The following is a 49,881-nucleotide window of genomic DNA, read 5'->3' as shown; positions in this document are numbered from 1 at the left end:
CTGGCGGGGTTGGGCGGCTCCCCCGGCGCGGCCGCGGCGATGCGCGCGGCGCCGAGCCGCGGCACGGAGGCCAGCAGCGCGCGCGAATAGGGGTGCCGCGGCGCGCCCAGCACCTGCGACGCCGGCCCTTCCTCCAGGATGCGGCCGAGATACATCACCGCGACGCGGTCGCAGACCTGGCGCACCACCGCCAGGTTGTGGCTGATGAAGAGATAGGCCAGGCCCCGCCGCGCCCGCAGCGCCGCCAGGAATTCCAGCGTCTGCGCCTGCACCGAGACATCGAGGGCGGAGGTCGGCTCGTCCAGCACCAGCAGCTCCGGCTCGGTCGCGAGCGCCCGGGCGATGCAGACGCGCTGCTTCTGTCCGCCGGAGAGCTCATGCGGGTAGCGGTGCAGGAATTCGCCGGGCAGCCCGACCTCGGCCAGCAGCGCCGCCACCCGGTCCCGCAGCTCGGCACCCTTGGCCATGCGCTGGATGATCAGCGGTTCCGCGACCGAAGCCGCGACCGTCAGCCTGGGGTCGAGCGCCGCGGAGGGGTTCTGGTGGATCAACTGCATGCGCCGGCGCAGCGGCCGCAGCCGCCCCTCCGGCATATGCGTGATATCGGCGCCGCCGAAGCGGATGCGTCCGGCGCTGACTGGCGTCAGCCGCAGCAGCAGCCGCGCCAGGGTGGACTTTCCGCAGCCGCTTTCGCCAACCAGCCCCAGCGCGCCGCCGGCGGCGAGCGTCAGGTCGACGCCCGCCACCGCCGTGACGCTGATCGCCTGGCGCCAGCCGCCGCGCTTCACGCGCCAAGTCTTGGTCAGGCCCTCGGCTTCGAGCAACACGCTCATGGCGCGGCGTGGTGGCAGGCGACGCGATGCGCCGGCGCCAGCTCCCGCAGCAGCGGCTTTGTCGCGGCGCATTCGGCCGTGGCGCGCGGGCAGCGCGGATGGAAGCGGCAACCCCCGGGCGGGCGCAGCAGGTTCGGGATGCTGCCGGGAATGCCGCTCGGCCGATGCTCGGGACGGTCCAGATCCGGCACCGCCGCCAGCAAGCCCTGTGCGTAAGGGTGCAGCGGGCGCGCCAGCAGCTCGGCGGTCGGCGCTTCCTCCACGACGGTCCCCGCATACATCACCGCGACGCGGGCGCAGCTTTGCGCGATGACGCCGAGGTCATGGCTGATCAGGATCAGGGTCAGCCCGCGGTCGGCGACCAGGCGGGAGATCAGCGCCAGCACCTGCGCCTGCACGGTGACGTCGAGTGCGGTGGTCGGCTCATCCGCGACCAGCAGCCTGGGCTCGCCGGCCAGCGCCATGGCGATCAGCACGCGCTGGCGCATGCCGCCCGAAAGCTGGTGCGGATGGCTGTCCAGCAGCCGCTCCGGCTCCGCGAGCCCGACCGCGGCCAGCAGCTCCGCCGCCAGCGCGCGCGCCGCGCGGCGCGGCCGCACGACGCCGCCGGCGGCGCTGTCCTGGCCCCGGATGACGTCGACCAACTGGGTGCCGATGGCGAGCAGCGGGTTCAGGTAGCTCGCGGGGTCCTGGAAGATCATGGCGATGCGCCGCCCGCGCAGCCGGCGCATCCCCGCTTCCGGCAGGCGCAGCAGGTCCTGCCCCTCGAAGAGGATCCTCCCGGAGACCACGCGTGCCGGCGGCACCGGGTTGAGCTGCAGCAGGCTCCGCGCCAGCACCGACTTGCCGCAGCCGGTCTCGCCGACGATGCCGAGCGTGTCGCCGGCCTCGACCGCCAGGTCGATGCCATCGAGCACCGCGGCCGTGCCGTCGAAGCCGTCGAAGGCGAGGCGGTAGTCGCTGATCTCCAGAAGACTCATCCGCGGTTGCTCCGCGGGTCCAGGATGTCGCGCAGCCCGTCGCCCAGCAGGTTGAAGCCGAGCACGCTCGCATAGATGAAGGCGCCCGGGCAGATCGCGTACCACCACCAATCCGGCAGGTAGCCGCGCGCGATCGAGATCATGGCACCCCATTCCGGCGTCGGCGGCTTGGCGCCCAAGCCGAGGAAGCCGAGGGATGCGACGGCCAGGATCGCCTGGCCGATATCCATGCTCATCTTGACGATCAGCGGCGAGATGCTGTTCGGCAGCACATGTCGCCAGAGGATGCGCAGGCGCCCGGCGCCGGCGACGCGCGCCGCTTCGATGAAGGGTTCCTCCCGGATCGACAGCGCCTTCGATTCCGCGAGCCGCACATAGCCCGGCCACCAGACCAGCACGAGCGCCAGCATGGCATTCGCGATCCCCGGCCCGAGTGCCGCCACCAACGCGATCGCCAGCACCAGGCCGGGGACGGAGAGGAACAGGTCCGTCACCCGCATGATGGCTTCGCGCAGCCGTCCGCCCGCGGTGCCCGCGAGAATGCCGAGCGGCACGCCGATCGCCGCGGCGGCGAGCGTGATGCCGAGGCCCACCAGCAGCGACAGCCGCGCACCGATGATGACGCGGGTCAGGATGTCGTTCCCGACCTCATCGGTGCCGAACCAATGCGCCGCACTCGGCGGCTGCAGCTTGCCCGCGAGGTTGGTGGCGCCGGCGACGTCATCCGGATAGGGCACGATCCAGGGCCCGAGCAGCGCCAGCGCCACGATCAGGGTCACCAGCGTGAGCCCGAGCATGGAGGCGAAGCTGCGGCGGAACAGAAAGCCAGCGAGGCGGAGGCTGCGCGACGCCATTCTCATGCATCCCGCAGCCGAGGGTCGAGCGTGCCGTAGAGCAGGTCGACCACCAGGTTCGCGATCATGAAGTTGAGGCCGACGATCAGGGTCACGCCCATCACCGGCTTGAAATCGCCGGATATGGCTGACGAGACGGCGTAGAGCCCGATGCCCGGCCAGTCGAAGACGGTCTCGACCAGCACCGTGCTGCTCATCATCCAGCCCCAGCGCAGACCGATGATCGCGAGCGTCGGCAGCATGGCGTTCTTCAGCGCATGCACCGCGATCAGGCGCCGCCGCAGCACGCCGTTGGCACGCGCGGCGGTGATGTAGTCGGCGCGCAGCGCCTCCACCATCTCGCTGCGGTTCACCCGCAGGATGGAAGCGAGGCAGGGCAGCGAGAGGACGATCGCCGGCAGGATGATGTAGGACAGCGCTTCCGTGAACAGCGCGCCATTGCCGCGCAGCAGGCTGTCCACCAGCAGCAGGCCGGTGATCGGCGCCGCCGGCTCGGTGAAGACCGAGAGGCGCCCGCTGGTCGGCAGCCAGCCGAGCGCGGTCGCAAATCCCAGTTGCAGCAGCAGCCCGAACCAGAAGGGCGGCAGCGCGATGCCGGAGACGGCGAGGATCCGCGTCGCATGGTCGATCCAGCGATCCTTGAACACCGCCGAGAGCATGCCGAGCGGCACGCCTGCCAGCACGCCGAGCGCCATGGCCAGCAGGCAGAGCTCCAAGGTCGCTGGGAAGTACCGCGCGAGGTCCTGCCCGACCGGCCGCCCATTCGCGACGGATCGCCCGAAATCGCCGCGCGTGAGGTCAGTGACGTAGCGCAGGAACTGCTCGTGCAGCGGCCGGTCGAGCCCGTATTCCCGCCGCGCCTGCTCGATCTGGGATCGCCCGGCATCCGGCCCCGCCGCCAGCGCCGCGGGATCGGACGGCGCGACATTGGCGATGATGAAGGTCAGGCAGATCAGCCCGAACAGCATCAGCGCCGCGAGGCCAGCACGGCGCAGCAGGTACGTGATCATGGCGCGGCGCTCTGGCGGTGCTTTTCCGCCCCTGTCGCGCCGGCTTCCTCGCCGATGCAACCAGCATCGGCTGCGTCAGCCGACACGCCAGGGACGAAAAATCCCTCGCCAGCCCTCCGCGCCATTCTCAAGCGGCCCTCACCCCTGGATCCAGAGCGGGTAGAGATCGACTTCGCCGGTGAAGCGGATCGGGCTGAACTCGAAATCCTTCACGTAGTCGCGCCGCGCCCAGGTGCGGTTGGCGATCATGCCGAAGAGCTCCGGCTGGTCGGCGACGATGCGGCGCTGCACCTCGGCATAGATGGCCATGCGCCTGGTCTGGTCCACCATGCCGCGCGCCTCCGCGATCATCGCCCAGACCTCCGGGTTCTCGTAGTGGGACATGCCGTAATAGAGGCCCCAGGAATCGCGGTGGTACTGGTAGGCGACGGTATCGGGGTCGGTGCCGACCGGCGTGACATAGACCGATGTCATGTTGGGCGCCGTGTCGGGCTTCGATCCGCGCGCCACCATGGTGGTCCAGGGCTGGCCCACGATGTTCACCCGGATGTTCAGCGCGCGCAGGCTGTCGAGCAGCGCGAGGCCGATGCGCCGCGCATCCTCCAGCCCCTGCACATGCACGTATTCCAGCTCGATATCGCCGTTCGGCACCCGGCTCCGCGCCAGGAAGACGCGCGCCTTCTCCAGGTCCTTTCGCGGCATGTCGGGCACGCTGACATGGCCGGCCATGCCGGTCGGGAAGGGGCTGTCCATCAGCCGCGCCCCGCCATTGTGGATGGTGATCAGCGACTCGTAGTCGAAGGCATGGGCGATCGCCTTGCGCAGGTTGATGTCGGCGGTCGGGCCCTGCTGGCAGTTGAACTTGATGCCGAAGGTGGTGAAGCCGGCATGGTTCTCGATGGCGACGCCCGGCAGCCGCGCCATCTGCTCGAGGTCGTCCGGGCTGAAATTGGTGCCGAAATCGATCTCGCGCCGCTGCAGCGCGGCGCGCCGCGGCGCCGCTTCCCGCAGCAGCCTGTAGATGACGCCGGAGAGGCGGTTGGCCTCCCCCATCGGCCAGCCCTTCCAGTAGTCGGGCACCGTGTCGAGGTGGATCAGCGTATTGCCGTCGAAGCGCCGCAGCTTGAAGGGGCCGGACCCCGCCGCATTCTCGGTCAGCCAGCGGCGGCCATTGTCGCCATCGACCGTGTTCGCCGCGACCTGCTTCGGGTTCACGATGTACCACCAGGGCACATAGCTGATGAACGGCGCGAAGGGCCGGTCGAGCGTGAAGCGCACGGTGCGCGGATCCACCGCCACGATGTTCTCGGGCTTCAGGAAATCCTTGAGCATCCAGGCGATGCCGGCATTCAGCTTGAGGCCGCGCTCGAAGGAGAAGCGCACCGCCTCCGCGTCCAGCGGGTCGCCATTGTGGAACTTGGCGTTGCCGACGAGGTGGAAGGTATAGGTCAGCCCATCGGCCGATTCCTCATAGCGCTCCGCGAGCCAGGGGATGATGCGCGGGGGAGCGCCGACATATTTCAGCAGCCCGTCATAGACGGATTGCTGGATCATGCGCGTCGACCAGTCGTAGCGCACATGCGGGTCGAGCACCGGCACCCCCTGGTTGCCGGCGAAGACCAGCACCTTGCGGTTGCCGTCACGCTCGAAGCTCCAGCCCGAAGCGGGAAGGGCGGCGAGGGCGCCGGCGCCGAGCAACACGGCACGGCGAGAAGTATGCGACATGGTCAGCTCCCGGTCGTGGTGGCAGGCTCGGCGAGGCCGGCGCGGCGGCGCGCGGTGGCGGCGGGATCGATCCGGCCGTCGGGGCCGAGCACGCAGCCATAGTCGCGCACCGCGGCATCGGCGGTGATGTAGCCATCCTCCATATCGGCGGCGATCGCTTCCAGCGCCCGCGCATGCGGCGGGCCGAAGCCGGATCCGCCGGCGATCTGCGCCTCGATCTCGATCGCGGGCTCGGTCATCGCCACGACCTCGCCGGTGGTGACGTCATGCACCTCCGCGCCGGGGCGCCGCACCAGCCCATGCGCATTGCCGCCGGCGCGGCCGCCGAACAGCCCGTCCACCGTCAGCCCATAGCCTTCGGGGAAGAGGCCCACGGTGATGACGTCGCTGCCGGGCGCGAGCCGCCTGGCCCGCATCCGCTGCCCGAGCCCGCCGCGCTTCGTGCCGGGGCCGCCGGTATCGGCGACCAGCGTCTTCTCCAGGATCACCACCGGCATGCGGCTCTCCAGCAGCTCGACCGGGGTGTTCGCGGCCGAGGTCGGGAACAGCAAGCCGGACTTGCCGTCCTGCCGCTGCGAAGCGCCCTGGCCGCCGCCCATGAAGAAATGGTCGGCGGCGACGCGGCCCTGGATGTTGCGGCCATAGAAGGTGAAGGATTTCGGCATGCCGGTGAAGGCCTGCACCTTGTCTGGGATCGCCGTCGCGAGCGCCCGGTAGAGGTTGGGCCCGATCCACCAGGAGATGCGGGTGCGGTGCGCGACCGCGGCCGGCGGGTCGCAGTTCAGCGCGGTATGCGGCGGCGCGGTGATCTCGAGCGGCGCGTAGCAGCCGGCATTGCCGCGCACATTCGGCGTCAGCATGCATTTCAGGGGGTAGCTGGAATGCCCCATGGTCACGTTCATGGTGCAGTTCACGCCGCCGCGCGGCTCCTCATCCGGCACATCGACATGCTCGACATGGATGCCGTCGCCCTCTTTGTGCACGCGGACGGTGAAGCGCCGAACCTCGCGGTGTGGCCGGCTTTCGAGGGAGCTCTCATAGACGCCGTCCGGCACCGCGGCGATCGCGGCCCGCGTCGCCGCCTCGCTGCGCCCCTGCACCACAGCGGCGAGTGCGGCCAGGTCCGCCAGGCCGTATTCCGTCATGAAGGCATCCAGCCGCTGCGCGCCGAGCGCATTGGCGGTGACCATGGATTCGACGTCGCCCAGCACCTGGTCGGGGTTGCGGACATTGGCGTGCAGCATGCGCAGCAGCGACTTGTCGGGGACCCCCGCCGCATAGAGCTTCATCGGCGGGATCAGCATGCCTTCGTCGAAGAGCTCGGTCGCCGCGTTCGGGTCCTTGACGCCGCCGATGTCGCTGACATGGCCGACAGTGCCCAGCAGCGCGACCAGCCGCCCGTCACGGAACACCGGCGTCACCAGCGCGATGTCGAACAGGTGCCCGGCGCAGAGCCAGGGGTCGTTGGTCACCAGCACGTCGCCGGGCTTCAGCGTCTCCGGCGGGAAGAATTCCAGCAACGCCTTCACGCAGCGGGTGAGCGTCAGATTGAACAGCGGCATGGCGCGCGGGCTATGCGCCAGCGGATTGCCCTGCGGGTCCAGGATCTCATTCGCGAAGTCCTGGCTTTCGGAGATGATCAGCGAATAGGCGGTGCGGCAGACGGTCTGCCACATCTCCTCGACGATCGAGATCAGCCGCGACCACATGATCTCGAGCCCGATCGGATCGGCCTCGATCCTCGCCTTCGCTTCCTCCAGCGACATCCCCGGCGCGACGAGGGTGTCGGCGGCGCGCGCAGCGCCGACGGTGATGCGGAGGTTGCGCGCGGCATCGACCGCCAGGCTGTCGGTCGGGCCGATGATGGTCGTCGCTTCCCGCTCCTCGACGATGGCGGGGCCGGTGACTTCCGCACCGGGCGCCAGCGCATAGCGATCATAGACGGGCGTCTCGTGGAAGCGGCCTTCGAACCAGGCCGGGCGGCTGCCCTTGCGCGCGGGGCCGCTGGCGTCGCCCGCGACCGCGCCGGAGATCGCGATCTCCGGCTCCGGCCCGATGACGCGGACGCGGAGCGCCAGCAGCTCGATCTCGGCGCTGTCGACGACGCGCGTGTACAGCGTGCGGTAGGTCTCGGCGAAGGCGTCGATCAGCGCCGGCAGCCCGGCCGTACCAAGCGCGCCTTCCGGCAGCGGCACCGGGATTTGATGGAGCTGGCCGATCAGCCGCATCTCGGCGCTGCGCTCGACGCGCATCGCGCTCTCCGGCACGCCGGCCGCCGCCAGCCGGCCGCGTGCCTCCGCCTCCAGCCCCGCGAGCGTCGCATTGGCGGCCGCCCAGTCGGTGGCGGAGCCGAGCGGCATCAGCGCGCTGCGTGACTGTTCGAAGGCGAGCGGTGCGGCCAGGAAGCCGAGCGCGGAGGCGGCGCCGGAAGCCGGCGGGATCAGCACGTCGCGGATGCCGAGGACGCGCGCGACATCCGCGGCATGGGCGGGGCCGGCGCCGCCGAAGGCGACCATGGCGTAGCCGCGGGGGTCGCGGCCTTTCTCGACCAGGTGGACGCGGGCCGCACTCGCCATCGCCTCGCAGACCACGGCGTGGATGCCGGCCGCGGTCTCCATCGCCGGCAGGCCGAGCTTCGCGCCGAGCTTCTCGAGCGCCGCTTCCGCGGCGTCTCGATCCAGCGCCATGGTGCCGCCCAGGAAGAAGCCGGGGTCGTAATAGCCGAGCAGCAGGTTGGCGTCGGTGACCGTCACGTCGGTGCCGCCGCGCCCATAGCAGGCGGGGCCGGGGTCGGCGCCGGCCGAGTGCGGCCCCACTTTCAGCAAGCCGGTCTCGTCGATGCCGGCGATGCTGCCGCCGCCGGCGCCGATCTCGATCATGTCGACGACCGGCGCCTTGATCGGCAGGCCGGAGCCGCGCTTGAAGCGATGCACCCGCGCCGCTTCCATCATCGGCGCGACCGCGGCGCGGCCGCGTTCGATCAGGCAGCTCTTCGCGGTGGTGCCGCCCATGTCGAAGGCCAGCGCTTCCGGCAGCCCGGCTTCGCGCGCGAAGAGCACGGTCGCCAGCGCGCCGCCGGCGGGGCCGGATTCCAGCAGCCGGATCGGAAAGGCGCGCGCCACTTCCGGCGCGCAGAGCCCGCCATCGGACTGCATCAGCCTGAGGCTGCCGGTGAAGCCGAGCGTCGCCAGCTCCCGCAGCAGGCGGCCGATATAGCGGTCCATCAGCGGCTGCACGAAGGCGTTGGCACAGGTGGTGGTGCAGCGCTCGTATTCGCGGATCTCCGGCGCGACCTCGGAGGAGAGGCTGACGGAGAGTCCCGGGAAGGCTTCGCGCAGGATGCGCCCGGCCTCCTGCTCATGCACGGGGTTGGCGTAGCTGTGCAGGAAGCAGACGGCGATTGCGGTGCAGCCCTCGGCGACCAGCCGCGCGCCTTCCGCGCGCACCGCGGCGGCATCGAGCGGGGTCAGCACGCGCCCGTCATAGGCGAGGCGCTCGGCGATCTCGATGCGGCGGCGCCGCGGCACCAGCGGGTCGGGGAAGCGGAGGAACAGGTCATAGATGTCGTAGCGCTGCTCGATCCCGAATTCGAGCGTGTCGCGGAAGCCCTTGGTGGTCAGCAGTCCCAGCTGCGCGCCGCGCCGTTCGATCAGCGCATTGGTGACCAGCGTCGTGCCATGCAGCAGCGCGCCGACATCGGCGATGGCGATGCCTGCATCGGCGCAGATGGCGCGGATGCCCTCGAGCGCGCCGTCGGCCGGGTCCTGCGGCGTGGTGAGGCATTTGTGCAAACGGATGGCGCCGGTCGCGGCATCGAGCAGCACGAAATCGGTGAAGGTGCCGCCGATGTCGAAGCCGAGGCGATAGCGGCTGGAAGGGATGGCATCGGCCACGGCAAGTCTCCTACGAACGGGCCCGAGCTTAGCAACTCCCATGCCGGTGGATACCGGCCTTGGCGGGAGGGCGGGCGCTGGCGCCGCGCCGGGCCAGGCCTTATCAGCGGCGGCGGATGGACCGGCGGGGCCTGTCCGGCGACAGGAGCGGGCATGGCCGACGGGAACGAGGATTACGTCTACGACGAGGCGACCGGCGAATGGCGCCCGGCGTCGGAGATGGCGGCCGTTGCCGCCGATGCCGGGCGGGCGGAGGTCCGCGATGCCGCCGGGAATGTCCTCGCCGATGGCGACCAGGTCATCCTGATCAAGGATCTGAAGGTGAAGGGCGCCAACCAGACCCTGAAGCAGGGCACGGTCATCAAGTCGATCCGCCTCACCGACAATGCGGAGGAGATCGACTGCCGCCACGAGGCGATCAAGGGCCTCGTCCTCCGCACGGAATTCGTCCGGAAGCGCTGAGTTCGGGGGCCGGAACGGGCCGGCCCCCCTCACCCTGAAACAATTCGCAACCGGTTGCGTCCTCCGGCGCCCATTGCCCGCCGCCGGAATTGCGAATAATTATCATCCACACAATACGATCGCGTCGGGCTAGCCCGTGCTCGTGGAGGATCCGCCGCCACCCAGCGCCATCGGCCACATCCGGGATATCCATGAGCGAGCTCGCTTCCGCAGAGATCAGTCGGCCCCGCGGCAACCGGTCCTTCTGGCTGAAGCACCTGCATCGCTGGCACTGGATCAGCGCGGCGCTGTCGCTGGTCGGCATGCTGCTTTTCGCCGCGACCGGCATCACCCTGAACCACGCCGCCGATATCGGCGGCACGCCGCAGACCACGGAGCGCAGCGCCACCCTGCCGGCACCGCTTCTGGCGGAGATCGCGGGGGCGGGGACCGCGCGGCGCCCGATCCCATCAGCGATCCGGGACTGGGCGCGGCGCGAATTCTCGGTCTCGATCGGCGACGACACGGCGGAATGGTCGCGCGACGAGATCTACCTGGTGCTGCCGCGCCCCGGCGCCGATGCCGCGCTTACCATCGACCGCGAAAGCGGGGAGGCGCGCTACGAGCTGACCACCCGCGGCTGGATCGCCTACCTGAACGACCTGCACAAGGGCCGCCACACCGGCCTCGCCTGGAGCTGGTTCATCGATGTCTTCGCGGCCGCCTGCCTGGTTTTCTGCACGACCGGCCTGATCCTGCTGCACCTGCATGCGGGGTCGCGGCCGAGCACCTGGCCGGTGGTCGGCTTCGGCCTGGTGGTGCCCGTCATCCTCGCCATCCTGTTCATCCATTGAGAGAAGCGACATGCGCCCCTCCCTGCCTGCCCTGGCGCTGACCGGCCTCGCCGCCACCACCGCGGCAGAAGCCGCCGAGCTCAGCCTCTCGGTCGAGATCCCGCAGCTCCAGGTCACCGAATACCACCGGCCCTATGTGGCGGTCTGGGTGGAGCGGCCGGACCGCAGCGCGGCGGTGAACCTCGCCGTCTGGTACGAGACGCGGAACGCCCGCGGCACCACCTGGCTCAAGGACATGCGCGAATGGTGGCGCCGCACCGGGCGCGAATTGACCATGCCGGCGGATGGGATCAGCAGCGCGACCCGCGCCCCGGGCCGGCACGTGATCACCGTCGATGCTGGCCAGGGCGAACTCTCTCGCCTGCCGCCCGGCCAGTACAACCTGGTCGTGGAAGCGGCGCGGGAGGTCGGCGGCCGCGAGCTGGTGCGGGTGCCCTTCCAATGGCCGCCCGCCGCGCAGACCGGCAGCGCCCAGGGCACCAGCGAGCTCGGCGCCGTCACCCTCGACATCAAGCCCTGAAGCAACAGGAGACTGCCATGAAGCTCCGTTCCATGACGCGACTGGCCCTCGCCGCGATGCTGGTGCTGCCGCTCTCGGCCGAGGCGCATCGGATGTGGCTGCTGCCATCCGCCACCGTGCTCTCGGGCAACGACCCCTGGGTGACGATCGATGCCTCGATCTCCAACGAGCTGTTCACGCCGGAGATCGCCATGCCGATCGAGGCGCTCTCGGTGATCGCGCCGGACGGCACCGCCGGGGAAGCCGCCAATCCGCATCGCGGCCGCGTCCGCAGCACCTTCGACATGCAGCTTCGCCAGCCCGGCACCTACCGCTTCGTGGTCGCGGCCGAGGACGTCATCGCCTCCTGGATGCAGGACGGCCAGCGCCGGCGCTGGCGCGGCACGCGCGAGGCGATGGCGGCGGCGGTGCCGGCCAATGCGCAGCAGCTCCGCGTCAATCTGAGCCAGCGCCGGGTCGAGACCTTCGCGACACGCGGCGCGCCGACCCAGGGCGCGTTGCAGCCGACCAACAAGGGGCTGGAGCTGGTGCCCGTCACCCACCCGACCGATCTCGCGGCGGGCGAGCCGGCGCGCTTCCGCCTGCTGCTCGACGGCCAGCCGGCCCGCGACATCGAGGTCAGCGTGGTGCCCGGCGACAGCCGCTACCGCGATGCGGAGAACGAGGCGAAGTTCCGCGCCGATGCCGAAGGCGTCGTGACCGTCACCTGGCGTGGCCCCGGCCGCTACTGGCTGGGCGCCTCGGTGCGCGACCAGAATTCCGGCCTGCCCAATGTCGGCCGCGTCGCGACCTATGCGGCGACGCTCGAGGTCCTGCCCTGAGGGTCGACTGAGGGATGCATCGCGTCGTCATTCCGCCGCTCGCGGCGCCGCCCGCGCTGCCGCGTGGCGACGCTGTGCACTGCCTGGAAGGCCGGACCATGGGCACCACCTGGTCGGTGCGGCTGGTGGCACCCGCCGGGATGGTGCTGGACGGGGTCGAAGCCGGCATCCAGTCCGTGCTCGACGCCGTGGTCGCGGCGATGAGCGGCTGGGAGGAGGGCTCCGACCTCAGCCGCTTCAACCGCGCGCCGGCGGGAAGCTGGCACGTGCTGCCGGACGGTTTTTGCGCGGTGCTGCGGGCGGGGCTCGACATCGCGGCACAGACGGACGGCGCCTATGACCCGACGATCGGCCCGCTGGTCGATCTCTGGGGCTTCGGCCCGCCGGCGGTGCCGCTGGGCTTGCCGCATGGCGACGCCATCGCCGCCGCGCGGGCGCGCGTCGGGTGGCGACGGCTCCGCCTCGATGGCCGGCACGCCCGGCAGCCGGGCGGCCTGGCGCTCGATCTCTGCGGCATCGCCAAAGGGTATGGCGCGGACCAGGTGGCGGAGGCGCTCTCCGGCATGGGCATCGCCTCCTTCCTGGTGGAGGTCGGCGGCGAGCTGCGCGGGCAGGGCGTGAAGCCCGATCTCTCCCCCTGGTGGGTGGAGATCGACCGGCCGCCCGGCCTCGATGCCACTCCCTTCCGCGTCGCGCTGCATGGCTTGTCGGTCGCGACCTCCGGCGACTATCGCCGCAGCTTCCGCCATGGCGCTTTTCGCTACGCGCATACGATCGATCCGCGCAGCGGCTGGCCGACCGGCGCCGGCCTCGCCTCCGTCACCGTGCTGGAGCGCGACTGCATGCGGGCCGATGCGCTCGCGACCGCGCTCACCGTGCTGGGGCCGGAGGCAGGCCCGGCGCATGCGGCGCGCCACGGCATTGCCGCACTCTTCATCCGGCGCGACGCGGCGGAGGCCCTGCACGAGATGATGTCGCCCGCCTTCGCCGCGATGCTGGACGGCTGATGCCCGATACCGACCGGATGCTGGCGGCGCTCACCGTCCTTCTCGCCTGGCTCGCTTTCAGCGCCGTCATCGCCTGGCGCGCATGGAGGCGCGCGCAGGCACAGCGGCGGGCGGCGGAAGGCACGGGCGGGCCCGCCGAATACCTCGTCGTCCATGCCAGCCAGACCGGCTTCGCCGAGCAGCTCGCCGCGCGCACCGCGGAAGCGCTGCGGAGCGGCGGGCTCGCGGTCCGCGCGGCCCGGATCGATGCGCTGACCGGAAGCCATCTCGGTAATGGCAACCGGGTGCTGTTCCTGGCCAGCACGGCCGGGGAGGGCGATGCGCCTGACGATGCCGCGGTCTTCATCCGCAAGGTGATGGCCAACGCCGCCGATCTTTCGTCGCTGCGCTACGGGCTGCTGGCGCTCGGCGACAGCAGCTACGCCAATTACTGCGCCTTCGGCCGCCGCCTCGATGCCTGGCTGCGCGAGCGCGGCGCAACGCCGCTGTTTCCGGTGGTCGAGGTCGATGACGGCGATGCCGCGGCGCTCCGGCAATGGGAGGCGCATCTGGGCCACCTCGCCGGCAGGGCGCTGGCGCCAGCCTGGCGCCCACCGCGACACGAGGCTTGGCGGCTGGCGGAGCGGCGCCTGCTCAATCCCGGCAGCCCCGGCGCCCCTGCCTTCCACATCGCGCTGACGCCGCCGGCGGCGCTGCCGGACTGGCAGGCCGGCGACATCGCGGAGGTGATGCCCCGCAATGCGCCCCACGCGGTGCGCGCCATGCTGGCGGTGCTCGACCTCGACCCCGCGCTGCCCGTCCATGCCGAGGACGGGACCACGCTCGCGGAGGTGCTGGCGGCGCGGCGCCTGCCGGAGGATGTCGCTGATGTCGCGGGCCTCCCGGCCCAGGCGCTGGTCGAAGCGCTGCCGAAGCTGCCGCACCGCGACTATTCGATCGCCTCCCTTCCCGCCGATGGCACGCTGCAACTGCTGGTGCGGGAGATGCGGCATCCGGATGGCAGGCTCGGCCTCGGCTCCGGCTGGCTGACCGCGCATGCGGCGGCAGGCGGGACGGTCGATCTCCGGATCCGCCGCAATGCCGGCTTCCACCCGCCGCCGGACGGCCGGCCGATGATCCTGATCGGCAATGGCACCGGCCTCGCCGGGCTGCGCGCGCATCTCAAGGCGCGGGAAGCGGCTGGCCATCGCCGCAACTGGCTGATCTTCGGCGAACGGACCCGGGCGGCCGATTACTTCCACCGCGATGAGGTCGAGGCCTGGGTGGCCTCCGGCCTGCTGGACCGTCTCGACCTCGCCTTCTCCCGCGACCAGGCGGGGCGGGTCTATGTCCAGCACCTGCTGGCGTCGGCAGGCGACACGGTGCGCGGCTGGGTGGGGGATGGGGCGGCCGTCTATGTCTGCGGCAGCCAGGCGGGGATGGCGACGGCGGTGCATGCCGCGCTCGCCGCAATCCTGGACGAGGACGGCCTGGCAGCGCTGTTGGAGGCCGGGCGCTATCGGCGGGACGTCTACTGATCTCCGGCGAAGAAAATCCTGCCCTTCGGGACCGGACTCATAGGCGCGTAGCGCTGGTCAGCGGGTGAACGCGAAACAGCGATTCCATCAATCATGATTTCAGATTGAAATCATCATATTCATCCATTGGACGCTGAGATGTCATGGGCCGATGCTGGCGGCACGGCTTCCCGCCGAGGACCCAGCATGACGGCCCCGACCCGCATCATTCCCGAAGCCCCCGCCGCGACCGCGGCGACGCCGCCCCGCAGTATCAGTGCCGAGCTGCTGGCGCTGGTCCCCGGGCTTCTCCTCTGTGTCGGCGTCACCCTGGCCGCCATCGCCCTGGCCCGGATCGAGGCGGCGCTCTTCGGCCATGCCTGGCTGGAGGCGCTGGTGCTGGCGATCCTGCTCGGCACCGCGCTGCGCAGCGCCTGGACGCCCTCCGCCCGCTGGCGGCCGGGCATCGCCTTCGGGGCTAAGACCCTGCTGGAGATCGCGGTAGTGCTGCTCGGCGCCTCGCTCAGCGCCGCGACGGTGCTGGCGGTCGGGCCGGCGCTGCTGGCGGGCATCGCCCTCCTCGTCGCTTGCGCGCTGGTCGCGGGCTACGGCATCGGGCGGCTGCTCGGCCTGCCGTCGCGCATGGCGATCCTGATCGCCAGCGGCAATGCGATCTGCGGCAATTCGGCGATCGCGGCGGTCGCGCCGGTGATCGGCGCGGAAGCGAAGGACGTCGCCACCTCGATCGCCTTCACCGCGGTGCTCGGCGTCGTCGTGGTGTTGGGGCTGCCCTTCCTGGCGCCGGCGCTCGGCTTCTCCGACACGCAATACGGCGTGCTGGCAGGGATGACCGTCTATGCCGTGCCGCAGGTGCTGGCCGCGACGGCGCCGATCGGCGCCACGGCCTTGCAGGTGGGCACATTGGTGAAGCTGGTGCGGGTGCTGATGCTGGGCCCGGTGGTACTGGTGCTGTCGCTGCTGGCGCCCCGGCTGCGCGGACCGGCGGAGGCGGGTGCCGCGCCGCGCCGCCCGCCGCTGCACCGGCTGGTGCCCTGGTTCATCCTGGGCTTCCTGGCCATGATGGCGCTCCGCTCCTTCGGTCTGCTGCCGCAGGGGCTGCTGGCCCCGATCGCGATGGTCGCGGGGTTGCTGACCGTGATCTCGATGGCCGCCCTCGGGCTTGGCGTCGACGTCCGGGTGGTGGCCCGCGCTGGCGGCCGGGTGACGGCGACGGTCAGCCTCTCGCTGCTGGTGCTCGGCGCGATCGGCATCGGGCTGATCCGGTTGCTCGGCATCACTTGATGCATGCGGCCTCGATCGCGAAGCGATCAAGGCCCCTCAGGCGCCGGCGCCGCACATCCGTGCGGCTTGGCTTTCGCGCTGTCAGGGCAGCATTGGCGACGACTGATGGTCGCGCGCGGGCCGCATGCGCGGCCTCGGTCTGCATCGGCTTCGCCTCGCAGCCCGGCCTTTCCGGGGGCGGCCTGCGGCCGCTTGAACAGGCCGCTTGTCCAGGCTGGATCAGGCGGGCGGCGTGGCGATCAGCGCCAGCAGCGCCTCCGCCGCCCGGCTCGGCTCGCGGTCGCGGTGGCGGAGCGCCTGGTACAGGCGGTCCGGCACCGGCAGCGCCACCTGCCGCAGCAGCCCTGCCTCCAGCGCCGGCGCCGCGACCGAGGCGGAGATCACCGTGGCCCCCATGCCGGCCTCCACCGCCGCCCGCACCGCCTCGTTGGACGGCAGCTCGAGCGCGACCTTGAGCCGGCTGGCCGGGAAGCCCACCGCGATGAGCGCCGCCTCGAAGGCGGATCGGGTGCCGGAGCCTTGCTCCCGCAGCACCCAGCGTCCCTGCTCGGCCGCTTCCCGGAGCGTCAGGCCGGCGCACCCGGCCCAGGGGTGGTCGGGGGCGACCACCAGCACCAGCCGGTCGGTCGCGACCGGGGTGGTAGCCAGCAGCGCGTCCTCCACCACGCCCTCGACAAAGCCGAGTTCGGCCAGCCCCTCATGCACCGCGGCCGCGACCTGCGCGGTATTGCCGATGCCGAGCCGGACCTCGATGCCGGGATAGGCGCGCCGGAAGGCGACCAGGTGGCGCGGCAGCCAATAGCTGGCGATGGTCTGGCTCGCCTGAACCGAGAGCACGCCGCGCACCAGGCCGCTGAGCTCGGCGAGCATCAGCTCCGCGGCGTCCGCCCGCGCCAGCACCGCGCGCGCCTCCACCAGGAAGCGGCGCCCGGCCTCGGTCAGCTCGATCCCCCGCCCGACCCGATGAAACAGCCGGATGCCGTGCCCGGCCTCGAGCGCCGCGATCGCGGCGCTCGCCGCGGATTGCGCGATGTTCAGCGCCTCCGCCGCGCGCGTCACATGCTCCCGCTCGGCAACCGCGACGAAGACGCGAAGCTGGTCCAGGGTCATCCTCATGCCGAGGGAGGCTATCCGCCGGCTGGCATTGAGGCGAGCCTGCGTCCCGGAGATGGGCGACTTGCCGAATGACGGCATGGTCCGGCTGCCGCATGCGGCGTAGGTCCATCGCACCGGAGACCAGCCAGCGCCCGCCGAGGCCCCCGCATGCATCACCCCCGTTCCCGTCTGCGCCGCATCGCCAGGCCCATGGCCGGGCTGCGATCCTGGGCACGGTCCGGGGAGCTCGGGCTGGTTGGCCTCGCGCTCATGGTCGGCGTCGCGAGCGGGGTGCTCGCGGCCGCGATGAGCGGCGCGGCGCGCTGGCTGCACACGCTGTTCGGCCCCGGCGTCGTGCACGGGCTGCTGAGCGCGGTGCGCGATGCCGATCCGCTGCGGCTGCTGTTGCTGCCGGCGGCGGGCGGGCTGCTGCTCGGCCTCCTCAACCTCGCCGTGGCACGCCGCCGCCCGCGCGTGCCGGTCGATCCGATCGAGGCGAATGCGCTGCATGGCGGCCGCATGTCGCTCTGGGACGGCGCGGTGGTGGCGGTGCAGAACATCCTCTCCAACGGCTTCGGCGCCTCGGTGGGGTTGGAGGCGGGCTATACCCAGGCGGGCGGCGGCGTCGCCTCGCGCCTCGGCATGCTGTTCGGGCTGCGTCGCGGCGACCTTCGCATCCTGGTCGGCTGCGGTGCCGCCGGCGCCATCGCCGCCGCCTTCGACGCGCCGCTGACCGGCGCCTTCTATGCCTTCGAGCTGGTGATCGGCACCTATGCGATCGCAGCGCTCGCACCGGTGGTGACGAGTGCCGTCGCGGCGACGCTGGTGGCGCGGCTGCTGCACGGACAGACCTATTTCGTGCAGCCGGGCGGCGTCCCGGCGCCGGGCTGGGACGGCTATGCCCTGGCGCTGCTGCTCGGCCTGCTCTGCGGCGCCGTCGCCATCGCGCTGATGCGCGGTGTCGGCGCGATCGAGGCAGTGATGAAGCGGGCGGTGCCCTGGGCCGCGCTGCGGCCGGCGGTGGGCGGGCTCGGCGTCGGCATCCTGGCGCTGCTCTCGCCCGGGGTGCTGTCGGCCGGGCACGGGGCGCTGCATATCGCCTTCAACACCGAAGGGCCGATGCGGGCAGTGCTGCTGCTGCTGGTGCTGAAGGCGCTCGCTTCCGCGCTGTCGCTCGGTGCCGGCTTCCGCGGCGGGTTGTTCTTCGCCTCCCTGCTGCTGGGCGCGCTGCTCGGCAAGCTGTTTGCCGTGCTGCCGCCGCTGCTCGGCCTGCCGCTGGTCGATCCGCTGCTGCTGGCGGTGGTCGGCATGAGCGCCTTCGGCACCGCGGTGATCGGCGCGCCGCTGGCCATGACCTTCCTGGCGCTCGAGAGCACCGGGAATTTCGCGATCTCCGGCGCCGTGCTGACCGGGGTCACGGTCGCGGGTCTGCTGGTGCGTCGCGCCTTCGGCTATTCCTTCGCGACCTGGCGCTTCCATCTGCGTGGGGAGACCATCCGCTCCGCCCATGACATCGGCTGGCTGCGCGATCTGACGGTCGGGCGGCTGATGCGCCGCGACGTGCGCACCATCCGCGCCGACACGCGGCTCTCCTCCTTCCGCCGCGACTTCGCGCTCGGCTCCACCGAGCGCGTCGTGGCGCTCGACGAGGCCGGGCGCTACGCCGGCATCGTGCTGGTCGCCGATGCCCATGCGGTGGCAGAGGAGGGGACGGTGGCATCGCTGCTGCGCCTGAAGGATCAGGCGCTGCTGCCCAACATGAACGCCAAGCAGGCGATGGCGATCTTCGACGCGGCGGAGGTGGAATCGCTCGCCGTCCTGGACGGGCTCGACAGCCGCAAGGTCATCGGCCTGGTGACGGCGAGCCACCTGCTCCGCCGTTACGGCGAGGAGCTCGGCAAGCGGCGGCAGGAAGAGGTGGGCCTGGTGTGATGGCTGGTGATCAGCGGGTCAGGAACGCCGTGAGCTTCGGCACCACCTGGTCCCGCGCCTCGTCCATCAGCCAATGGCCGGAGCCTTGGATGATGACGGCTTCGACGTCGTCGGCCACCAACCTGCCCTGGGCGATGAGGAACTCGCCCGACGCCTTCTCGCCGCTCAGCACCAGCATCGGCATGGTGAGCCTGGTCGCGGCGAAGCCCGCGAAGTCGCTGGCATCCCGCTCGAAGGCGCGGAACACCTCGAAGCCCGCGGCCATGCCGCCCGGCTGCGCATAGGCAGCGGCATAGAGCTGGCGATCCGCCTCGGACACCGAATGCGTGGGATCGGCGGCGAAGTCGTTCCAGAAATGCTCGAAGTAGATGCGCTCGCGGCCCTCGACGAGCGCGAGCGGCGTCGTGCCGTAGAAGTGGAAATGCCAGAGGTCGCGCAGCAGCCAGACATGGGTCCAGTCGCCGACGCCGGGCAGGAAGGCGTCCATCAGCGCGATGCGGCTGACCTCGGCCGGGTATTGCGCGGCATAGGCATAGGCGACCATCAGCCCGATATCGTGGCCGGCAACGGCCAGCTTGCCGAGGCCGAGCGAGGCGATGAGGGCATGGACATCCTGGGCCAGGCTCTTCTTGTCATAACCGCCCGCCGGCTTGTCGGAGGCGCCGAAGCCGCGCAGGTCGGGCGCGATCACCAGGCGGGTGCGGGCGAGCTCGGCGATCAGCGGCCGCCACATATGACTGGTCTGGGCATAGCCGTGCAGCAGCAGCACGGGCTCGCCCGCGCCGGCGGTCAGGTAGTGCAGCCTGACGCCATTGACCGTCGCGAAGCGGCTTTCGATCGCGATCGGGTCGGGGTCGGTTGTCATGGAAGCCTGTCTTTCCTGGGTGGCCGCCGGGGCGGCGGCGTTGCGGGCAGATGAGGGGCGATGGCTGCACCGGCGGCAGAGGCTGGCTGCCGGAACTGGCTTCCGGGATTTCCGGACAATGCGCTACCTTCGGCGCATGACGAGTGCAGCGTCTCCGCCGGCTTCGCCCCCGGCCAAAAGCGCCGCCAAGAGCGGCATGGTGAGCCGGATCCGCGACCAGATCGAGGGGTTGATCACCGACGGGACCCTGCCGAGTGGCAGCCATGTGGTGGAAAGCGCGCTGGCGCTCCGCCTCGGTACCAGCCGCGGGCTGATCCGGGAGGCCTGCCGTGCCCTGGTCGAGGCCGGGCTGCTGGTCGCCTATCCCAACCGCGGCTGCTTCGTCCGCGAGATCTCGCTCCGCGACGCCGTCGAGCTCTATGACGTGCGCGCCGCACTCGGGCGCCTCGCCGGCACGACGCTGGCGGAACACATCACCGAGCCGCAGCTCGCGGAGCTGGCGCAGCTCGTCGCGGCGATGGAGGAGGCCGGCGCGAAGCGCGATCTGCAGCGCTTCCACGACATCAACGCCGCCTTCCATGACCGCATCATCGCCTTCAGCGGCAATCGCCGCCTGCAGGCCCTGCATGCGGCGCTGCTGAAGGAGCTCAGCATCTCCCGCCGGCGCCAGATCTTCGGCGGCGGCGGCATCGCCACAGCCAATGCCGAGCACCGGGAGATCTACGCGGCCTTCGCCGCCCGCGACCCGGCGCGGGCCGGGGAGCTGCTGGAGCGGCATATCCGGGGCGCCAAGCTGCGCTTCCTGGAGGCGATGGGTAGGGAAGAGTCTTAGTTCGCCCTCAGACGCCGGGCGCCGCGCATCCGCGCGGCTTGGCTTGCGCGCTGTCAGGGCGCGCCGGCGGCGGCTGATGGTCGCGCGCGGGGCCGCATTCGCGGCCCCGGAGCATCGCTGCGCTCGCTCCGCAGGGGCCAGGGGCGGCCTGCGGCCGCGGGTATTGGGCCGACCTGTATCGGGTCAGGTTCCGGCGGCGGCGGCGACAAGCGGCTGGCTGAGCTGCGGCGCGACCTGTTCCATGAAGAGCGTGAGGCTGCTCTCGACCTGCGCGTAGCTCATCGGCCCCATCCGGAAGGCGAGGATGACGCCGCCGGCGCCGGTCGCCGCCACCGCCTGCATCTGCTCGGCGACCGTCGCCGGGCTACCGCAGATCAGCGCGTGGCGCGGATCGATGCGGGCCGGTGGCGGCGCGCCCGCATGCCCCATGATCAACCCCTGCTCGGCCAGCACGCGGTTGCGCATCGCCGCGCGGTGCTCCTGCATCGCGGTGAAGGCGGGCAGGCCGATGCGCTCGGCCTCGGCATCGGTCTCGGCCACGAAGACATTGCGCCAGACCCAGCTTTCCCCGAGTGCCGCCGCGATCGCGGCGTCACCGATGCCGGCCTCCTGCGCCGCCTGGCGCCAGAGCGCGATGCGGTGGCGCGTGGTGTCGTTGCTCTGGACGTTCATCAGGAAGGGCTCGCCCTGCCGGCCGAGCGCGGTGATCGATGCCTCGCTCGCGGTCGCGCGGATCGTGAAGGGGTGCGGGCGCGTATAGGGGCGGGGCCGAAGCACCGGCACTTTCAGATCCCAGAAGCGGCCGCGATGGCTGAAGCCGTTCTCACTGGTCCAGGCCTGCATCAGGATCCCGGCGGCTTCCTCGAAGCGCGCCTGCGATTCCTCATGGTCGATGCCATAGCCCTGGTATTCGTAGATGTTGTAATTCGTGCCGCGGCCGAGGCCGACGATCAGCCGCCCCTTGCTGACATGGTCGATGAGCGAAAGCTGCTCCGCCAGGCGGATCGGGTGGTGCAGCGACATCTGTGCGACGGCGAAGCCGATGCGGATGCGCTGGGTCGCGGCGGCGATGACGGCCGCGAAGGCGACCGGATCGACATAGGCGCAATTGCCGTCGAAATGGTGCTCGCTGAGCCAGAGCGCTTCCATGCCCAGCGCCTCGCAGAGCTGCACCTCCGCCAGCACCTCATCCAGTACCTGGCCGTCGCGGGCCTGGTCGCGGCTTTCGGGAAACAGGAAGTTGCTGAAGCGCATGGCGATCTCCCGGCAGGGCCGCGGCGCCGTGGCGGGCACAGCGTCGCCATGACGCTAGGATCTTGCGAAAGATTGTCAACAATATTGGGTGGCATTGTCGGCTGCAGCGCGGCCGTCAGGCACTCACGGCAATGCGAAAGATCGTAATGTTCCGTTCGGGATACAATGGCGAAAAGCCTCGTCCGGGAGATCCGCCATGCCGAGTTTCGACGAGCCCAAATTCGCGCAATTCGTCGCCAGCCTTGGCCTGAAGCACTTCAACTACAAGGAGCTGCTGGTCGGGCGCTACCGGCCGCTGAACACGCCGCCGCCGGAGAAGCTCTGGCACAACATCGCGCCGACCATCGCGGTGCTGGATGTGCTGCGCGACGAGTTCGGGGCCAGCATCAAGCTGATCAGCGCCTATCGGTCGGAGGACTACAACGACCCGGTGAAATCCGGGAATGCCGGGCGTGCGCCCGGCAGCACGCACCAGGCCTTCTCGGCGCTGGACTTCCAGGTGAGCGGGGTGAAGCCGGACACCGTGAAGGCCAAGCTGCGCGAATGGGAATGCAGCAAGTGGTTCTTCTCGCCGATCTACTTCAACCGGGTGACGGAGACGCTCTCCACCGGCAAGAAGATCACCATGGGCGTGCTGCCGCAGCAGATCAAAGCCGGCGTCATCGCTGGCTGCTTCTTCCAGTACCGCGGCTATGTGAAGGCCTATGGCGTGAAGTTCACGCATTTCGACACGCGGGGGATCACGACCTCCACGCCGGCGAAGAAGGGCGGCTTCGACTATGAGGAGGAAGCGGAGTGACAGCGCGTTGCAAGCGCTGACGGCGCCGTCAACTCGGTGACCGGCGCATGGCCGCTGCGTGAGATGGCGCACAGGGATGATGCGCCGCTCTACCGCCTGCGGCGCGATCGCCCAGATGCCGGACGCGCCCATCGCGCGGCCGGGCGTAACCCGCCGGCTGCCCCTGGCGTATCCGGAAGAGCAGCCGCTCGGGAGCGCCCATGCCTGACCCCTACCAGCCGCCCGGGACGCCGAGGCGTCCGTTGCGGCAGACGCTCGGCCTGCTGGCACGGTTCGGCGTCATCAGCGTCGTCCTCGCCGGCACCGCCGGCGGCTTCGCCTATGCCGGGGGCTGGCTGAGCCCGGATCGCCTGACGCCGGCGCGCATCGTCGATGCGCTGAGCCAGCGCGGCGGCGATCCCACCGGTTATCGCCGCAACCATGCCAAGGGCATCTGCTTCACCGGCGCCTTCGAAGCGAATGGCCAGGGCGCCCATCTCTCCACGGCGCGCGTCTTCGTCGCCGGCCCCTATCCGGTGATCGGCCGCTTCGCGACCGCGACCGGCGATCCGCGTTCGCCCGATGCGGTCAACCGGGTGCGCAGCCTTGCGATCCGCATCGCGACGCCGGACGGGCAGGAATGGCGAAGCGGCATGAACAGCTCCCCGGTCTTCGCGGTCGCGACCCCGCAAGCCTTCTACGAGCAGGCCGTGGCGACGCGCATCGATCCCGCGACCGGCAGGCCGGACCCCGCGGCCCTGCAACGCTTCGCCGCCGCGCATCCCGAAACGGCGGCTTTCGCGCAATGGGCGCGGAGCGCGCCCTGGACCGCGAGCTTCGCCGACCAGACCTACAACAGCCTGAATGCCTTCCGCTTCGTGGACTTGCAGGGCGTGCGGCATGCCGTGCGCTGGTCGCTGCTGCCGACGGTGCCGGCGACGCCATCGACGCCCGAGGAACTCGCGCGGCTCGGGCCCGATTTCCTGGCGCAGGATCTCGAACGGCGCCTGGCCGAGGGGCCGCTGAGCTGGCGCCTGGTGGTGACGCTGGCGGCAGCCGGCGACCCCGTGGATGACCCGACCCGCGCCTGGCCTGCCGATCGCCAGCAGATCGAGGTCGGCACCCTCGTCGTGCAGCAGGCGGAGAGCGAGGATGGCGGCCCCTGCCGCGACCTCAACTTCGATCCGCTGGTGCTGCCGACCGGTATCGAGCCCTCGGCGGATCCGATCCTGCTCGCGCGCTCCGCGGCCTATGCCAATTCCTTCGATCGCCGCGCAGCCGAAGTGGGCGCCACGCCGATGCCGCATGCGGGAGACCAGCCATGAGCCGATCCACCGAAGGCTTCGGTGCGCTCGCGCGCGTCCTGCATTGGCTGATGGCGGCGATGGTGCTCGCCATGCTGTTCATCGGCGTCGGCATGGTGACGACGGTCTCCGGCCGCTACGAGTGGCTGGTCGGCATCCACAAGCCACTCGGCATCGCGATCCTGCTGCTGGTGCTGCTGCGCCTCGGCAACCGGCTGCGGCAGCCGGCGCCGGCGCTGCCGGCGGACATGCCGGGCTGGCAGAAGCTGGCGGCGAAGGGATCGCATATCCTGCTCTATGTGCTGATGGCCGTGATGCCGCTGCTCGGCTGGGCGATGCTGTCGGCCGGCGGCTATCCGATCGTGCTCTACGGGCCGATCCACCTGCCGCCGATCGCGCCGCATGACGCGCCGCTCTACGCCCTGCTGCACGGGGCGCATGTCGTGCTGGCCTATCTGCTCTTCGCGACCTTCCTCGCGCATCTCGGCGCCGCACTGGTCCACGCGCTGATCCGCCGCGACGGCGTCTTCGCCAGCATGGCGCCCTGGCCGCAGCGCCAGGTGGTGCCCGCACCGATCACGCCTGTCGGGACCTCACGCCAAGCGCGCGCCCGGTGACCAGGCCCCAGACCGCGGGGATCGCGAGCAGCAGGCCCGCGCCCCCGAGGAGCCAGGGCGCGATGCCGAGCCCCTCGGCCAGCGCCTCGGCCAGCCGGATGGTCCAGGGATCGGCGGGATCGTAGCGGAGCTGTACGACGCGTCCGGCCTGGATCTCCGGCAGGGACAGGGCATCGACGGTCGGTCCCACGATGACGCGCCCATCCGCGGTCCGGAAGCTGACATTCGGGTAGTAGCTCGTCGAAGCCCCACGGCCGGTAGTCCGCACCTGGCGATAGGCGCCGGTCATGCGCCCTTCGGCGGGGACCGCCACCGCGGCGATGCGGCGATGCTCCAGGATCATGCCCAGCGCGCTGCCGGCCGCGACCAGCGCGATCACCAGCAGGATCACGTGCAGGATCATGTGGTAGCGCCGCTTTGGCAGGCGCCGTGGCACGGTCGGCGGCGTGGATGCGCTCATCATCGGCCCTCGGAACCTGGTACGCCCAGTATCACCGCGCGGACGGAGCATGGACATGAAAACGGCCATGTCCCCGATGGGCGACATGGCCGTTTTCTTGTCCGCGCCAGCGGCGGAGAGGCCGAGGCCCTCCCCGCCGCCGCCTGTATCGATCCTGTGGCGTCAGCCCTGGCCGCCGCCGCGGGGCGCGTCGGCGGGGGCCTGCACCGCGACGAAGGCCTGTTCGCCGTTCCGCAGCAGCCGCAGCGCCACGGCGCCGCCATTGGTCTGCAGAGCCTGTCGGATGGCGGTGGCGGCCTGTTCAGGGCTGCGCACCTCCTGGCCGCCGACCGCGGTGATGATGTCGGCCGGGCGCAGCCCTGCCTCCGCCGCCGGGCTGTTCGGGCGCACATCGGCGACGACCGCACCCTGGGTGCCGCGCGGCAGCGGGACGTCCGCTTGCAGCGCTTCCTGGACCGTGCCCAGCACGAAGCCGAGGCGGCCACGATCCTGGCCCTTGCCGCCGCCTTCCTCGGCCTGGGCGGTCTGCCGCTCCTGCAGGGCGGCCAGCCGCACCTGCAGCCGCGTCTCCTGCCCGTCGCGGCGCGTGGTCAGCGTCGTCTCCGTGCCGGTCCTGAGGTCACCGACCGCGCGCGCCAGGTCGCGCGGGCTCCGCACCGGCGTCTCGCCGATCGCGGTCACCACGTCGCCGGGCCTGAGGCCGGCGCGGGAGGCGGGGCTGTCGGGCTCCACCTGGGCGACCAGGGCGCCTTCCGGCCGCGCCAGGCGCAGGGCGCGCGCCATCGCGGCGTCGACCGGCTGGGTGCTGGCGCCGAGGAAGCCACGCTCGACCCGGCCATTCTGCTGGAGCTGCGCGACGACGTTGCGCACCAGGTTGGACGGGATCGCGAAGCCGATGCCGATCGACCCGCCCGAGGGGCTGAAGATCGCGGTGTTCACGCCGATGACGGAGCCGTCGAGGCCGAAGAGCGGGCCACCGGAATTGCCGCGGTTGATCGGCGCGTCGATCTGCAGGAAGTCGTCATAGGGCCCGCTATGGATGTCGCGCCCGCGCGCCGAGACGATGCCGGCCGTCACCGTGCCGCCGAGCCCGAAGGGGTTGCCGACCGCGACCACCCAGTCGCCGGGCCGCGCCTGGTCGGAATTGCCGAGGTTCAGGAAGGGCAGCGGCGCGCCGGCCTCCACCTTCAGAAGCGCGAGGTCGGTACGCTGGTCGCGCCCGATGACGCGGGCCTGCAGCTCGCGCCCGTCATCAAGGGTGACCTTCACCTGGGTCGCGCCATCCACCACGTGGTTGTTGGTGACGATGTGGCCCTCGGCATCGATGATGAAGCCGGAGCCGAGCGCCTGCATCTGCCGCGCCGGCGCCCGTTCGCCGCCCTGCTCGCCGAAATAGCGGCGGAACATCCGGTCCTGCTGGGAGCCTTCCGGGAAGGGGGAGGCGACGCGGTCGGCCTGCACGCGCTCAGTCGCGGTGATGGTGACGACAGCGGGCTGCACCCGCGCGACGAGGTCGGCGAAGCCCGGCAGCGGCAGCGCCGGGGCCGTCACGGCCGGGGCGGCGGCCTGAGCCTGCGGCTGGCCTTGCGCGAAGGCGGGCACCGCCAGCCAGCCGGCGAAGCCGGACAGCGCGGTGCCGACCAGCAGCATGGCACCAAGGGCCGCGCCGCGACGATGTTTGGGCGAAAGCATCATGGACCTGATTCCTGTTGCCGCGGCGGAAGGAGCCCCGCCTAGGCCCCGAATGTCGGACGGCACCGGTGGAGGTTCGCCGACGGGAACATGATGGAATTTTCAGAATCCGACCGCCGTCCTCATGCAGCCGCGTATGGCAGCTCCAGCACCGCCGCCAGGCCGCGCCCGTCCGGCCCGTCCCGCAGCACCAGCCTGCCGCCATGCAGCCGGGCGACCGCGGCGGCGAGGGAGAGGCCGAGCCCGGTGCCGGGTGTGCCCCGGCTGCGGTCCAGGCGGTAGAAGCGGCGCATGACCTTCTCCCGCTCCTCGGGCGGGATGCCGGGGCCCTGGTCACTGACCTCCAGGATGCCGCCCGGCCGCAGGGCGACCCGGATCGGCCCGGCCCCGTGGCTCAGCGCATTGTCCAGCAGGTTGGCCAGTGCCTGGCGCAGCAGCGGCGCGCTGCCCGTCACCTGCTGGCCCGGCGCGATCTCGGTCGCGATCGGGCGCCCGGCCTCCTCGGCGGCCGGCGCATAGACGTCCGCCACCTCGGCGACCAGCGTCGAGAGGTCGATCGTCGAGAAACCTTCCCGGCCGGTGCCGGCCTCGGCGCGCGCAATGCGCAGCAGCGCCGCGAAGGTCGCCAGGACCTGGTCGAGCTCGGCGAGCGTCTCCTCCAGCGCCGCGGCATCGGCCTCCGGCTCGCGCGCCCGGGCGAGCGCCGCTTCCAGACGCTGCCGCAGCCGGGACAGCGGCGAGCGCAGGTCATGCGCGATATCGTCGGTGACCTGGCGCACCTCGGCGACCAGCGTCTCGATGCGCGCCAGCATGGCGTTGATGGTGGCGGCGAGCCGGTCGAACTCGTCGCCGCGGCCGCTCTCCGGCAGGCGCCGCGTCAGGTCGCCCGCCATCACCGCCTGGGCTGCGGTGCTGACGCCCGCCAGCCGACGCTCCAGCCCGCGGGCCAGCAGGAAGCCGAGGCCGAGCGCCAGCAGCGCCGCGAGCCCACCCGCGATCGGCGGCGCCCAGGCGAGCGCATAGGCGGCGCGGTCGACGGAGGTGAGGTCGGAGGCGACGATCAGGTTGACGCCCCCCGGCAGGATGGCGCCGAGCGCCCTGAGCGGTGCGGCCGCCTCCGTCGCCGGCAGCGTCGTGTAGCCACGCAGCGCGCCCGGGGGCGATGGCAGGCTGCCGGCGACGGCGCGCCCGTCCAGCGTCTGCAGCAGCACATGCAGCGGCCCGCGCCGGCGCGCATAGATCTCCGCGGCTTCGGCGAGGCCGCGCAAGCCATACGTCTCGTAGTCGCGGAGCAGCCCTTCCGCCTCGGCGGCGAGCACGAGATCGAGCTGCTGGCGCAGCGCATCCCGCGCCCTGAGCCAGCCCCAGCCGGCGCCGAGGATCGAGGTGACCAGCACCACCGCCGCGATGGCGAGCGCCATGCGCGGCGCGAAGCTGCGCAGCGGGTTCATCAGGCGGGTGCGGGTGCGGAGAGCATGTAGCCTGCCCCGCGCACGGTGCGGATCATCGGCGCCTCGCCCCCGGCTTCGAGCTTGCGGCGCAGGCGGCTGACATGCACGTCGACGACATTGGTGGTGGGATCGAAGGAAAAGTCCCAGACCTTCTCCAGCAGCATGGTGCGGGTCAGCACCTGGCCCGGATGGCGCAGCATGTATTCGAGCAGCCGGAACTCGGTCGGCAGCAGCTCGACCTCGCGCGCGCCGCGCGTCACCACCCGGCGCAGCAGGTCCATGCGCAGGTCGCCGACCGCGAGCTCGGTCGGCTCGGCCTGCGCGGCCGGGCGGCGCGCGAGCGCCCGGACGCGGGCGCGCAGCTCGGCGAAGGCGAAGGGTTTCGCGAGGTAGTCGTCCGCACCGGCTTCCAGCCCTTCCACCTTGCGGTCGACCTCACCGAGTGCGGTCAGCATCAGCACCGGCGTCGCGATACCGGAGGCGCGGAGCGCGCGCAGGATGGCGAGCCCGTCCGGCCCCGGCAGCATGCGGTCGGTGACGATGACGTCGAAGGGCTCGTTGAGGGCGAGGAACAGCCCGTCTTTGCCGTTGCGCGCGACGTCGACCACCAGCCCTTCCTCGGAAAAGCCCTTGGCGAGGTAGTCGGCGGTCGCGGCATCGTCCTCGATGATCAGCAGCCGCACGCGATCGGATCCCTGGATGCCATCTCGGGGAGAGTCTGCCTGCTCCCCGGCCTGGACGCCAATCCCACCGGCCTATGGCAGCTCCTGCGGGATCTCCCGGGTCAGTTCGGGGGTGTCGTAGGCCAGCAGGGATTCGACGTGCCGGTCCGCATCATCGAGCCAGAGGGCGCGGCAGATCCCGTCCACCAGGCGCGGCACGCCGTATTTCATGCCGCTGATCGAGGCGCCGGAGAGGCCCATCGATGGCGTGGCGCCATAACCCATGAAATGGATGTGGCGCAGGAAAGGCGCCGCGCCCGGCGCCCTCTCCCGGAAGGTGAAGCCGGCATCGAGATAGGGGCAGGCGCCGAGGATCGGATGCGCCTCGCCCTCCGGCGGCGTGAAGGCGTCGCGCCAGAGCAGGATATGGGGCGCGATCGCCGCAAGCTCCGGCCGCAGCGCCAGGTCGAAGGCGGTGCCGGTGCCGATGATGACGTGGTCCGCGCGATGCGCGCCCTGCGGCGTCTCCAGCACCACCTCGCCGCCCTCCATCCGCGCTGACGCCACCGGGCTGCCCATGTGCAGGGCGAAGCGCGGATCATCAGCGACCCGGTCCCAGCTTTCCTGCGGCGGCGGCTGATTGAGGTCGAAGATGTGCCGCATCATCCGCCACTTCAGCGCATCGGGCAGGGCGTGGAATTGGCCGAGGAAGCCCGACTGCTCCATCCAGCGGAAGGGATTGACCCGCGGCATCCGGCGGCGGCGTACCAGCATGGTGGCGGAGGCGGCGCCGGCTTCCAGCGCGGTCGCCAGGTTGTCGAAGGCACTCGCCCCGGCGCCCACCACGATGACGCGCTGCCTGTTGAGCGCCGCGAAATCGACGGGGCCGGAGGTGTGGGAGACGCGGGCTGCCGGCAATGCGTCGAAGGGGGCGGGGATGGACCAGGCGCCGGTGCCGTCCATCCCGGTCGCCAGCACCAGCTTGCGCGCCCGGATGGTCTGCTGGCCCTGCGGCGTCGTGAAACGCAGCAGCAGCAGGTCCGAGGCTGCGTCATGCCCGATGCTATCCAGCAGGTGCTCGTGGCGGACCGGCAGCGCCAGGGTGCCGGCATACCAGTCGAGGTAGCGCTGCCAGTCTTCGCGGCCGATCTTGTGCAGCGCTTCCCAGGCCTCCGCCCCGTCGCGCGCTTCGAAGTAGGCGCGCGGCGTCAAGGCGGGTACGCCGAGATCGGGGCCGCTGACATGCTTCGGCGTGCGGAGCGTCCGCATCCGGGCGAAGGTCGTCCAGACGCCGGTGCCGCCCGGCGCGGCGCGGTCGAAGATCGCGACGCTTTTCACCCGCTCCCGCCGCAGCCCGAAAGCGGTGGCGAGGCCGGTCTGGCCGGCGCCGACGATGGCGACATCGAGCGCGTCATCCGCGCGCGAGGGCAACCAGGGCTGCCGTGGGTATTCGAGCAGCTCGAGCTGCCGCCGGGCCTCGGCCTCCAGTCCCGCCAATGCACTCAAACCCGCTGCTCCCCGATCCCGTCACGCTCGCCCCATGCCAGCAGCAGCCGCTCCGGCGTCACCGGCATGTCGAGCGTCACCGTGCCCACCGCATCCGCCAGCGCGTTCCAGACCGCGGTCGCCAGCATCAGCGGCGGCTCCCCCACCGCCTTGGAGCGGAAGATGGTCTCGGCGCGCGCCGGGGCATCGGCCAGCAAGCGGACCTCGAAGACCTCCGGCACGTCGCGCGAGCCCGGGATCTTGTAGGTGGAGGGGCCGAGCGTGCGAAGCCGCCCCGCCGTGTCCCACCACAGCTCCTCGCAGGTCAGCCAGCCCATGCCCTGCACGAAGGCGCCCTCGATCTGGCCGAGATCGACGGCGGGATTGAGGCTGTGGCCACAATCCTGCACCAGCCAGGCGCCGGTGCAGCAATGCTCGCCGGTCAGGGTATCGACCTCCACCTCCGCGACCGAGGCACCGTAGGAGAAGTAGAAGAAGGGCTCGCCGCGCAGCGCCACCGGGTCCCAGTGCAGCCCGGGCGTCCGGTAGAAGCCGGTCGCCGAGAGCGACACGCGCTGCCGGTGGCAGAGCGCCGCCAGCTCCCCGAACTCCAGCCGGTGATTGCCGGCGCGGGCTTCGCCCTCCGCGAACGCGACTTCCGACGCATCGACGCCCCAATGCGTGGCAGCCGCTTGCGCCATACGGTCACGGATTGCGGCCGCGGCGTGATGCGCGGCCCAGCCGTTCAGGTCGCTGCCGGTGCTGGCGGCGGTGGCGGAGGTGTTGGGCACCTCCGCCGTGCTGGTGGCGGTGATGCGCACGCGCGCGAGCGGCACGCCGAAGACCTCCGCCACCACCTGCGCCACCTTCACGAAAAGCCCCTGGCCCATTTCCGTGCCGCCATGGTTCAGCCGGATCGATCCATCGGCATAGACATGCACCAGCGCGCCGGCCTGGTTCATGCTCTGCACACCGAAGGAGATGCCGAAGGCCAGCACGAAGGAGCCGAGCCCGCGCCGCTTCCAGGGATGCGCTGCGTTGAAGCGGTCCACCGCCGCGCGGCGCTCTGCCCAGCCGGAGAGCGCCTCCGCCTCGCGCCAGACGCGCCGGATCAGCGCACCGTCGAGCGCCTGGCCATAGGGCGTCGTGTCGCCATTACCGCCGCCGGCGAAGTTCCGCGCCCGCACCGCCTCCGGCGTCATGCCGAGCGCGTGGGCGACCTGGCGCACCACCGCCTCGCTCAGCAGCACGCCCTGCGGCCCGCCGAAGCCGCGGAAGGCGGTATTGCCCACGGTGTTGGTGCGGACGACGCGGCCGTCGATCCGGACCGCCGGCACCGCGAGCGCGTTCAGCGCATGGGTGACGGCGCGGAAGATGACGCCGGGCGAGAGGTCCAGCACATGGCCGCCATCGGCGGCCAGCAGCGCATCCAGCGCCAGGATGCGGCCCGTGGCATCGAAGCCTGCCTGCCAGCGGAACAGGAAGGGGTGGCGCTTGCCGGTCACCGCCATGTCCACCCGGCGCGACAGGCGCAGCTTCACCGGCCGTCCGGTGTGGCGTGCGGCGAGCGCCGCCGCCGCGGCGACCCAGGAGGCATTGCTCTCCTTGCCGCCGAAGGCGCCGCCCATGCGCCGCACCTGCACGGTGATGCGGTTGCAGTCGCAGCCCAGCACGCGGGCGGCGATGTGCTGCACCTCGGTCGGGTGCTGGGTCGAGGAGTGCAGGAGAAGGTCGCCATCCTCGCCCGGCACCGCCAGGCAGATCTGCCCTTCCAGGTAGAAATGCTCTTGCCCGCCGCAGCGGAAGGCGCCCTGCAGCCGATGCGGCGCGGCGGCGAGCGCCGCGTCCACATCGCCCTCGCGCAGCACCATGGGCGGCATCAGCAGGTCGCCCTTGGCGAGCGCCGTCTCGATCGACAGCACCGGCTCCAGGGGCTCGATCCTGGCCTGGACCGCCTGGGCCGCGGCGAGGGCTGCGTCGCGGGTGGTCGCGACCACCAGCGCCAGCGCCTGGCCCCAATGCAGGATCTCGGTCTCGGCGAAGAGCGGCTCGCCGGGCTTGTGACCGGGCGAGACGTTGTTCTCCCCGGGCAGGTCGCCCGGACCCAGCACCGCGACCACGCCGGCCATGCCGCGCGCCGCCGCCATGTCGAGGCCGAGCAGCCGCGCATGCGCCACGTCCGACAGCACCAGCGCCGCATGCAGCGTGCCCGGCGGCTCCGCGATGTCGTCGATGAAGCGCGCCTCGCCGGTGCAATGGGCTAGCGCGCTGTCATGCGGCAGTGCGGCCCCGGCGACGCGGGCGAGGCTGTAGGGTGCCGGCATCACGCCGCCTCCGCGCCGGACCAGCGCCACCAGAGCCGGCGCAGCAGGTTCCCGGCCGCCTGCCGGCGATAGGCGGCGCTGGCGCGGAGATCATCGAGCGGCGTGACTTCGGCGGAGAGCGCTGCGGCCGCCGCGGCGAAGGCAGCGGCCGCGAAGGGCGCGCCGGCCAGCGCCGCTTCCGCGCCCGGTGCCCGCGCCGCCTGGGGACCGAGCCCGCCATGCGCCACCCGGACGCTGGCGATGCATCCCTCCGCGACGGTGAGCGCGACGCTCAGCCCGACCGCCGTGATGTCCTGGTCATGGCGGCGCGACAGCTTCTCGCAGGCGAAGAGGCTCCCCTCGGCCGGGCGCGGGATCCAGATGTCGCGGATCACCTCGTCGGGGCGGAGCGCGGTTGCACGATAGCCAATGAGGAAATCCTCGACCGCCATCTCGCGTTCGCCCTCGGGTCCGGCGAGACGCAGCGAGGCGCCGAGCGCCAGCAGCGGCGGCAGCGCATCCCCGATCGGCGAGGCGGTGCCGAGATTGCCGCCCAGCGTCCCCATGCCGCGGATCTGGCGCGAGCCCAGCCGGCTAAGCAGGCCGGCCAGCGGCGCGAAGCCGGGCTCCGCCACGCAGAGGGCGAGCAGATCGCGGTAGGGCAGCGCCGCGCCGATCCTGAGGCCCGCCGGCGTCACCGCGGCGATGGCGAGTTCCGGCACATTGAGCATGCAGATCACCAGCGCCGGCTGTTCCCGGTGGTCCGAGATGCGCAGCCCGAGATCGGTGCCGCCGGCCAGCAGCCAGGCCTCCGGATGCGCCACCCGCAGCGCGATCAGCGCGTCGAGCGAGGCGGGGCGGTGGAAGACCTGCCCGGCGCCGCGCAGCACCGGCGCGGCGGGCAGGGACGGCAGGGGCGCGGCCACCGCGACCTCCGGCGCCAGCCTGGCGAAGGCGTCCAGGATCGGCCGGTAGCCGGTGCAGCGGCAGAGATTGCCCGCGAGCGCGTCATGCGGATCGCCGCCTTCCGTCGCATGCGTCCAGGCGGTCATGACGATGCCCGGTGTGCAGAAGCCGCATTGCGTGCCATGGCACGCCGCGAGCGTCGCCTGCACGGGGTGCGGGGCACCGTCGGGACCGCGCAACCCTTCGACCGTGCGCAGCGCACGGCCATGCAACTGGCCGAGGGTTAGGAGGCAGGCATTCACCGGCACCCGGCCGCCATCCGGGAGCTCCAGCGCCACGGTGCAGGCACCGCAATCGCCTTCCGCGCAGCCTTCCTTGGTGCCGGTCAGCCCGGCGGGGCCGCGCAGCCAGTCCAGCAGCGTGGTGATGGGCGATGTCTCCGGCGGCAGCAGGCGCGGCTCGCCGTTCAGCCGGAACGCGATCATCGCTGGCGCAGCCATGGCTGACATAGGTGGCATGTCCTGTCGGCTTCGGGAGATCCCTGACCTTATCCGCGGCACGGGGCCGGCGCCGCGTCGGGCAGCATGTCACCGCCACACCGGACTCGGCCATGCAAGATGCGAACCAAGACGTGAACCACGACGCGAGCGGGGCAGCGGGGCCGGATCAGTCCAGCCTGATGCCGGCGGCCTGCACGGTCTCGGTCCAGCGCGTCACCTCGGCCTCGATATGCCGGGCCAGGAAGGCCGGGCCGCGGTCGGCGGGCGGCGGCACCTCGGCCGCCAGCTCCTGGTAGCGTTGCCGCACCTCGGGATCGTCCTGCGCGGCGCTGAGCGCGGCGGCGAGGCGCGCCAGCACCGGCGCCGGCGTGCCGCGCGGCGCGGCGAGCGCCTGCCAGTTGCTGGCATCGAATTGCGGCATGCCAAGTTCGGTGAAGGTCGGGACGTCGGGGATCTGCTCCAGCCGATGCCGGGTGGTGACCGCAAGGGCGCGCACCAGCCCGCTGCGATGCGCGGGGATCAGCGTCAGCGTCTGCTCCACCACGGCATCGAGCGTGCCCGCGACGAGATCCGAAATGGCCGGGCCGGAGCCGCGATAGGCGACGATGGTGCCGCGCAGATCGGCCAGGTGCAGCAGCAGCGCCGAGGCGAGGTGGGTCTGCGAGCCGGATCCGGCCGTCCCGAAGGTGGCGTCGCCATTCTTCGCGCGGACGAAGTCGCTGAAGCCGCGCAGATCCTGCACGCCGCTGCGCAGGCTGACCGCCAGCACCACCGGATTGCGCACCACGAGGCCGACCGGCGCGAAGTCGCGGCGCGGGTCGTAGCCGAGATTGGGATAGAGCGGCACGTTCGCAGCCAGGGTGCCGCTGTGGCCGAGGGTCAGGGTGTAGCCATCGGGTGCGGCGCGGGCGACGCGCTGGGTGCCGATGGTGCCGCCGGCGCCGGCGGCATTCTCCACGATCACCGGCTGGCCAAGCTGCGCCTGCAGGCCGCGGGCGATGATCCGCCCGACGACATCACTCGACCCGCCCGGCGCGAAGGGCACGTTGATGGTGACGGGACGGGTGGGAAAGCCTTGCGCCAGCGCCGATCCCGCAGTCGCGCCGCCGATCAGGCCGGAAAGAACCAGGCGGCGGGGAAGGATGCGGGGCATGGCGCGATCTCCTGAGGCTGCGCCTCAGCGCATGCAGCTTCGATGCCACTGCTCGACATGCCCGAGCGTGCGCTCGACCACCTCGGGCAGCACATGCACATGCGTCGATAGCCGCAGCACCCCGCGGCGGACGGAATGCGCCACTTGGCGTTCGCGCAGATAGGTGCTGAGCGATTGCAGCCAGGCGACCTCGGTGCTGTCGTGCCCGGCGCCGAGCGCCTCGCCGACCGCGACGACATGGCTGTGGTGGCCGGGCGGCAGCGCCAGGGTCGGCAGGCCCAGCGCCTCGATCCCGGCGCGCAGCGCGGCTGTGGCCCCGGTCGCGCGGCGCTCCACCTCCTCACGCCCGATCGAGGCGAGTAGGTCCAGCGAGGCTTCCAGCGCGGCGAGCGCCACGAAATTGTGGTTGCCGAGCTCGAAGCGGGTGGCGCCCGGATGCAGGCGCCATCCGGCCTCCGGGCCGGCCGCCTCATGCCCCGCCTCCAGCTCGACGGAGAAGCGGGCGAGGTAGGCGGGGCGCAGCCGGTCCATCCAGGCGCGCCGGACATAGAGCAGACCGAGGCCATAGAGCCCGAGCAGCCCTTTCTGCACCGCGGTCGCCCAGCCATCGACCGGCAGGGAGGACAGATCCTCCGCCAGCACGCCGGAGGATTGCGCGGCATCGACCAGCAGGAAGACGTCCCGCGCCCGGCAGGCCTCGCCGAGCCGTCGCAGGTCGGTGCGGCGGCCGGTCGCGAAGTCGACCGTGGTGATCGCCACCAGTCGGGTGCGGCCGTCGAGCGTCGCGATGATCGCGTCCTCGATGCCCTCGCCCTGTGCCGGCTTGGCGGAGACGAGCTCGGCGCCGGCGGTTTCGGCCTGCCACAGCCAGGGGAAGACGTTGTTCGGATGCTCGATGTCGGGGCTGATGACGATGCGGTCGCCCTGCTGCAGCCGCAGCGCCGCGCCGACCGCGTTCAGCCCCTCCGACGCGTTCTTGGTGAAGGCGAGGTCGCCGGGATCGACGGAGAGCAGCGCCGCCGCCTTCGCCTTCACCCGGTCCGCCATGGCGAACCAGGCCGGCTTGGAGACGGTCCCGGTCGCCTGGGCCAGCAGTATGGCCTCGGCTGCGCGGCGGGATGCGGCCGACAGCGGCCCGCGGGCCGAGACGTCGAGGTAGGTCATGCCCGCCAGATCCGGGAAGGCCGCGCGGATCGCGGCGTCGAGCGGGGTTCCGGTCGCGGGGAAGGGGTTGTCAGCGGGTGCCATTGTCGAGCATCGTCCCTGTCTGAATTCAGTATCCAGGATTCAAAGAAGGCCCGTCAATGACCGCCGACCTCCCGGAAGACGCCTTCGATCGCGCCGAGCCCCTGCATGCCCGGACCTATGACCTGCTCTGGCAGCGGCTGGAGGGCGGGGACCTGCCGGCCGGCACCCGGCTCAAGGACACCGACTGGGCCGCGCGCCTCGGCGTCAGCCGCACGCCGGTGCGGGAGGCCTTCCGCAAGCTCGCGCATGACGGCGTGCTCGATCCGCTCGGCGCCGGTGGCTACCAGGTGCATCGCTTCGCGGCCTCCGAGATCGCGGAGCTCTATCGCTGCCGCGCCGCGCTGGAGGCGCTGGCGGCCGAGGAAGCCGCGCAGCGCGGCGGGGCGGCGCTGGCCACGACCCTCGCCGCCAATATCGCCGCGGCGCGGGCGGCGATGCAGGGCGACGACATGGTGACCTTGCAGGCACTGAACGGTAGCTTCCACGATGCCATCCTCGACGCCGCCCGCAGCCCGCATCTGCGCCGCCTGCTGGAGCAGACCCGTCGGCTGGCGCGCATGGCGCGCCGGCAGCTTCTCGCCCAGGCCCTCGCGGCCGAGGTGCGCTATGAGGAATACCGCGCCGGCCTCGCCCGTGTGCTGGACGACCATGTCGCGCTGCATCGCGCCCTGGCCGAAGGCGACGGCGCGCGCGCCGGGGCGCTGATGCGCGGGCACCTGCTCGCCACCGCCCGGGACATGGGCGTGGTGCTGGACGCTGGCGGCGCCCTCGGCGACGTCGCCTAAGGCGCGGGGCGATGCGCTACTGGATCGGCATCGACACCGGCGGCACCTTCACCGATGTAGTGCTGGCGGAGATGGCGACGGGACGTCACCGCTTCCTGAAGGTCCCTTCGAACCCGGCCGACCCGGCCGAGGCCGTGCTGCGCGGCCTCGACGAGATCCTGGCGGAGGAGGGGGCGACCGGCGCCGAGGTCGGCGCCATCGCGCTCGGCACCACGCTCGCCACCAATGCGGTGCTGGAGGGCAAGACCGGTCGCGCCGCGCTGCTGGCCACCGCCGGCTTCGCGGATCTGCTCGATCTCGGCCGCCAGCGGCGGCCGCATCTTTACAACCTCGATATCGCGAAGCCTCGCCCGGCGGTGGCGGAGCGCGACAGGATCGAGGTCCGGGAACGCCTGGACGCGGCGGGCGCGGTGGTGCTGGCGCTGGACGAGGCGGCGCTGGAGGCAGCGCTGCGCGGGATCGATGCTGGTGTGCAGGCGGTCGCGATCTGCCTGCTGCACAGCTACCGCAACCCGATCCATGAGGAACGCGCGGCCGCGCTGCTGCGGCGCGTCCGGCCCGGCGTGCATGTCTGCCTCTCCTCGGAGATCAGCCCGGAATTCCGCGAATATGAGCGCTCCGCGACCACGGCGGTGAACGCCGCGCTGATGCCGGTCATGCACGGCTATCTGGCGCGCTTCCGCGACGGCATGCGCGCACGCGGCCTGCGCGGCGAGCCGGTAGTGATGCAGTCGAGCGGCGGGCTGGTCTCCACCGCAACCTTGCAGCGCCGCCCGGTCAACACCTTCCTCTCGGGTCCGGCCGGCGGCGTGATCGGCGCGGCGATGGTGGGTGAGGCCGCTGGTATCACCGACCTCGTCACCTTCGATATCGGCGGCACCAGCACCGATGTGTGCCTGGTGAAGGCGGGCCGTCCCGCCCGCTCCGGCCTGCAGGAGATGGCGGGCCAGCCGGTGCGTGCCGCCTGCATCGACCTGCACACGATCGGCGCCGGCGGCGGCAGTCTCGCCTGGGTCGATGCCGGCGGCTTGCCGAAGGTCGGGCCGCAGAGCGCGGGCTCCGTCCCCGGCCCCGCCTGCTACGGCAAGGGTGGCAGCCGCCCGACGGTGACCGATGCCAATATGGTGCTGGGACGGCTCAATTCGGTGGCGTTGCTGGATGGCCGGATGCCGGTCTTCCCGGATCGCGCGCGGGCGGCGATCGAGCAGCACATGGCGGCGCCGCTCGGCATGGATGTCGTGCGTGCGGCGGCCGGCATCCTGGAGATCGCCAATGTCAACATGACCGGCGCCGTCCGGGTCATCTCGGTGGAGAAGGGCGAGGATCCGCGCCGCTGCGCGCTGTTCGCCTTCGGCGGCGGCGGCCCGCTGCACGCGGCGGAGGTGGCGGAGGCGATGGGCATGCGGCGCGTGCTGGTGCCCGCGCATCCCGGGCTGATGTCGGCGATCGGCCTGCTCGCGGCCGATATCCGCGGTGATTTCGGCCTGACCTGCCTGGCCCCTGCCGGGCCGGAGGGCCTGCCGCAGGTGCGGGCCGCTTTCGCGGATCTCGGCGCGCGCCGCGACGCCTGGGCGGCGGCGGAGGGGGTGGACGCCGCCGCACTGCGGATCGAGCACGCGCTCGACCTGCGCTATCGCGGGCAGAGCTCGGAACTCGTTCTGCCCTTGTCGGCGGTTCCGGATGCGGCCGGCCTCGCCGCCTGCGTCGAGGTCTTCCACCGGCAGCATGCCGACCGCTTCGGCTACGCCATGCCCCATCGCGCGGTGGAGGTGGTCACGGCGCGGCTCGTTGCCGTCGCCGCGCGGCAGGCACCGCCCGTCGAGCGCTCCGCATCCGCCTCCGAGCCACCGCCACCGGCCCATCGCGAGGTCTGGTTCCGCGCGACCGGCTTCGTCCGTACGCCCGTGCTGCACCGCGCGACGCTCGGTCCCGGCGCCGTGGTCGCGGGTCCCGCCGTGATCGAGCAGATGGACACCACGACGATCGTGCCGCCCGGCTGGACGGCGCGGGCTGATGCGCAGGGCAACCTCCTCCTCGACCACGACGCCGGAGAGCCGGCATGACCGCACCCGACCCCATCCTGACCGAAGTGACCGCGCGCTACCTGGCCTTGGCCGCCGAGGAGATCGCGGCGACGCTCGTCGCCCTCGCCTTCTCTCCCAACATCAAGGAACGCGCGGACTGCTCCTCCGCGATCTTCGATGCGCAAGGACGCGTGGTCGCCCAGGCCAATCGCATCCCGATCCATCTCGGCTCGATGATCGGCGCCATCGAGGCGATTCTGGCGAAATACCCGACCGACCGAATGGCGCCGGGCGACATGTTTCTGGCGAACGATCCCTACAGCGGCGGCGGCACCCATCTGCCGGATCTGAACGTGGTGGCGCCGGTCTTCGTGGACAGCGCCGTCGTTGCCTTCGTCGCCAATATCGCGCATCACGCCGATGTCGGCGGCATGGTGCCCGGATCGGAATCGGCGCTCTGCGCGACGATCTACCAGGAAGGGCTGCGGATCCCGGTGGTGCGCGTGCTGCGCGGCGGGCAACCCGACCTAGGGATCATAGACATCGTGCTGCTCAACAGCCGCACCCCTGATGAGCGCCTGGGCGACCTTCAGGCGCAGTTCGCCGCCAATCGCGTCGGGATCGAACGCGTCGCCGGGCTCTTCGCGCAGCACCCGCGACCGGTGATCCACGCCTGCATCGAAGCCTTTCTCCGCGCGACCGGGCAGCGCTTCGAAGCGGCCGTCGCGGCGCTGCCCGAGGGCACCTACGAGGCGGAGGAGGCGCTGGACGAAGGCGATGGCGGCGCGCCCGCACGGTTGCATCTGCGCGTCTCGGTCAACGGCGGGCGGCTCTGTTTCGACTTCACCGGATCCGCGCCGCAGCTCACGGGCAGCAGCCGCAACGTGCCGCGCAAGGCGGTGCTGGCGGTGGTCTATGCGGTGGCGAAGTCGTTGCTCGATCCCGACGTGCCGCCGAATGCCGGCTACTACGACGTGATCGAGGTGGTGACGCGGCCGGGCAGCATCCTCGACCCGCTGCCGCCCGCGGCGGTGGGCACGCGCGCCATCACCTGCGGCGTGCTCGGCGACCTCATCGTCGCGGCGATGGGCCAGACGCTGGGTGCGCGCGGCATGGCCGATAGCGGGCCGCATCACCTGGTAATCTTCTCCGGCCCCGAGCCGCGGCATGGTGGCGTCTTCGTGGATTACGAAACCATCGCCGGCGGCATGGGGGCGCGGGGTACGCGGGACGGGATGGATGCAGTGCGCGTGCATGCCTCCGGCGCCGCCAACCTGCCGGTGGAGGCGCTGGAGAATGCCTATCCGCTGCGCGTCGAGCGCTACGCGTTGCGGCGCGGCTCCGGCGGGGAAGGACGGCATCGCGGTGGCCGGGGCGTGATCCGGGACTATCGCGTCCTGACCGAGGGTGTCACCGTCAGCCTCTCCTCGGAACGGCAGCGGCGCCCCGCGCGCGGCGTCGCCGGCGGCGGGGACGGTGCGACCGGCGCCTTCCTGCTGAATCCGGACACGCCTGGGGAGAAGCGGTTGCCCTCGGCGGCCGTGGACCTGGCGCTCGCCCCCGGTGACGTGCTGCGGGTGCTGACGCCAGGTGGTGGCGGGTTCGGCGAGGCTGAGTAGGAAGCAGATCGGAGAGACGGAGATGCCGGGACGCCCGAGCGTTTGGATGCACGAGCTGTCATGGGACGAGATCGCGGCGCAGCTCGCGGTCGACGACGTCGCCCTGCTGCCGATCGGCGCGACCGAGCAGCACGGGCACCACGCGCCGCTGCTGCTCGACACCGGATGGGCGAGCGTGGTGGCGGAGGAGGCGGCGCGGCGCGCGAACTGCCTGGCGGCGCCGCCGCTGCATTACGGCTGGTCGCATGGCCATATGGCCTTCCCCGGCACGCTCGGCCTCCGGGCGGAGACGCTGACGGCGGTCGCGGTGGATATCGGCGAATGCCTGGTGCGGCACGGCTTCCGCCGCATCGTGCTGGTCAACGGCAACCGCATGGCGAATCTCGCACCGCTCGAAATCGCCGCGGTGAAGCTGCGCATGGCGACCGGCGCGCTGGTCGCCGTCGCCGATTGCGGGTTGCTGGCGCGCGGCGCCGTCGCTGGCCTGTCGGAAGGCGGCCCGGGCACGCTCGGCCATGCCGGCGAAAGCGAGACCTCGCTGGTGCTCGCCTATTACCCGCATCTGACCGACATGGCGCGGGCACCCGGCGGCTTCGTGGCGCAGGTCCGCGGCGCCGCGCCGCGGCATGGCCATTACACGCTGGACGCCCGCCTCGATGGGGACTCGGTCTCCATGCCGCATCTGCCCGAGGAATTCCGGGCCCGGACCGAGGCGCGGCAGGGCGTGGTCGGCGACGACAGCCTCGCCAGCGCCGAGAAGGGGCGTGCGATGGTCGCGGCGATCGCCGATCGCCTGGCCGGCGTGATCGCCGCCATGCGCCGGACCGAGGTCACGGTCCGCATCCCGCCGATCGTCGCCTGACACACGGGCGGCCTTGCGGCCGCTGACGGATATCGAACCGGCGGCATGATGCGGCCGGCGGCCGCATGGCGACCGCGGTCAGCCGGCGCAAGCCGATTCCGAAACGGATTTCGGGCAGTCGTCTTATTAGTTGCTGATTTTTTACTTCGATAACGCGGATTGGCCAGGATGAATATTTGTCCATGGCAACCGCGTTGGGGCTGCCTGGCGACCGGCGCCAGATGGACATTCTATGCTGCAGAGCAGCAATTCGCTGATTACAAGGGAAAATATGGAGTTCCATCGTTGCGGAGGCATCCATGCCGACGCCGCCGGAGATGCCGTGCCGTCGCTGCTTGTTTGCGCGGATACTCAACAATAATATGCAAAAGACGGTCGATTTTGGAGGACGTCCCATGGAATTACTGACATCTCCGCGGTACAAAGATTATTGCGGCGGATTAATACTTGTCATCGTCGGGCTGGCGGCTGCCTTCCAGGCGCAGAGCTATCAGATCGGCACCCTCACCCGCATGGGGCCGGGCTTCTTCCCGGCCGCGCTCGGCATCATCCTCGCCGCCGCCGGCGTGGTGCTGCTCGGCACCGCCATGGCGCGCAACGCCCGGACCGCAGTCATCGAGGGCGAGGCGGTGCGGCGGCATCCGCCGGAATGGCGCGGCTGGGCCTGCATCTGCCTGGCCGTCATCGCCTTCGCGGTGCTGGGGGAGCTGACCGGCCTGGTGCCGGCGACCTTCGCCTGCGTCTTCATCGCGGCCCTCGGCGACCGCGACAACAGCCTGCGCGACATCGTGCTGCTGTCCATCGGCGTCACCATCGCCGGCGTCGCCGTCTTCTGGTGGGGCCTCGGCATCCTCTTCCCCTTGTTCAGCCGGGATTTCATGTGATGTGGCAGTCCTTGATGGACCTCGGCTACGGCTTCGGTCTGGCCTTCGAACCCCACAACCTCTTCTGGTGCTTCGTCGGCGTTCTGGTCGGCAACCTGATCGGCGTACTGCCGGGGACCGGCGCGCTCACCGCCATCTCCATGCTGCTGCCGCTGACCTTCTCCATGCAGCCGGTGCCGGCGATCCTGATGCTGGCGGGCATCTTCTACGGATCCCAGTATGGCGGCGCGATCGGCGCCATCCTGCTGAACCTGCCCTCGCATCCGCCGCACGCCGTCACCTGCCTCGACGGCTATCCGATGACGCGAAAAGGCAAGGGGGGCACGGCGCTCGGCCTGACCATGCTCTGCTCCTTCTTCGCGGCATCCTTCGGCATCATCGTCATGGTCTTCGCCTCGCCGCTGCTGGTCGCGGTCGCCTTCAAGTTCGGCCCGCCCGAGCTGTTCTCCATCATGCTGCTGGGGCTGATCGCGGGATCGACGATGTCGCGGGGATCGCCGGTCAAGGGCATCGCCATGACGGTGATCGGCCTCCTGATCGGCACCGTCGGCACCGATGTCCAGACCGGCCTGCAGCGCTTCAATTTCGGCATTCCGGAGCTCGCCGACGGGATCGAGCTGGTCTCGATCGCCATGGGCGTCTTCGGCATCGCCGACTTCCTGCGGCATGTGAACCGCATGAAGCACATCGGCAGCCTGGCGCCGGTGCGGTTCCGCGACATGCGGCCGAGCAAGGCCGAGCTGAAGGAAGCCTTCTTCCCGATGCTGCGCGGCACCCTGGTCGGCACGCTGTTCGGCGCCATGCCGGGCACCGGGCCGACCATCACCACCTTCATCGCCTATGCGCTGGAGCAGAAGGTCTCCCGCACGCCTGAAAAATTCGGCACTGGCATGATCGCCGGCGTCGCGGCGCCGGAAGCCGCTTCGCATTCCAAGACCCAGGTCGACTTCATCCCGACCATGAGCCTCGGCATCCCCGGCGACGCCGTCATGGCGCTGCTGCTGGGCGCGCTGCTGATCCACGGTATCCAGCCGGGGCCCCGCCTGCTGACCGAGCATCCCGATATCTTCTGGGGGCTGATCGCCAGCTTCTGGGTCGGCAATGTCATGCTGATGGTGCTGAACGTCCCGATGATCGGCGTCTGGGTGAAGCTGCTGCAGGTGCCCTACCGGTTCCTGTTCCCGTCAGCGGTGTTCTTCATCGCGATCGGTGCCTATTCCGTGAACAACGACATCTTCGCGGTCTATGAGGTGCTGGCCTTCGGCATCTTCGGCGCGATCTTCATGGCGCTCGACTTCCCGATCGCACCGATCCTGCTCGGCTACGTGCTGGGACCGATGGTGGAGGAGAATTTCCGCCGCGCCCTGCTGCTGTCCCGAGGGCATCTGACGACCTTCATCGAACGGCCGATCAGCGGCACGATCATCGGCATCATCGTGCTGCTGCTCGCTGCCCAGGCCTTCTTCGCCATGCGGGCACGCGCCGGCAAGGGCACCGCCTTGCCGGTGCCGCCCTCCGACGTGATCGCCTGAGGGAATGCCCTGGAGAGGAGGCATGCCTCCTCTCCAGGATGCCCGTCACGGCGTCAGGATGTGGTCGCGCGGCCGAGCAGATCGTGGCGCGCGACGTAGAGGAAGCCGCCGATCAGGCCGAGATGCTCGAAGAAAGCGTTGGCGGTCATGAAGCGCTCATGCCCGGGTGGCAGCGCCCAGAAGCGGTTGGCGACGAAGGTCGCGACCAGGGTGAAGCCCGCGAGAGCAAGCGCACCCAGCCAGCGCAGCCGCCCCGAGATCACCAAGGCTGAGCCGACCAGCTCCGTCACGATGGTCGCCGTCGCCACCACGGCCGGCAGCGGCAGCCCGAAATGCACGGCCTCCGCCACCGCGCCCGGCCAGTCCAGGAGCTTGTTCAGCCCGCCCTGGATATAGGCGGCGCAGAGCGCGAGCAGGGCGAGGCGCCCGATCCAGGGCGCCCGCAGGAAGGCGACCATCAGACCGCCCAGCAGGCGCAGCCGAGCCCACCCCAGAAGCCGGCGAGGTCGGAGACCGGCAGCGCCGCGTCCCAGGCGCTGGCATGGTCATGGCCGTGCACGCCGCAGGCCGTGCCGCAGCCGCAGCCGGCGCGGCTCGCTGACGCGACCGCCTCCGCGGCCAGGCGCTGCTGGCGGCCCGCATCGGCGCGGCGCTGATAGCCGCCGAAGCGGCGTACCGGTGACCACTCCGGCAGCACCGGCGGCGGGGGCGGCGCGAGCGGCGCGAAATCCCCGGCGCCGAACACCGGCTTGCCGCCGAGCAGTGTCAGCACGGACTCAATGTCCTGGATGCGATCCTCCGGCACGCTGAAGTAGTCGTCGGAGAGCACCGCCAGGTCCGCGAGCTGGCCGGTCTTGATCTGTCCCTTCTTGCCGCCCTCGGTCGAGAACCAGGTATTCGCCTCGGTCCAAAGCCGGAGCGCTTCTTCCCTGTCCAGCCGGTTGGCCGGCGGGTAGAGGCGGAGCCCACCGAGCGTCTGCCCGGTCACCATCCAGGCCATGCTGACCCAGGGGTTGTAGGAGGCGACGCGCGTTGCATCGGTGCCGCCGCCGACCGGCACGCCGGCGGCCAGCATGCGGCGGATCGGTGGCGTGCGCTCGGCGGCGCGGGCGCCGTAGCGTTCCACGAAATACTCGCCCTGGAAGGTCATCCGGTGCTGTACCGCGATGCCGCCACCGAGCGCCGCGATGCGATCGATGTTGCGGTCGGAGATGGTCTCCGCATGATCGAAGAACCAGTGCAGGTCGCCGATCGGCTGGTCGCGGTTGACCTTCTCGAAGACGTCGAGCGCGCGGGTGATGGTCTCGTCATAGGTGGCATGCAGGCGCCACGGCCAACGGTTCTCGACCAGCTTGCGCACCACGGTCTCGAGCTGGCCTTCCATGCCGGGCGGCATCTCCGGCCGCGGTTCCCGGAAATCCTCGAAATCGGCGGCGGAGAAGACCAGCATCTCGCCGGCGCCGTTGTGGCGCAGGCTGTCATCGCCCTGGCCCGGCCGCACCATCTGACCCCAGCGGGTGAAGTCCTGCAGCTCCTCGCCCGCCTTCTGGGTGAAGAGGTTGTAGGCGATGCGTAGGGTCAGATCGCCATCGGCATGCAGCTTCTGAATGATCTCGTAATCCTCGGGGTAGTTCTGGAAGCCGCCGCCGGCATCGATGACGCCGGTGACGCCGAGGCGGTTCATCTCCCGCATGAAGTGCCGCGTCGAGTTGCGCTGCTGGTCGGGGTCGAGCTTCGGGCCGCGCGCCAGGGTCGCATAGAGGATCAGCGCGTTCGGCTTGGCCAGCATCAGCCCCGTCGGCTCGCCGGAGGCGTCGCGCTGGATCTCGCCACCCGGCGGGTTCGGCGTGTCGCTGGTATAGCCGACGGCGCGGAGCGCGGCGCGGTTCAGCAAGGCGCGGTCATAGAGGTGCAGGATGAAGACCGGCGTATCGGGTGCCGCGGCGTTCAGCTCATCGAGGGTCGGCAGGCGCTTCTCGGCGAACTGGTGTTCGGTGAAGCCGCCGACGACGCGCACCCATTGCGGTGGCGGCGTGTCCTGCACCTGGCGACGCAGCATGGCCATGCCATCGGCGAGCGACCGCACGCCATCCCAGCGGAGCTCGAGGTTGTAGTTCAGCCCGCCGCGGATGATGTGCATGTGGCTGTCGATCAGCCCGGGGATCGCACGACGGCCGCGCAGGTCGACGACCTCGGTCGTGGGGCCGGCGGTCGGCAGGATTTCGCGCGCCTCGCCGACCGCGGAGAAGCGCCCGCCGGTGATCGCAACGGCTTCCGGCGCCGGGTTCGCACGGTCGAGCGTGGTGAAGCGGCCATTGGTCAGGATCAGGTCGGGCGTGGTCTGGGCCATGGCGGGGCTCCGAAGCAGGGATGCGATGCCGAAGGTCGCGGCGCTGGTCGCGGCCTGGCGACGGGTCAGCGGGTTCATGCCGGTGGCTCCGCGTTGGGGTTGTTTCGGGCAGTCTGCTGATTGGGGCGGCGTCCGGGAAGCGTGCCGAAGAGGTGCTCCGTGCAATCCGCATGGATGGCGCCGAGTGTTAGGCGATCGCCGGCGAGCCACCGCCTGGCGATCGGGGCCACCTGTTCGCCGACCAGCATGCCGAGGAGGCCGAGCAGGGCAATGACGGGTGGCGCCGGCGAGCGTACGCCGAGCACGCCATAGGCGATGCCGACGGCGAAGCCGATGCCGAGCGAGAGGAGATGATTGGTCATGGCTCGCCCCCGCACTTGGATCGGTCTCAGGCACACCAGGGTGGCACCGGCTCGCGCCGGGTGATTGAACGAAAGTCCGCCGCATTGGATAATCGGACGGACATTTCCCGATCAGGATGACCGGCCTGGACACAGCGTCCCTTGGCACCAGAGCCACCACCATGCCGCCCCGCCGCAGCTACGGGGATGCCGTGGCGCACAGCTTCGGCATGAACGCAGCGCCGGCACTGCGGACGCGATCGCTGCCCCATGCGCAGATCGGGATGACGCGCATCTCCTGCGGCGCCGAGCGTATCGGCATGACCCCGCAGATCCCACCCGAGGACACCTTCATCGCGGCCATCTACCTGACCGACTTGCAGCGCCACGAGCTGTGGAGCGGCGGGCGGCCGAGGATCAGCCAGGGCTATGCCGCGAACTCGCTCCGGATCGTCAATCTCGTCGAGGGCTATTCGGCGAATATCCTGGAGCCGCATGAGGCGCTGTCCTTCTACATCCCGCGCGCCGCACTCGATGGTCTCGCCGAGGATGCGGGGCGGCCTGCTATCGCCGATCTCCGCTGCGTGCCCGGCACGCTCGATCCGGTCGTCGGACACCTCGTCTCGGCATTGCTGCCCGCCTTCCAGGCCCCCGGGGAGGCGAGCCCGCTCTTCATCGACCAGGTGGCGCAGGCGATCACCACGCATCTGGCCGACCACTATGGCGGGCAGCCGCAGCGTGATCCGAAGGGCCGGCTGGCGCCGCAGCAGCTTCGCCGCGCGAAGGAGCTGTTGGCGAGCCGGCGCGACGGCGATCTGACCTTGGCGGCGCTCGCGCGGGAGTGCGGCCTGTCCCGCAGCTATTTCCTGGAGGCCTTCCGGGTGACCGCCGGCTGCACGCCGCACCGCTGGCTGCAGCGCCACCGTGTAGAGCAGGCGAAGAGCATGCTGCGGGACCCGGCGGCGGCGATCGCTGAGATAGCGATCCTCTGCGGCTTCGCCGATCAGAGCCATATGACCCGTGTTTTCACCCGCCTGACGGGCCATAGCCCGGCCGCTTGGCGACGGCTGGCCGGTGGTCTCCCGGGAAAGGCGCGCTAGCGCCTGTATTCCTGCTGAATAATTACGGGAAATTCATGAGAGGCGCGGGCTGGAGTTAATCCTCCTTGTCCGATGGAATGACTGTCCTAAGCTGCCGACTCCGTCCCGAGCGATTCCAATACGTTTCCAGCATACAATGATTTGGAAGGATCAGATGAGCAAAGCCCCTCGTTCCAAGGTCCTTTGGCTTCTTGTCCTTCCTTACTTCGGGTTGCTGCTGGTTCCATTATACAACAGGTACGATCCCGCGCTTTTCGGATTCCCCTTCTTCTATTGGTATCAGCTCGCCTGGGTGCCTCTGGCCTCGGCCATCATCTGGCTCGCCTACCGGAGCGTCCGTCATGAGGACTGAGATCGACGGCGTCGCGCTCACCGTCTTCGCCGTCTTCTTCGCCATCGTCACCGTGATGGGCTTCGTCGCGGCGCGCTGGCGGAAGCCGAAGACCCTCGCCCATATCGACGAATGGGGGCTCGGCGGCCGCCAGTTCGGCACCTGGATCACCTGGTTCCTGGTGGGCGGTGATTTCTACACCGCCTACACCGTGATCGCGGTGCCGGCCCTGGTCTATGCCGTCGGCGCCTATGGCTTCTTCGCGCTGCCCTACACGATCATCGTCTACCCTTTCGTCTTCGCGGTCATGCCGGTGCTGTGGCGGCGGGCGAAGGATTTCGGCTACGTCACCGCCGCCGATGTGGTGCATGGCCAGTACAAGTCGCGGATGCTGGAGCTCGCGGTCGCGATCACCGGCGTGCTGGCGACCATGCCCTATATCGCGCTGCAGCTCGTCGGCATGGCCGCCGTGATCAAGGCGCTTGGCCTCACCGGCGAGCTGCCGCTCGCGATCGCCTTCATCATCCTGGCGCTCTACACCTATTCCTCGGGGCTCAGAGCGCCGGCGCTGATCGCCTTCGTCAAGGACATCATGATCTACATCGTGGTCATCGCCGCGGTGGCGCTGATCCCGTCCAGGCTCGGCGGCTATGCGCATGTCTTCGCCGCGGCCGATGCCGCCTTCCAGGCGCGGGGCAGCGGCGGCATCCTGCTCGACGGCAACCAGTATGTCGCCTATGCGACGCTGGCGCTCGGCTCCGCGCTGGCGGCCTTCATGTACCCGCATACGCTGACCGGCATCTTCGCGTCGAAAAGCGCCAACACGATCCGCAAGAACGCGGCGCTGCTGCCCGCCTATACGCTGCTGCTCGGCCTGCTGGCGTTGCTCGGCTACATGGGGCATGCGGCGAATTTGCATCTGAGCAGCCCGAATGACGTGGTGCCGGCGCTGTTCCAGACCTTGTTCCCGAGCTGGTTCGCCGGCTTCGCCTTCGCGGCGATCGCCATCGGCGCCCTGGTGCCGGCCGCGGTGATGAGCATCGGCGCCGCCAACCTCTTCACCCGCAATTTCTGGAAGGCCTATGTCGATCCCAGCATCAGCGATGCCGGCGAGGCGCAGGTCGCCAAGGTGGCATCGCTCGTCGTCAAGGTCGGTGCGCTGCTCGTCATCGTCTTCCTGCCGACCCAGTTCGCGCTGGATCTGCAATTGCTGGGTGGTGTCTGGATCCTGCAGACGCTGCCGGCGCTGGTCTTCGGCCTGTTCTCGGGGTGGTTCCGGGCGCCGGCGCTGCTGGCGGGCTGGCTGATCGGCTTTCTCGGCGGCACCTGGCTCGTCTGGATCAACGGCCTGAAGCCCTTGCAGGCGATCAGCCTCGGCGGCGCTCCCTTCACCGTCTATATCGGGCTGCTGGCGCTCCTCGCGAACGTCCTGGTCGCGGTCGTCGTCAACCTCTTCGTCGGCTCGCGCCAGCCGGTTCAGGCCTAAGTCGCAGGCGCGCATCCCGGCGTGGCGCAACCGCCATGCCGGGATGCCGTCCCGGCGCTCCCATGGCTTGGTAGATCGCGCTCGTCATAACGCGGCGGCACCGCGCCTCGCGATCAGGTCGCTTGACCGGCGCTATTGGAACGTTCCAATATGCCGGCCGACTGAGCACGGTGACATGGAAAGAATCCGGATCAAGGATGTCGCGCGCGAAGCTGGGGTTGCTCTTTCCACCGCCGCCCTGGCGCTCCGGGACGATACCAGGCTGCGCGAGGAGACCCGCCGGGCGGTTCGCGA

44 protein-coding genes (1 of these 44 cut by a window edge) are annotated in these 49,881 nt (G+C 70.9%); 22 read left to right on the top strand and 22 right to left on the bottom strand.

The window, feature by feature from the left end; genetic code table 11:
- The 6 genes from GXW71_RS35240 to GXW71_RS20310 all read right to left on the bottom strand — a co-directional run.
- On the bottom strand, nt 1–833 hold an 833-nt coding region (locus tag GXW71_RS35240; RefSeq protein ID WP_211854465.1), incomplete at its 3' end, for an ATP-binding cassette domain-containing protein.
- A complete protein-coding gene (locus GXW71_RS20330) occupies nt 830–1,813 on the bottom strand; it encodes an ABC transporter ATP-binding protein (RefSeq protein WP_211854464.1) in 984 nt (327 codons plus the stop codon). The genes GXW71_RS20330 and GXW71_RS35240, both read right to left, overlap by 4 nt.
- A complete protein-coding gene (locus tag GXW71_RS20325) occupies nt 1,810–2,667 on the bottom strand; it encodes an ABC transporter permease (RefSeq protein ID WP_211854463.1) in 858 nt (285 codons plus the stop codon). Before GXW71_RS20325 ends, GXW71_RS20330 begins: the two co-directional genes overlap by 4 nt.
- Before the next feature lie 2 nt (nt 2,668–2,669).
- The gene (locus GXW71_RS20320) at nt 2,670–3,677 is read right to left on the bottom strand and encodes an ABC transporter permease (RefSeq protein WP_211854462.1); all 1,008 of its coding nucleotides are present in this window, start codon (nt 3,675–3,677) and stop codon (nt 2,670–2,672) included.
- A 138-nt stretch (nt 3,678–3,815) separates the two neighbouring features.
- On the bottom strand, nt 3,816–5,402 hold the full coding sequence (locus GXW71_RS20315) for an ABC transporter substrate-binding protein (protein WP_211854461.1): 1,587 nt from the start codon (nt 5,400–5,402) through the stop codon (nt 3,816–3,818).
- Between the two features lie 2 nt (nt 5,403–5,404).
- Nucleotides 5,405–9,295, bottom strand: coding sequence for a hydantoinase B/oxoprolinase family protein (locus tag GXW71_RS20310; RefSeq protein ID WP_367617337.1), 3,891 nt, complete (start codon nt 9,293–9,295; stop codon nt 5,405–5,407).
- Nucleotides 9,296–9,448: 153 nt separating this feature from the next.
- On the opposite strand from GXW71_RS20310, the gene GXW71_RS20305 reads away from it, so the two are divergent.
- The 7 genes from GXW71_RS20305 (at nt 9,449) to GXW71_RS20275 (ending at nt 15,736) form a co-directional block, all read left to right on the top strand.
- Nucleotides 9,449–9,757 carry an alkylphosphonate utilization protein gene (locus GXW71_RS20305; protein ID WP_211854457.1) on the top strand — a complete coding sequence of 103 codons (309 nt, stop codon included), beginning with the start codon at nt 9,449–9,451 and terminating at the stop codon, nt 9,755–9,757.
- Nucleotides 9,758–9,948: 191 nt separating this feature from the next.
- Entirely contained in the window at nt 9,949–10,590 is a 642-nt protein-coding gene (locus tag GXW71_RS20300) for a PepSY-associated TM helix domain-containing protein (protein WP_211854455.1), read from the top strand.
- A gap of 10 nt (nt 10,591–10,600) precedes the next feature.
- On the top strand, nt 10,601–11,110 hold the full coding sequence (locus GXW71_RS20295; RefSeq protein WP_211854453.1) for a DUF2271 domain-containing protein: 510 nt from the start codon (nt 10,601–10,603) through the stop codon (nt 11,108–11,110).
- Nucleotides 11,111–11,127: 17 nt separating this feature from the next.
- Entirely contained in the window at nt 11,128–11,931 is an 804-nt protein-coding gene (locus GXW71_RS20290; RefSeq protein WP_211854452.1) for a DUF4198 domain-containing protein, read from the top strand.
- Nucleotides 11,932–11,945: 14 nt separating this feature from the next.
- The gene (locus GXW71_RS20285; protein WP_211854450.1) at nt 11,946–12,938 is read left to right on the top strand and encodes an FAD:protein FMN transferase; all 993 of its coding nucleotides are present in this window, start codon (nt 11,946–11,948) and stop codon (nt 12,936–12,938) included.
- Nucleotides 12,938–14,455 carry a sulfite reductase subunit alpha gene (locus tag GXW71_RS20280; protein WP_211854449.1) on the top strand — a complete coding sequence of 506 codons (1,518 nt, stop codon included), beginning with the start codon at nt 12,938–12,940 and terminating at the stop codon, nt 14,453–14,455. The genes GXW71_RS20285 and GXW71_RS20280 overlap by 1 nt, the downstream gene beginning before the upstream one ends.
- Nucleotides 14,456–14,641: 186 nt before the next feature.
- Nucleotides 14,642–15,736 carry a YeiH family protein gene (locus tag GXW71_RS20275; protein WP_211854447.1) on the top strand — a complete coding sequence of 365 codons (1,095 nt, stop codon included), beginning with the start codon at nt 14,642–14,644 and terminating at the stop codon, nt 15,734–15,736.
- On the opposite strand, the gene GXW71_RS20270 is transcribed toward GXW71_RS20275, so the two are convergent.
- Entirely contained in the window at nt 15,729–15,881 is a 153-nt protein-coding gene (locus tag GXW71_RS20270) for a hypothetical protein (protein WP_211854445.1), read from the bottom strand. The two genes, GXW71_RS20275 and GXW71_RS20270, sit on opposite strands and share 8 nt — an antisense overlap.
- A 74-nt stretch (nt 15,882–15,955) precedes the next feature.
- A complete protein-coding gene (locus GXW71_RS20265; protein ID WP_211854474.1) occupies nt 15,956–16,846 on the bottom strand; it encodes a LysR family transcriptional regulator in 891 nt (296 codons plus the stop codon).
- A gap of 153 nt (nt 16,847–16,999) precedes the next feature.
- Between GXW71_RS20265 and GXW71_RS20260 the strand changes: the two genes are divergently transcribed.
- Nucleotides 17,000–18,763 carry a chloride channel protein gene (locus GXW71_RS20260; RefSeq protein ID WP_211854444.1) on the top strand — a complete coding sequence of 588 codons (1,764 nt, stop codon included), beginning with the start codon at nt 17,000–17,002 and terminating at the stop codon, nt 18,761–18,763.
- 10 nt (nt 18,764–18,773) lie between these two features.
- On the opposite strand, the gene GXW71_RS20255 is transcribed toward GXW71_RS20260, so the two are convergent.
- Nucleotides 18,774–19,628 (bottom strand): alpha/beta fold hydrolase, encoded by an 855-nt coding sequence (locus GXW71_RS20255; RefSeq protein ID WP_211854443.1) that lies wholly within the window; start codon nt 19,626–19,628, stop codon nt 18,774–18,776.
- A 196-nt stretch (nt 19,629–19,824) separates the two neighbouring features.
- On the opposite strand from GXW71_RS20255, the gene GXW71_RS20250 reads away from it, so the two are divergent.
- Nucleotides 19,825–20,460: a GntR family transcriptional regulator gene (locus tag GXW71_RS20250; RefSeq protein ID WP_211854442.1), complete on the top strand. Its 636-nt coding sequence runs from the start codon at nt 19,825–19,827 to the stop codon at nt 20,458–20,460.
- Nucleotides 20,461–20,643: 183 nt separating this feature from the next.
- Here GXW71_RS20250 and GXW71_RS20245 read toward each other — a convergent pair whose 3' ends face one another.
- Nucleotides 20,644–21,714, bottom strand: a complete 1,071-nt coding sequence (locus GXW71_RS20245) for an LLM class flavin-dependent oxidoreductase (RefSeq protein WP_211854441.1) — start codon at nt 21,712–21,714, stop codon at nt 20,644–20,646.
- Nucleotides 21,715–21,910: 196 nt separating this feature from the next.
- On the opposite strand from GXW71_RS20245, the gene GXW71_RS20240 reads away from it, so the two are divergent.
- From GXW71_RS20240 to GXW71_RS20230, 3 genes are all read left to right on the top strand, one after another.
- On the top strand, nt 21,911–22,513 hold the full coding sequence (locus tag GXW71_RS20240) for a D-Ala-D-Ala carboxypeptidase family metallohydrolase (protein WP_211854440.1): 603 nt from the start codon (nt 21,911–21,913) through the stop codon (nt 22,511–22,513).
- A 200-nt stretch (nt 22,514–22,713) separates the two neighbouring features.
- Nucleotides 22,714–23,817 (top strand): catalase family peroxidase, encoded by a 1,104-nt coding sequence (locus tag GXW71_RS20235; RefSeq protein ID WP_211854439.1) that lies wholly within the window; start codon nt 22,714–22,716, stop codon nt 23,815–23,817.
- On the top strand, nt 23,814–24,413 hold the full coding sequence (locus GXW71_RS20230) for a cytochrome b (protein ID WP_211854437.1): 600 nt from the start codon (nt 23,814–23,816) through the stop codon (nt 24,411–24,413). The genes GXW71_RS20235 and GXW71_RS20230 overlap by 4 nt, the downstream gene beginning before the upstream one ends.
- Here GXW71_RS20230 and GXW71_RS20225 read toward each other — a convergent pair.
- From GXW71_RS20225 to GXW71_RS20185, 9 genes are all read right to left on the bottom strand, one after another.
- Nucleotides 24,373–24,876, bottom strand: a complete 504-nt coding sequence (locus GXW71_RS20225) for a DUF3592 domain-containing protein (protein WP_211854436.1) — start codon at nt 24,874–24,876, stop codon at nt 24,373–24,375. The genes GXW71_RS20230 and GXW71_RS20225 overlap by 41 nt on opposite strands.
- A gap of 159 nt (nt 24,877–25,035) precedes the next feature.
- Entirely contained in the window at nt 25,036–26,568 is a 1,533-nt protein-coding gene (locus tag GXW71_RS20220) for a Do family serine endopeptidase (RefSeq protein WP_211854435.1), read from the bottom strand.
- 119 nt (nt 26,569–26,687) lie between these two features.
- Complete coding sequence (locus GXW71_RS20215; protein ID WP_211854434.1) at nt 26,688–28,016, bottom strand: sensor histidine kinase; 1,329 nt, start codon at nt 28,014–28,016, stop codon at nt 26,688–26,690.
- Nucleotides 28,016–28,699 (bottom strand): winged helix-turn-helix domain-containing protein, encoded by a 684-nt coding sequence (locus GXW71_RS20210; RefSeq protein WP_211854433.1) that lies wholly within the window; start codon nt 28,697–28,699, stop codon nt 28,016–28,018. Before GXW71_RS20210 ends, GXW71_RS20215 begins: the two co-directional genes overlap by 1 nt.
- A 72-nt stretch (nt 28,700–28,771) precedes the next feature.
- Nucleotides 28,772–30,184 carry a SidA/IucD/PvdA family monooxygenase gene (locus GXW71_RS20205; protein ID WP_246526736.1) on the bottom strand — a complete coding sequence of 471 codons (1,413 nt, stop codon included), beginning with the start codon at nt 30,182–30,184 and terminating at the stop codon, nt 28,772–28,774.
- Nucleotides 30,181–32,487 carry a xanthine dehydrogenase molybdopterin binding subunit gene (gene xdhB / locus GXW71_RS20200; protein WP_211854432.1) on the bottom strand — a complete coding sequence of 769 codons (2,307 nt, stop codon included), beginning with the start codon at nt 32,485–32,487 and terminating at the stop codon, nt 30,181–30,183. The genes GXW71_RS20205 and xdhB overlap by 4 nt, the downstream gene beginning before the upstream one ends.
- Nucleotides 32,487–33,857 carry a xanthine dehydrogenase small subunit gene (locus tag GXW71_RS20195; RefSeq protein WP_246526735.1) on the bottom strand — a complete coding sequence of 457 codons (1,371 nt, stop codon included), beginning with the start codon at nt 33,855–33,857 and terminating at the stop codon, nt 32,487–32,489. Before GXW71_RS20195 ends, xdhB begins: the two co-directional genes overlap by 1 nt.
- 181 nt (nt 33,858–34,038) lie before the next feature.
- Nucleotides 34,039–35,025, bottom strand: coding sequence for a Bug family tripartite tricarboxylate transporter substrate binding protein (locus GXW71_RS20190; protein WP_211854431.1), 987 nt, complete (start codon nt 35,023–35,025; stop codon nt 34,039–34,041).
- Between the two features lie 24 nt (nt 35,026–35,049).
- Nucleotides 35,050–36,273: an aminotransferase class V-fold PLP-dependent enzyme gene (locus GXW71_RS20185; protein WP_211854430.1), complete on the bottom strand. Its 1,224-nt coding sequence runs from the start codon at nt 36,271–36,273 to the stop codon at nt 35,050–35,052.
- Between the two features lie 56 nt (nt 36,274–36,329).
- Between GXW71_RS20185 and GXW71_RS20180 the strand changes: the two genes are divergently transcribed.
- The 6 genes from GXW71_RS20180 (at nt 36,330) to GXW71_RS20155 (ending at nt 43,979) form a co-directional block, all read left to right on the top strand.
- Nucleotides 36,330–37,058, top strand: a complete 729-nt coding sequence (locus GXW71_RS20180; RefSeq protein WP_211854429.1) for a GntR family transcriptional regulator — start codon at nt 36,330–36,332, stop codon at nt 37,056–37,058.
- Between the two features lie 11 nt (nt 37,059–37,069).
- Nucleotides 37,070–39,121: a hydantoinase/oxoprolinase family protein gene (locus tag GXW71_RS20175; RefSeq protein ID WP_211854428.1), complete on the top strand. Its 2,052-nt coding sequence runs from the start codon at nt 37,070–37,072 to the stop codon at nt 39,119–39,121.
- Complete coding sequence (locus GXW71_RS20170; protein WP_211854426.1) at nt 39,118–40,701, top strand: hydantoinase B/oxoprolinase family protein; 1,584 nt, start codon at nt 39,118–39,120, stop codon at nt 40,699–40,701. Before GXW71_RS20175 ends, GXW71_RS20170 begins: the two co-directional genes overlap by 4 nt.
- 46 nt (nt 40,702–40,747) lie before the next feature.
- Entirely contained in the window at nt 40,748–41,563 is an 816-nt protein-coding gene (locus GXW71_RS20165; RefSeq protein ID WP_211854424.1) for a creatininase family protein, read from the top strand.
- A 395-nt stretch (nt 41,564–41,958) separates the two neighbouring features.
- On the top strand, nt 41,959–42,447 hold the full coding sequence (locus tag GXW71_RS20160; RefSeq protein ID WP_211854422.1) for a tripartite tricarboxylate transporter TctB family protein: 489 nt from the start codon (nt 41,959–41,961) through the stop codon (nt 42,445–42,447).
- Nucleotides 42,447–43,979, top strand: coding sequence for a tripartite tricarboxylate transporter permease (locus GXW71_RS20155; protein ID WP_211854420.1), 1,533 nt, complete (start codon nt 42,447–42,449; stop codon nt 43,977–43,979). Before GXW71_RS20160 ends, GXW71_RS20155 begins: the two co-directional genes overlap by 1 nt.
- Before the next feature lie 53 nt (nt 43,980–44,032).
- Here GXW71_RS20155 and GXW71_RS20150 read toward each other — a convergent pair whose 3' ends face one another.
- The 3 genes from GXW71_RS20150 to GXW71_RS20140 are packed head-to-tail and all read right to left on the bottom strand — an operon-like array spanning nt 44,033 to nt 46,691.
- Nucleotides 44,033–44,437 (bottom strand): DoxX family protein, encoded by a 405-nt coding sequence (locus GXW71_RS20150; RefSeq protein ID WP_211854418.1) that lies wholly within the window; start codon nt 44,435–44,437, stop codon nt 44,033–44,035.
- Nucleotides 44,437–46,407: an amidohydrolase gene (locus tag GXW71_RS20145; RefSeq protein WP_246526734.1), complete on the bottom strand. Its 1,971-nt coding sequence runs from the start codon at nt 46,405–46,407 to the stop codon at nt 44,437–44,439. Before GXW71_RS20145 ends, GXW71_RS20150 begins: the two co-directional genes overlap by 1 nt.
- Nucleotides 46,404–46,691, bottom strand: a complete 288-nt coding sequence (locus GXW71_RS20140) for a DUF1427 family protein (RefSeq protein WP_211854417.1) — start codon at nt 46,689–46,691, stop codon at nt 46,404–46,406. Before GXW71_RS20140 ends, GXW71_RS20145 begins: the two co-directional genes overlap by 4 nt.
- Nucleotides 46,692–46,852: 161 nt before the next feature.
- Between GXW71_RS20140 and GXW71_RS20135 the strand changes: the two genes are divergently transcribed.
- The 4 genes from GXW71_RS20135 to GXW71_RS20120 all read left to right on the top strand — a co-directional run.
- Entirely contained in the window at nt 46,853–47,770 is a 918-nt protein-coding gene (locus tag GXW71_RS20135; protein ID WP_211854416.1) for a helix-turn-helix transcriptional regulator, read from the top strand.
- Nucleotides 47,771–47,924: 154 nt separating this feature from the next.
- A complete protein-coding gene (locus tag GXW71_RS20130) occupies nt 47,925–48,122 on the top strand; it encodes a DUF3311 domain-containing protein (protein WP_211854415.1) in 198 nt (65 codons plus the stop codon).
- Nucleotides 48,112–49,587, top strand: a complete 1,476-nt coding sequence (gene mctP / locus GXW71_RS20125) for a monocarboxylate uptake permease MctP (RefSeq protein WP_211854414.1) — start codon at nt 48,112–48,114, stop codon at nt 49,585–49,587. Before GXW71_RS20130 ends, mctP begins: the two co-directional genes overlap by 11 nt.
- 175 nt (nt 49,588–49,762) lie before the next feature.
- Nucleotides 49,763–49,881 carry the 5' portion of a LacI family DNA-binding transcriptional regulator gene (locus GXW71_RS20120; protein WP_211854413.1) on the top strand. It continues 892 nt past the right edge of the window, so only the first 119 of its 1,011 coding nucleotides appear in the window; the start codon lies at nt 49,763–49,765; its stop codon lies beyond the right edge, outside the window.

This window comes from Plastoroseomonas hellenica (genome assembly GCF_018129085.1).
GTDB classification, from domain to species: domain Bacteria; phylum Pseudomonadota; class Alphaproteobacteria; order Acetobacterales; family Acetobacteraceae; genus Plastoroseomonas; species Plastoroseomonas hellenica.
This window is presented reverse-complemented; position numbering and strand designations above follow the sequence as displayed.

Bases quoted from the DNA above. Each gene is read 5' to 3' on its own strand.
- GXW71_RS20220 (WP_211854435.1), bottom strand. From the start codon at position 26,568: ATGATGCTTTCGCCCAAACATCGTCGCGGCGCGGCCCTTGGTGCCATG.
- GXW71_RS20230 (WP_211854437.1), top strand. From the start codon at position 23,814: ATGAGCCGATCCACCGAAGGCTTCGGTGCGCTCGCGCGCGTCCTGCAT.
- GXW71_RS20255 (WP_211854443.1), bottom strand. From the start codon at position 19,628: ATGACAACCGACCCCGACCCGATCGCGATCGAAAGCCGCTTCGCGACG.
- GXW71_RS20145 (WP_246526734.1), bottom strand. From the start codon at position 46,407: ATGAACCCGCTGACCCGTCGCCAGGCCGCGACCAGCGCCGCGACCTTC.
- GXW71_RS20315 (WP_211854461.1), bottom strand. From the start codon at position 5,402: ATGTCGCATACTTCTCGCCGTGCCGTGTTGCTCGGCGCCGGCGCCCTC.
- GXW71_RS20285 (WP_211854450.1), top strand. From the start codon at position 11,946: ATGCATCGCGTCGTCATTCCGCCGCTCGCGGCGCCGCCCGCGCTGCCG.
- GXW71_RS20185 (WP_211854430.1), bottom strand. From the start codon at position 36,273: ATGGCACCCGCTGACAACCCCTTCCCCGCGACCGGAACCCCGCTCGAC.
- GXW71_RS20215 (WP_211854434.1), bottom strand. From the start codon at position 28,016: ATGAACCCGCTGCGCAGCTTCGCGCCGCGCATGGCGCTCGCCATCGCG.
- GXW71_RS20280 (WP_211854449.1), top strand. From the start codon at position 12,938: ATGCCCGATACCGACCGGATGCTGGCGGCGCTCACCGTCCTTCTCGCC.
- GXW71_RS20275 (WP_211854447.1), top strand. From the start codon at position 14,642: ATGACGGCCCCGACCCGCATCATTCCCGAAGCCCCCGCCGCGACCGCG.
- GXW71_RS20270 (WP_211854445.1), bottom strand. From the start codon at position 15,881: ATGCAGACCGAGGCCGCGCATGCGGCCCGCGCGCGACCATCAGTCGTC.
- GXW71_RS20325 (WP_211854463.1), bottom strand. From the start codon at position 2,667: ATGGCGTCGCGCAGCCTCCGCCTCGCTGGCTTTCTGTTCCGCCGCAGC.
- GXW71_RS20195 (WP_246526735.1), bottom strand. From the start codon at position 33,857: ATGATCGCGTTCCGGCTGAACGGCGAGCCGCGCCTGCTGCCGCCGGAG.
- GXW71_RS20130 (WP_211854415.1), top strand. From the start codon at position 47,925: ATGAGCAAAGCCCCTCGTTCCAAGGTCCTTTGGCTTCTTGTCCTTCCT.
- GXW71_RS20295 (WP_211854453.1), top strand. From the start codon at position 10,601: ATGCGCCCCTCCCTGCCTGCCCTGGCGCTGACCGGCCTCGCCGCCACC.
- GXW71_RS20235 (WP_211854439.1), top strand. From the start codon at position 22,714: ATGCCTGACCCCTACCAGCCGCCCGGGACGCCGAGGCGTCCGTTGCGG.
- GXW71_RS20190 (WP_211854431.1), bottom strand. From the start codon at position 35,025: ATGCCCCGCATCCTTCCCCGCCGCCTGGTTCTTTCCGGCCTGATCGGC.
- GXW71_RS20160 (WP_211854422.1), top strand. From the start codon at position 41,959: ATGGAATTACTGACATCTCCGCGGTACAAAGATTATTGCGGCGGATTA.
- GXW71_RS20240 (WP_211854440.1), top strand. From the start codon at position 21,911: ATGCCGAGTTTCGACGAGCCCAAATTCGCGCAATTCGTCGCCAGCCTT.
- GXW71_RS20150 (WP_211854418.1), bottom strand. From the start codon at position 44,437: ATGGTCGCCTTCCTGCGGGCGCCCTGGATCGGGCGCCTCGCCCTGCTC.
- GXW71_RS20225 (WP_211854436.1), bottom strand. From the start codon at position 24,876: ATGATGAGCGCATCCACGCCGCCGACCGTGCCACGGCGCCTGCCAAAG.
- GXW71_RS20250 (WP_211854442.1), top strand. From the start codon at position 19,825: ATGGTGAGCCGGATCCGCGACCAGATCGAGGGGTTGATCACCGACGGG.
- mctP (WP_211854414.1), top strand. From the start codon at position 48,112: ATGAGGACTGAGATCGACGGCGTCGCGCTCACCGTCTTCGCCGTCTTC.
- xdhB (WP_211854432.1), bottom strand. From the start codon at position 32,487: ATGCCGGCACCCTACAGCCTCGCCCGCGTCGCCGGGGCCGCACTGCCG.
- GXW71_RS20135 (WP_211854416.1), top strand. From the start codon at position 46,853: ATGCCGCCCCGCCGCAGCTACGGGGATGCCGTGGCGCACAGCTTCGGC.
- GXW71_RS20175 (WP_211854428.1), top strand. From the start codon at position 37,070: ATGCGCTACTGGATCGGCATCGACACCGGCGGCACCTTCACCGATGTA.
- GXW71_RS20305 (WP_211854457.1), top strand. From the start codon at position 9,449: ATGGCCGACGGGAACGAGGATTACGTCTACGACGAGGCGACCGGCGAA.
- GXW71_RS20290 (WP_211854452.1), top strand. From the start codon at position 11,128: ATGAAGCTCCGTTCCATGACGCGACTGGCCCTCGCCGCGATGCTGGTG.
- GXW71_RS20140 (WP_211854417.1), bottom strand. From the start codon at position 46,691: ATGACCAATCATCTCCTCTCGCTCGGCATCGGCTTCGCCGTCGGCATC.
- GXW71_RS20170 (WP_211854426.1), top strand. From the start codon at position 39,118: ATGACCGCACCCGACCCCATCCTGACCGAAGTGACCGCGCGCTACCTG.
- GXW71_RS20260 (WP_211854444.1), top strand. From the start codon at position 17,000: ATGCATCACCCCCGTTCCCGTCTGCGCCGCATCGCCAGGCCCATGGCC.
- GXW71_RS20245 (WP_211854441.1), bottom strand. From the start codon at position 21,714: ATGCGCTTCAGCAACTTCCTGTTTCCCGAAAGCCGCGACCAGGCCCGC.
- GXW71_RS20320 (WP_211854462.1), bottom strand. From the start codon at position 3,677: ATGATCACGTACCTGCTGCGCCGTGCTGGCCTCGCGGCGCTGATGCTG.
- GXW71_RS20165 (WP_211854424.1), top strand. From the start codon at position 40,748: ATGCACGAGCTGTCATGGGACGAGATCGCGGCGCAGCTCGCGGTCGAC.
- GXW71_RS20155 (WP_211854420.1), top strand. From the start codon at position 42,447: ATGTGGCAGTCCTTGATGGACCTCGGCTACGGCTTCGGTCTGGCCTTC.
- GXW71_RS20265 (WP_211854474.1), bottom strand. From the start codon at position 16,846: ATGACCCTGGACCAGCTTCGCGTCTTCGTCGCGGTTGCCGAGCGGGAG.
- GXW71_RS20300 (WP_211854455.1), top strand. From the start codon at position 9,949: ATGAGCGAGCTCGCTTCCGCAGAGATCAGTCGGCCCCGCGGCAACCGG.
- GXW71_RS20330 (WP_211854464.1), bottom strand. From the start codon at position 1,813: ATGAGTCTTCTGGAGATCAGCGACTACCGCCTCGCCTTCGACGGCTTC.
- GXW71_RS20180 (WP_211854429.1), top strand. From the start codon at position 36,330: ATGACCGCCGACCTCCCGGAAGACGCCTTCGATCGCGCCGAGCCCCTG.